The sequence below is a fragment of the Streptomyces stoeckheimensis genome, assembly GCF_045822005.1.
Classification (GTDB): domain Bacteria; phylum Actinomycetota; class Actinomycetes; order Streptomycetales; family Streptomycetaceae; genus Streptomyces; species Streptomyces stoeckheimensis.
Genome location: NZ_CP169550.1, coordinates 8030962 through 8088632 on the forward strand (window position 1 = coordinate 8030962; position 57671 = coordinate 8088632).

At 71.0% G+C, this 57671-nt stretch carries 45 protein-coding genes and 4 pseudogenes (2 of these 49 only partly in view); 20 read left to right on the forward strand and 29 right to left on the reverse strand.

The genetic code is table 11. From position 1 onward, the window contains the following. Positions 1-116: the final stretch of a hypothetical protein gene (locus ACE1OC_RS36490; RefSeq protein ID WP_243340458.1), read on the forward strand. The gene continues 154 nt to the left of window position 1, outside the view; the window shows 116 of its 270 coding nt (coding positions 155-270); the start codon falls outside the window, past its left edge; it ends in the stop codon at positions 114-116. A gap of 24 nt (positions 117-140) precedes the next feature. Here the strand turns inward: ACE1OC_RS36490 and ACE1OC_RS36495 are convergent, their stop codons facing one another. Further along, positions 141-515: a hypothetical protein gene (locus ACE1OC_RS36495; protein WP_407840594.1), complete on the reverse strand. Its 375-nt coding sequence runs from the start codon at positions 513-515 to the stop codon at positions 141-143. Between the two features lie 204 nt (positions 516-719). Here ACE1OC_RS36495 and ACE1OC_RS36500 point away from each other — a divergent pair, with 204 nt between their 5' ends. After that, positions 720-1079, forward strand: a complete 360-nt coding sequence (locus tag ACE1OC_RS36500; RefSeq protein WP_327251158.1) for a YciI family protein — start codon at positions 720-722, stop codon at positions 1077-1079. Between the two features lie 97 nt (positions 1080-1176). Then, complete coding sequence (locus tag ACE1OC_RS36505) at positions 1177-2406, forward strand: RNA polymerase sigma factor (protein ID WP_407840595.1); 1230 nt, start codon at positions 1177-1179, stop codon at positions 2404-2406. A gap of 27 nt (positions 2407-2433) precedes the next feature. On the opposite strand, the gene ACE1OC_RS36510 is transcribed toward ACE1OC_RS36505, so the two are convergent. Further along, the gene (locus tag ACE1OC_RS36510) at positions 2434-3927 is read right to left on the reverse strand and encodes a condensation domain-containing protein (RefSeq protein ID WP_407840596.1); all 1494 of its coding nucleotides are present in this window, start codon (positions 3925-3927) and stop codon (positions 2434-2436) included. A gap of 177 nt (positions 3928-4104) precedes the next feature. Then, the gene (locus ACE1OC_RS36515) at positions 4105-4512 is read right to left on the reverse strand and encodes a hypothetical protein (RefSeq protein ID WP_407840597.1); all 408 of its coding nucleotides are present in this window, start codon (positions 4510-4512) and stop codon (positions 4105-4107) included. 50 nt (positions 4513-4562) lie between these two features. Here ACE1OC_RS36515 and ACE1OC_RS36520 point away from each other — a divergent pair, with 50 nt between their 5' ends. Next, the gene (locus ACE1OC_RS36520) at positions 4563-5315 is read left to right on the forward strand and encodes a hypothetical protein (protein WP_407840598.1); all 753 of its coding nucleotides are present in this window, start codon (positions 4563-4565) and stop codon (positions 5313-5315) included. Between the two features lie 20 nt (positions 5316-5335). On the opposite strand, the gene ACE1OC_RS36525 is transcribed toward ACE1OC_RS36520, so the two are convergent. Genes ACE1OC_RS36525 through ACE1OC_RS36535 form a run of 3 tightly spaced genes read right to left on the reverse strand, consistent with a single transcriptional unit; the run spans position 5336 to position 12506 of the window. Then, a complete protein-coding gene (locus tag ACE1OC_RS36525; RefSeq protein WP_407840599.1) occupies positions 5336-6373 on the reverse strand; it encodes an ABC transporter ATP-binding protein in 1038 nt (345 codons plus the stop codon). Next, complete coding sequence (locus ACE1OC_RS36530) at positions 6370-9174, reverse strand: hypothetical protein (RefSeq protein ID WP_407840600.1); 2805 nt, start codon at positions 9172-9174, stop codon at positions 6370-6372. Before ACE1OC_RS36530 ends, ACE1OC_RS36525 begins: the two co-directional genes overlap by 4 nt. Next, on the reverse strand, positions 9171-12506 hold the full coding sequence (locus ACE1OC_RS36535) for an FtsX-like permease family protein (RefSeq protein WP_407840601.1): 3336 nt from the start codon (positions 12504-12506) through the stop codon (positions 9171-9173). Before ACE1OC_RS36535 ends, ACE1OC_RS36530 begins: the two co-directional genes overlap by 4 nt. Before the next feature lie 314 nt (positions 12507-12820). On the opposite strand from ACE1OC_RS36535, the gene ACE1OC_RS36540 reads away from it, so the two are divergent. Beyond that, the gene (locus tag ACE1OC_RS36540; RefSeq protein WP_274551648.1) at positions 12821-13522 is read left to right on the forward strand and encodes an ABC transporter ATP-binding protein; all 702 of its coding nucleotides are present in this window, start codon (positions 12821-12823) and stop codon (positions 13520-13522) included. A 96-nt stretch (positions 13523-13618) separates the two neighbouring features. Here the strand turns inward: ACE1OC_RS36540 and ACE1OC_RS36545 are convergent, their stop codons facing one another. Beyond that, the gene (locus ACE1OC_RS36545; RefSeq protein WP_407840602.1) at positions 13619-15931 is read right to left on the reverse strand and encodes an ABC transporter permease; all 2313 of its coding nucleotides are present in this window, start codon (positions 15929-15931) and stop codon (positions 13619-13621) included. Further along, positions 15928-16668, reverse strand: coding sequence for an ABC transporter ATP-binding protein (locus ACE1OC_RS36550; RefSeq protein WP_407840603.1), 741 nt, complete (start codon positions 16666-16668; stop codon positions 15928-15930). Before ACE1OC_RS36550 ends, ACE1OC_RS36545 begins: the two co-directional genes overlap by 4 nt. Positions 16669-16888: 220 nt before the next feature. Here ACE1OC_RS36550 and ACE1OC_RS36555 point away from each other — a divergent pair, with 220 nt between their 5' ends. Both ACE1OC_RS36555 and ACE1OC_RS36560 read left to right on the forward strand, forming a co-directional pair. Beyond that, on the forward strand, positions 16889-17845 hold the full coding sequence (locus tag ACE1OC_RS36555) for a sensor histidine kinase (RefSeq protein ID WP_407840604.1): 957 nt from the start codon (positions 16889-16891) through the stop codon (positions 17843-17845). After that, a complete protein-coding gene (locus ACE1OC_RS36560) occupies positions 17842-18555 on the forward strand; it encodes a response regulator (RefSeq protein WP_407840605.1) in 714 nt (237 codons plus the stop codon). The genes ACE1OC_RS36555 and ACE1OC_RS36560 overlap by 4 nt, the downstream gene beginning before the upstream one ends. Positions 18556-18604: 49 nt before the next feature. On the opposite strand, the gene ACE1OC_RS36565 is transcribed toward ACE1OC_RS36560, so the two are convergent. The 3 genes from ACE1OC_RS36565 to ACE1OC_RS36575 form a co-directional block, all read right to left on the reverse strand. Beyond that, complete coding sequence (locus ACE1OC_RS36565) at positions 18605-19108, reverse strand: GNAT family N-acetyltransferase (RefSeq protein WP_407840606.1); 504 nt, start codon at positions 19106-19108, stop codon at positions 18605-18607. Positions 19109-19174: 66 nt separating this feature from the next. Further along, entirely contained in the window at positions 19175-21097 is a 1923-nt protein-coding gene (locus ACE1OC_RS36570) for a helix-turn-helix domain-containing protein (RefSeq protein ID WP_407840607.1), read from the reverse strand. A 139-nt stretch (positions 21098-21236) separates the two neighbouring features. Further along, on the reverse strand, positions 21237-22634 hold the full coding sequence (locus ACE1OC_RS36575; RefSeq protein WP_407841793.1) for an MFS transporter: 1398 nt from the start codon (positions 22632-22634) through the stop codon (positions 21237-21239). Between the two features lie 461 nt (positions 22635-23095). On the opposite strand from ACE1OC_RS36575, the gene ACE1OC_RS36580 reads away from it, so the two are divergent. Further along, the gene (locus ACE1OC_RS36580; protein ID WP_407840608.1) at positions 23096-23299 is read left to right on the forward strand and encodes a hypothetical protein; all 204 of its coding nucleotides are present in this window, start codon (positions 23096-23098) and stop codon (positions 23297-23299) included. Between the two features lie 52 nt (positions 23300-23351). Here ACE1OC_RS36580 and ACE1OC_RS36585 read toward each other — a convergent pair whose 3' ends face one another. Next, positions 23352-23768, reverse strand: coding sequence for an MFS transporter (locus ACE1OC_RS36585; RefSeq protein WP_407840609.1), 417 nt, complete (start codon positions 23766-23768; stop codon positions 23352-23354). Positions 23769-24136: 368 nt separating this feature from the next. On the opposite strand from ACE1OC_RS36585, the gene ACE1OC_RS36590 reads away from it, so the two are divergent. Together ACE1OC_RS36590 and ACE1OC_RS36595 are read left to right on the forward strand one after the other, a co-directional pair. After that, on the forward strand, positions 24137-25207 hold the full coding sequence (locus ACE1OC_RS36590) for a PucR family transcriptional regulator (RefSeq protein ID WP_407841794.1): 1071 nt from the start codon (positions 24137-24139) through the stop codon (positions 25205-25207). A gap of 617 nt (positions 25208-25824) precedes the next feature. Then, complete coding sequence (locus ACE1OC_RS36595) at positions 25825-26148, forward strand: hypothetical protein (protein ID WP_407840610.1); 324 nt, start codon at positions 25825-25827, stop codon at positions 26146-26148. Between the two features lie 755 nt (positions 26149-26903). Here the strand turns inward: ACE1OC_RS36595 and nhaA are convergent. Both nhaA and ACE1OC_RS36605 read right to left on the reverse strand, forming a co-directional pair. Beyond that, positions 26904-28199 carry a Na+/H+ antiporter NhaA gene (nhaA, locus tag ACE1OC_RS36600; RefSeq protein WP_407840611.1) on the reverse strand — a complete coding sequence of 432 codons (1296 nt, stop codon included), beginning with the start codon at positions 28197-28199 and terminating at the stop codon, positions 26904-26906. A 247-nt stretch (positions 28200-28446) separates the two neighbouring features. Then, on the reverse strand, positions 28447-29994 hold the full coding sequence (locus tag ACE1OC_RS36605) for an alanine/glycine:cation symporter family protein (RefSeq protein ID WP_407840612.1): 1548 nt from the start codon (positions 29992-29994) through the stop codon (positions 28447-28449). 401 nt (positions 29995-30395) lie between these two features. Here ACE1OC_RS36605 and ACE1OC_RS36610 point away from each other — a divergent pair, with 401 nt between their 5' ends. After that, positions 30396-31277, forward strand: coding sequence for a potassium channel family protein (locus ACE1OC_RS36610; protein ID WP_407840613.1), 882 nt, complete (start codon positions 30396-30398; stop codon positions 31275-31277). Between the two features lie 28 nt (positions 31278-31305). On the opposite strand, the gene ACE1OC_RS36615 is transcribed toward ACE1OC_RS36610, so the two are convergent. From ACE1OC_RS36615 to ACE1OC_RS36635, 5 genes and pseudogenes are all read right to left on the reverse strand, one after another. Next, positions 31306-36249 (reverse strand): DNA repair ATPase, encoded by a 4944-nt coding sequence (locus tag ACE1OC_RS36615; protein ID WP_407840614.1) that lies wholly within the window; start codon positions 36247-36249, stop codon positions 31306-31308. Positions 36250-36346: 97 nt separating this feature from the next. After that, positions 36347-38416, reverse strand: a complete 2070-nt coding sequence (locus ACE1OC_RS36620) for a flotillin family protein (protein ID WP_407840615.1) — start codon at positions 38414-38416, stop codon at positions 36347-36349. A gap of 688 nt (positions 38417-39104) precedes the next feature. Continuing rightward, positions 39105-39757: pseudogene (locus tag ACE1OC_RS36625) on the reverse strand (SPFH domain-containing protein); the annotation flags it as partial. A gap of 15 nt (positions 39758-39772) precedes the next feature. Next, positions 39773-40036, reverse strand: coding sequence for a hypothetical protein (locus ACE1OC_RS36630; RefSeq protein WP_407840616.1), 264 nt, complete (start codon positions 40034-40036; stop codon positions 39773-39775). Between the two features lie 528 nt (positions 40037-40564). After that, positions 40565-42022 carry a vanadium-dependent haloperoxidase gene (locus ACE1OC_RS36635; RefSeq protein ID WP_407840617.1) on the reverse strand — a complete coding sequence of 486 codons (1458 nt, stop codon included), beginning with the start codon at positions 42020-42022 and terminating at the stop codon, positions 40565-40567. 427 nt (positions 42023-42449) lie between these two features. Between ACE1OC_RS36635 and ACE1OC_RS36640 the strand changes: the two genes are divergently transcribed. After that, positions 42450-42644 carry a hypothetical protein gene (locus ACE1OC_RS36640; RefSeq protein ID WP_407840618.1) on the forward strand — a complete coding sequence of 65 codons (195 nt, stop codon included), beginning with the start codon at positions 42450-42452 and terminating at the stop codon, positions 42642-42644. On the opposite strand, the gene ACE1OC_RS36645 is transcribed toward ACE1OC_RS36640, so the two are convergent. The 3 genes from ACE1OC_RS36645 to ACE1OC_RS36655 all read right to left on the reverse strand — a co-directional run bounded on the left by ACE1OC_RS36645 (position 42577) and on the right by ACE1OC_RS36655 (position 45119). Beyond that, positions 42577-43470 carry a cytochrome c biogenesis CcdA family protein gene (locus ACE1OC_RS36645; protein WP_407840619.1) on the reverse strand — a complete coding sequence of 298 codons (894 nt, stop codon included), beginning with the start codon at positions 43468-43470 and terminating at the stop codon, positions 42577-42579. The genes ACE1OC_RS36640 and ACE1OC_RS36645 overlap by 68 nt on opposite strands. Before the next feature lie 7 nt (positions 43471-43477). Next, positions 43478-44068, reverse strand: a complete 591-nt coding sequence (locus ACE1OC_RS36650) for a redoxin domain-containing protein (protein WP_407840620.1) — start codon at positions 44066-44068, stop codon at positions 43478-43480. Positions 44069-44564: 496 nt separating this feature from the next. After that, positions 44565-45119: an ABATE domain-containing protein gene (locus ACE1OC_RS36655; RefSeq protein WP_407840621.1), complete on the reverse strand. Its 555-nt coding sequence runs from the start codon at positions 45117-45119 to the stop codon at positions 44565-44567. A gap of 104 nt (positions 45120-45223) precedes the next feature. Between ACE1OC_RS36655 and ACE1OC_RS36660 the strand changes: the two genes are divergently transcribed. The 3 genes and pseudogenes from ACE1OC_RS36660 to ACE1OC_RS36670 form a co-directional block, all read left to right on the forward strand. Continuing rightward, positions 45224-45517, forward strand: a complete 294-nt coding sequence (locus ACE1OC_RS36660) for a hypothetical protein (protein ID WP_407840622.1) — start codon at positions 45224-45226, stop codon at positions 45515-45517. Positions 45518-45543: 26 nt separating this feature from the next. Continuing rightward, positions 45544-46629, forward strand: a complete 1086-nt coding sequence (locus tag ACE1OC_RS36665) for a DNA alkylation repair protein (RefSeq protein ID WP_407840623.1) — start codon at positions 45544-45546, stop codon at positions 46627-46629. Positions 46630-47614: 985 nt separating this feature from the next. Beyond that, a pseudogene (locus tag ACE1OC_RS36670) lies at positions 47615-47976 on the forward strand (substrate-binding domain-containing protein); the annotation flags it as partial. A gap of 229 nt (positions 47977-48205) precedes the next feature. Here the strand turns inward: ACE1OC_RS36670 and ACE1OC_RS36675 are convergent. After that, positions 48206-49419, reverse strand: a pseudogene (locus tag ACE1OC_RS36675) (IS110 family transposase). Between the two features lie 738 nt (positions 49420-50157). Between ACE1OC_RS36675 and ACE1OC_RS36680 the strand changes: the two are divergent. From ACE1OC_RS36680 to ACE1OC_RS36690, 3 genes are all read left to right on the forward strand, one after another. Continuing rightward, complete coding sequence (locus ACE1OC_RS36680) at positions 50158-50748, forward strand: SDR family NAD(P)-dependent oxidoreductase (RefSeq protein ID WP_407840624.1); 591 nt, start codon at positions 50158-50160, stop codon at positions 50746-50748. Positions 50749-50949: 201 nt separating this feature from the next. Next, complete coding sequence (locus ACE1OC_RS36685; RefSeq protein ID WP_407840625.1) at positions 50950-51273, forward strand: plasmid stabilization protein; 324 nt, start codon at positions 50950-50952, stop codon at positions 51271-51273. 322 nt (positions 51274-51595) lie between these two features. Further along, a complete protein-coding gene (locus ACE1OC_RS36690) occupies positions 51596-52132 on the forward strand; it encodes an isochorismatase family cysteine hydrolase (RefSeq protein ID WP_407840626.1) in 537 nt (178 codons plus the stop codon). Between the two features lie 67 nt (positions 52133-52199). On the opposite strand, the gene ACE1OC_RS36695 is transcribed toward ACE1OC_RS36690, so the two are convergent. From ACE1OC_RS36695 to ACE1OC_RS36705, 3 genes are all read right to left on the reverse strand, one after another. Then, entirely contained in the window at positions 52200-52916 is a 717-nt protein-coding gene (locus ACE1OC_RS36695; protein ID WP_407840627.1) for a DUF6766 family protein, read from the reverse strand. Positions 52917-52997: 81 nt separating this feature from the next. After that, entirely contained in the window at positions 52998-53408 is a 411-nt protein-coding gene (locus ACE1OC_RS36700; protein ID WP_407840628.1) for a hypothetical protein, read from the reverse strand. Between the two features lie 131 nt (positions 53409-53539). Next, complete coding sequence (locus tag ACE1OC_RS36705; protein WP_407840629.1) at positions 53540-53770, reverse strand: DUF6480 family protein; 231 nt, start codon at positions 53768-53770, stop codon at positions 53540-53542. A 223-nt stretch (positions 53771-53993) separates the two neighbouring features. On the opposite strand from ACE1OC_RS36705, the gene ACE1OC_RS36710 reads away from it, so the two are divergent. Beyond that, complete coding sequence (locus tag ACE1OC_RS36710) at positions 53994-54620, forward strand: flavodoxin family protein (protein ID WP_407840630.1); 627 nt, start codon at positions 53994-53996, stop codon at positions 54618-54620. A gap of 192 nt (positions 54621-54812) precedes the next feature. Then, positions 54813-55382, forward strand: a complete 570-nt coding sequence (locus tag ACE1OC_RS36715) for a hypothetical protein (protein ID WP_407840631.1) — start codon at positions 54813-54815, stop codon at positions 55380-55382. A gap of 217 nt (positions 55383-55599) precedes the next feature. On the opposite strand, the gene ACE1OC_RS36720 is transcribed toward ACE1OC_RS36715, so the two are convergent. The 3 genes and pseudogenes from ACE1OC_RS36720 to ACE1OC_RS36730 all read right to left on the reverse strand — a co-directional run. Beyond that, the gene (locus ACE1OC_RS36720; protein WP_407840632.1) at positions 55600-56277 is read right to left on the reverse strand and encodes an HAD family hydrolase; all 678 of its coding nucleotides are present in this window, start codon (positions 56275-56277) and stop codon (positions 55600-55602) included. A 112-nt stretch (positions 56278-56389) separates the two neighbouring features. Further along, positions 56390-56605 carry a DUF6479 family protein gene (locus ACE1OC_RS36725; RefSeq protein WP_407840633.1) on the reverse strand — a complete coding sequence of 72 codons (216 nt, stop codon included), beginning with the start codon at positions 56603-56605 and terminating at the stop codon, positions 56390-56392. 71 nt (positions 56606-56676) lie between these two features. After that, positions 56677-57671, reverse strand: a pseudogene (locus ACE1OC_RS36730) (NAD-dependent epimerase/dehydratase family protein) (it continues 119 nt past the right edge of the window).

The following is a 57671-nucleotide window of genomic DNA, read 5'->3' on the forward strand; positions in this document are numbered from 1 at the left end:
CCGAGGAGGCCAGGCTCCCCACGGAGATAGGGCGCTACGGTCCCGGCGGCCGGGCCCACTACCGCCGTCGCGCCGCCGATCCCGGTCACTGGGACTGGACGGGCGACAGCCGCTGACGCCGGGGCGGCGGGGCCGTGGCCTCAGCCCGCCGCGTTGCGGCCGACCTTGCGGGCCCACAGCACCAGTGGAACCTGGAGCGGCAGCCTGCCCAGGGCCACGGCCCGCAGGGCGGGGGAGCGGTGGCGGGCATCGGCGGCCATCTTGACGTTCGCGGGGAACACGCCGACGAAGAAGGCCGCCGTCGCCAGCGCCGCGACCCGGCGGGTGCGCGGGTGGGCCACCCCGGCCGCGAGCGCGAGTTCCGCAGCGCCGCTCGCGTACGTCCACTGGCGCGGGCTGCCCGGCAGCGAGCGCGGCACGATCGCGTCGAACTGCTTGGGGGCGACGGCGTGCGCCACCGCCGCGCCCGCCAGCAGACCGGCGAGCAGGAGCGGTGAGGAAGGTGTGCGCGGCATCGGGGATCCTCTCGGAGGGGCCTGGGCCCGGCGATCCTACTCGCCGGTAGCCAGGGGTGGGGTGGTGACCGGAATCCCCGCCGCCGCGCGCGTCCCGAAAATCTCCGAAGATTTTTCCGGGAAGCTGTCGATCCCGGCGTCTCCCGTTCGACGCAGGGGTGAGAGGCGGGGAAGGGCCCCGTCCTCCACCACCGAGGAGTCACCATGCCGCGCTTCCTTTCGATGATCCGCATCGACGAGCAGAACCTCACCCCGGACACCCCCTTCCCGGCCGACTTCAACGACCGCATGGGCGCCCTGATGGAGGAGATCACCAAGGCCGGGGTCATGCTCGACACCGCCGGCCTGCTCCCCACCTCCGAAGGGACCCGGGTCACCTGGTCCGGCGGAAAGCTCAGCTACACCGACGGGCCCTTCACCGAGACCAAGGAGGTCGTCGGCGGGTACGCCCTCATGCAGTGCAAGGACAAGGACGAGGCGCTGGAGTGGACCAAGCGCTTCCTGGAGATCCACCCCGAGAACTGGACGGTCGGGGCCGAGCTCCGTCAGCTCGACGGAAGCTGACGCCCGGCGGCGCCGCTCCGCACCGCTCGGCGCCGCACCCTCCCGCGCCGTTTGCCCTGCCTCGTCACGGCTGCTCTGATGGGTAGCCGTGACGGCAGTGAGTACGACCCGAGCGGTCGAAACGGTGTTCAGGATCGAGTCCGCGCGGATCATCGCGGGCGTCGCCCGGATCGTCCGCGACGTCGGCATCGCCGAGGAGATCACCCAGGACGCGCTGGTCGCGGCCCTGGAGCAGTGGCCGGCCTCCGGGGTGCCCGACAAGCCCGGGGCCTGGCTGATGGCCACCGCCAAACACCGGGCCATCGACCTCGTCCGCCGCAAGGAGACCTACGCGCGCAAACTCGCCGAGGTGGGCCGCACCCTGGAGGACGCGCCCCCGCCGGAGGACGATGCCGCGCTCGCGGACCCCGAGTCCATCGACGACGACCTGCTCCGGCTGATCTTCACCGCCTGCCACCCCGTCCTCGCCACCGAGGCCCGGATCGCGCTGACCCTGCGGCTGATGGGCGGCCTGACGACCCAGGAGATCGCCCGCGCCTTCCTCTGTCCCGAACCGACCGTCGCCCAGCGGATCGTCCGGGCGAAGCGGGCGCTCGCGAAGGCCGCGGTGCCCTTCGAGGTCCCGTACGGAGCCGACCGCGAAGAGCGCCTCGCCTCCGTGCTGGAGGTCATCTACCTCGTCTTCAACGAGGGCTACTCCGCCACGGCCGGCGACGACCTCGTCCGCCCCGCCCTGTGCGAGGACGCCCTGCGCCTCGCCCGGGTCCTGGCCGGCCTGATGCCCAAGGAGCCCGAGGTGCACGGCCTGGCGGCGCTGCTGGAGTTCCAGGCCTCGCGCATCGCCACCCGCACCGGCCCGGACGGGGAGCCGGTGCTGCTCGCCGACCAGAACCGGTCCAAGTGGAACCGCCTGCTGATCCGGCGCGGCGTCGAAGCCCTGCACCGGGCGGGCACCGGCCCCTACTCCCTCCAGGCCGCCATCGCCGGCTGTCACGCGGACGCCGTCCGCTACGAGGACACCGACTGGCCCACGATCGCCGCCCTGTACGGACGGCTCGTCCTGCTGGTCCCGTCACCCGTGATCGAGCTCAACCGGGCCGTCGCCGTCTCGATGGCCGAGGGCCCGGAGGCGGCGCTCCCCCTGGTCGACGCCCTGACGGAGGAACCGGCCCTGCGCTCCTACCATCTGCTGCCGAGCGTACGGGGAGACCTGCTGGAGCGGCTCGGGCGCCTGGCGGAGGCCCGCGCGGAGTTCGAACGCGCCGCCTCCCTCACGCGCAACGCCCGGGAGCAGGCCCTGCTGCGCGCACGCGCGGCCCGACTCTGAGGCGCACCGCCGGGCGGCGCGCCGGGATCAGCCGCGCCGGGCGAACGCCGCCACGTCGAGCGGGGTCAGCGCGGGCCGGCGCGGCGGGGTCAGCGCGATGGGGCGGCGGAACGATCCGTGGCGGGCGATCTCCCGGACCGTCTCGCGCAGGGCCTCCAGGAAGCCGTCCATGGTGCGGCGGGCGGCGGGGGTGTCCGAGTAGATCGAGTTCATGTGCAGCCCCTCCGCGTCCCGCTGGAACCAGGAGCAGGCGCCGTTGGCCTGGGCCGACCACACGTGGGAGGTGGGCCGCCAGTCCTCGTGGCGCTCGGCGCCCGGGCACTTGCGCATGTCGATGTACGAGAAGAAGTTCACCGGGTACGGCCAGGAGCGGGCGGCGAACTCGCGGGGTGCGAGCAGCTCCCAGGCCCGTACGAACGGTACGTCGAGATGGCCGATCATCTCCCCGAAGCCCGCCCGCACCGAAGCCATCACCTGCTCGAAGTCCCGCCCGGGCGAGGCGTCGAACTCGATGGGCATGGTGTTGACGAACCAGCCCACCGAGTTGCCCCACCCGGCCCGGCCGCGCTCGCTCACCGGCATGAACCCCCGGTAGACCCCCGGCCCGCCCGCCTCGCGCAGACAGACCGCGACGGCGGCGAGCACGCCCATGAACGGCTTGCCGTCCACCGCCAGGCAGGCCTTCTCGAAGACCTCCGCCTCGGCGGCGTCCAGCAGCGGGGAGGCCTCGTTCACGATCGAGTACATCCGGCCCGGCTCCACACCCAGTTCGAGCGGGAAGCGCGGGAAGAACTCGCCGTCGCCGCTCGCCATGAACTCCTTCCAGTAGCCGAGGCGTTCGTCGTGCTCATCGATGGAGAGGTACCGGCTGCGCTGCTCCTCGGCGAAGTCGAGATAGCTCGGCGCGGGCGCCGGGTCGGGCAACTCGCCGCGGCGCAGGGCCTCGTAGCCCCTCTCGACCTCCTGGACCACGATCGGCATCGACATGCCGTCGCAGACGATGTGGTCGAAGGCCAGGTAGACGGTCGCCGAGTCCTCGCGCAGGACGGCGCCCATCGTGAACAGCGGCCAGGACAGCGTGTCGATGCTCCGCTTGAACCGCTCCACCAGGAAGCGGGTCAACTCCTCCGTGCGGTCGAAGTCGGCGACCGGGACGGTGTCCAGGGCCAGTTCGGCGGCGGGGATCGGAGCGCATGCCAACTCCCCGGCCAGGCGCCGGAACTCGCAGCGCAGCACCTCGTGGCGGCGTACGAACGCCAGCAGCGAGCCGGTCAGGGCGTCCTCGTCCAGCGGGCCCGCGACCTCGAAGGTGACGGCGATCCACGACGCGGTCGGGTCGTCGGCGGCGCGGCTCTCCTCGGCGACGGTGAAGTGCTTGTCCTGGTTGAAGGAGGCCCTCCTGTCCGCCGTGCCGTCCGCACCGTCCGGGCCGGGGGACTGTGCCCCGGCCGTGGACCGCAACCGCCACTCGACGACCCGGCCGGGTGCCATGTGGTGCATCTCCAGAGGAAACTGCCGCATTCCGTCATCCCTTCGACCCCCGAGTCAACCCCGAGCGCCTAACGACACCCGGGCCACGGAAGTGACGCGCACCAGGGGTTTCGCCGGTCGGCGCACCGGGCGGGCGACGCGCGGGCCGGAGCACGCGCCCGGTGTCCGCCCCGGGGAACGGGGTCGCGGCCGTGGCCGCGACCGGGTTCAGCGACGGCGGCGCAGGAGCGCCCGCAGGCTCCTCGGGCGCTTCGCGTCGGGGCTGTCCGGGGGGAGGTACGGGTCGGGTTCGACAGGGCCCGGGCCGGTCTCGTCCGAGGTGTGGTTCGGGTCGACCTCGTCCGCGATGCGGGTCAGGAAGTCGCGGAGCTCGGCCTCGCTGAACGGGCGCCGTCCCGGATAGGGCTCGAACTTCGACGCCAGCTTCTCGTCCGAGGCGACCACCGCTCGCAGGCCCGCAGCCTGGCGGGGCAGCGGCTCGGCGCTGGCCGCGTCCACCCGCATGGCGTGCGCGTAGCGCCGGACCAGCTCGTCGTCGAGCTCCGAACAGTCGCTGTGATACATGGTGTTGTACAGAATGTTGTTGACCAGTCCGGTCACCCATGCCTCGGTCATCGCCGCGACCCCCTCCCTCTCCCTGTTCCGCACTTTGGCAGACTGGGCCGGTGCCCACCAAACCTGTTGCGGTCGTCTGTGAGGTCCCCGACGGACTCGGCGTCATCGAGGCCACCGGGAACGACGGCGCCAGCTTCCTGCTCCTCGGGGGCCGGCCCGTCCTGCTGGAGGGCTGCGACTGCTACGGCAGCGTCGGCTGGCTGGTCTCGCGCGCCACCGGCCGGGACGCGCCCGGCACCGCCGAGGTCAAGGCGCTCACGGAGTGGCTGGCCGCCCCCGAGCTCGACGTGGACCCGCTCACCGGGCACTTCCTGCCGCCGGACCCGGCACGGCTGCGGCCCCTGCTCTCGTTGCTCGCGCCCGGCCGCTACACGATGACCGCGGCCCCGGCCCCGCACCTGATGCGCCTGGTCCACCCGCGCCCAGGGCACATCGAGCACTGGTATCCCGAGGAGGAACTGGCCCTGCTCACCACCGACCGCTGGCCCCCGCCCGACGCGGACGCCGTACGCGGCCACCTGCGGCGGATAAGGGACGGCGCGCGCCCCGCGCTGGTGGCCCTGCGCCCCCACGAGGAGTCCATCGCCGCCTACCTCCTCGACGGTCACCACAAACTGGCGGCCTATCACCAGGCGGGCGTCCAGCCCCTGATCCTCATGCTCACCCCGATCACCCCCGCGCCCTTCCGGCTCGGGGACTACGGCCCCGCCCGCGAGGCCTTCCCCGGCGAGCCGCTGCGCCAGGTGTTCGGGTACATCCGGGAAGAGGCGGATGCGGCGGCCCGGGAACCGCGTACTCCCTGAACGTCCGCGTCGGTTGGCGGTCAGCCTGCGGCCGCCTCCGGCGCGCCGCCCGGAGCCGTGGCCCCGGGAGCGCTGCCGTCCGCGGCCGTACCGTCCGGCGTCGAGGCCGACGCGTCGTCGGGACGCAGCTCGATGTGGTCCGCGGCGAGGTCCACCGCCACCCGGTGTTCCATGCCCAGCGCCTCCAGGAACTTCTGCGGGAGCTGCACGCGCCCCGTGCGGTCGAGCATCACGTACTCGCGCTCGCTCACCGACTCGGCCCCGTGTTCGTCGGTGACCGTACGGCGCAGCACCTCGCTGCTGGTGCGGCCGTCGCGCATCGCCACCGTGCGCCGGACCTCGCCCGCGACCAGCGGATCGTGGGTCACGATGACCACGGTCGCGCCCAGTTCCCGGTTGACGGTGCGGAAGGCCTCGAAGATCGCCCCGCCCGTCTCGGAGTCCAGCTCACCGGTCGGCTCGTCGGCGAGCAGCACCGCCGGATCGTTGGCCATCGCCACCGCGATGGCCACCCGCTGCTGCTGGCCGCCGGACAGCTCGGCGGGGCGGCGGTTGGCCAGCTCGCCGATCTCCAGCGCTTCGAGGAGCTCACCGGTCCGGACCGCGTGGCGCTTCGCGGCGGCGCGCCGCCCGCCCTTCAACTGCATCGGCAGGGCGATGTTCTGCGCCGTCGTCAGGAACGGCAGCAGGTTGCGGGCCGTCTGCTGCCAGACGAAGCCGACCGCCTCGCGCCGGTAGCGCAGCCGGTCGCGCGCCGACATCTCCAGCAGGTCGTAGCCGCCGACGCTGGCGGTGCCGGCCGTGGGCACGTCCAGCCCCGCGAGGATGTTCAGGAGCGTGGACTTCCCGCTGCCCGACGCACCGACCAGGGCCATCAGATCGCCCTGCGCCACGGTCAGTTCCAGTCCCTGCAGGGCCTGTACCTCGACCCCGTCCGTACTGAAGATCCGTACGAGGCGGTCGCAGGCGATGGCCGTGTCCGCGCCGTGCCGGCGGGGCTCGGCGGCGGCCAGGGCCTGCCGCTGCAGCTCCTCGTAGGTGGGCTGATCGCTGTTCACCGCTGGTCTCCCGCTCTCAACTCGGTCGTGATCTGTCGCCTGCCGGAGATCGCCGCCTCCGCGAGCACGGCCCCCGCGACGAGGACGGCCAGGCCCAGTGCCTGGATCAGTACGGGCGTGACGAGGACCTGCAGACCGGTCGGCACCCGGGTGCCGACCAGCGTGGACAGGTCCAGTGCCGGACCCAGCAGCGCGACGGTGCCCGCCGCGAGCAGTGCGCCGCCCAGCGCGGCGGCCAGGGCCAGGGGAACCGATTCCACCAGGATCAGCAGGATGCCCTGCCGGGGCCGCAGGCCCATGGTGCGCAGCCGCGCGAGCAGCGCCGCGCGGTCGGGGGCGGCCCGGACCAGGGTCAGCAGGACCGCCAGCAGCGCGAAGCCCGCGGCTCCGGCCAGTGAGGCCCAGAACAGCCGCTCTGCGGAGCGCTGGAGCGGGTCGGAGCCCAGTTCGGCGGTCGCGGCGGAGCTGGTACGGACGCGGTAGCGCTCCTCGCCGGCCGTCGGGTCCGCGGTGCGGACCGCCTGCTCCAGCCGGTGCTGGTCGATCTTGCCGAGCGCGAACCAGCTGTTGGGCAGCCCCATCTGCGGTATCGCGGCCATCACCTGGGAGGCGGGCAGCACCACGGTGGTGGACCTGGCGCCGGGCCGGGCGGGGGTGCCGTCGATGACTCCGACGGTCGTGAGCTTCAGCTCCCCGCCGTTCTCGAGCCGCAGCCGGAAGCCGGAGGTGTCGTCGTCGGCGAGGTCCCGGCTGATCAGCGCGGGCACCGTCGAGCCCGAGGTGCCCGCGGCTCCGGTCGCCAGGAGCGCCGGATCGAACCGGCCCCTGCCGGTCGCCGCGGACAGCTTCGCGTACTCCACCGGGTCCGCGACGATCACCGAGATCTGGGTGCTGCCCGTCTTGGTGCCGTAGAGGAACACGTTGTCGTCGCTCCACACCTTCACCGAGGACCGTACGCCGGGCAGCGCGTCGACCGCCGTCGTCAGGGACTCCGGGAGCGCGGCGCCGCCCGGCGCCGCGAGCTGCGCGTCACCGCCGACGGCCGCACGGGCCGCCGCGAAGCGGGCGTCGGCCACCGCGGTCAGCACCGTGGCGCCGAAGCCCCCGGTGGTGATGGCCAGCAGCATCGCGATCAGCGGCAGTACGGACGGACGGGCCCGGCCCCCGGTGCCCCGCGCGGCGCGCGCCAGCCCGAGGAAGCCGATGAGCCCCGGACCCCGCCCGGCCGCCCGGGCCAACGCCCCGACCAGGGCGGGCTGGAGGCGGGCCAGCAGCAGGCCGCCGCACAGCGCGAGCAGCAGGGGAGCGGCGATGAGCAGCGGGTCCACCCCGGCGCCGGCCGGAGCGACCCCGCGCGAACGGACCTCGAACACGGCGGCCGCGGTGGCCGCCAGGGCGAGCAGCTCGGCGACCAGCCGCCGCCGGGGACCCGGCGGACGCTTCGGCGACAGCAGCACGAAGGCCCGTACGGGGACGGCCAGCAGGGCCAGGAGCGTGGCGGCCGAAGCGGCCAGCACGGTGCCGGCGGAGCGGGGGGTCGGCAGCAGGACCACGGCGAGCACCGCCGCGAGGGCGGCGGCCGGCAGGACGGTGACGGCGTTCTCCGCGAGCAGTCGGCGCACGATGCCCGCGCGGGAACCGCCGCGGGCCAGCAGGAGCCGCAGTTCGGCCTCCCGCCGGTCCCCGGTGAGCCCGGCCGCCAGGCAGAACACCACGAACGCCACTCCGGCCACCCCGGCCGGGCCCATCGCGGCGAGCGGCGCGGCCGCCTGACGCCGGGCCTCGGCGAGGGTGAACTGCTCGGGGAGGCGGGAAGTGAACCGCAGGTCACTCCGACGGGTCTCCTGGGTGAGACGCGTCGCGGTCGGGCCGCTGAGGTACGAGGCGACGGCCTTGGCGGTGGCCGGGAGCAGGTCGGCCCGCAGTGCCCCGGTGTCCACCGGGATCCGCCAGAAGTCCTTGCTGTCCCCGTCGCCCCACTCGGGGAGCGGGTCGAGCGCCTCCGCGCCGACGAGCGCCTCGGTGCGCCAGAACGCCTGCGGAGGTTGGGTCGTGGTCATGTTGAGGCAGGCACGGAGGAGGCAGGTGAAGTCGGTCCAGTAGTCCTCGGCGTCGTCGTTCGCGACGTAGAGACCGACGACCTCCGCCTTCATCGTGGTCAGCGCCCGGCCGGTGGTGCTCTCCAGCACCATGCCGACCCGGATGCCGATGGTCTTTGCGGCGCTCTGCGACAGCACGATGGGTATGGGGCTGCCGGGAGCGGGTGCGGGAGCGCCCGGCCAGTGTCCTTCCACCAGGCGTACGTGTTCGGAGGCCGTGCGCAGGTGGTGGAGGCCCAACTGGGGAGGCACCCCGTCGGGGGCGGCCAGGCCGCGGTTGGCCAGCGGCCGGGGAGCCGCGGAGGACCCGTGGACGGGGCCGGCGGGGGCAACGGCGAAGCCCGGGGCGGTACGGGACACCAGGGTCGCCAACACCTCGTCCAGGTTCTGCACGCTCTCCTCGCCGTAGCGCGGGCGCGCGGTGACGTACAGGCTGGTCTGGCTCGGCCCGCGCGACTCCAGGAAGGAGCGCAGCGCCTGGTCGGTGCCCCGGTCCATGGCACGGGGCAGGGCCGCGGCGAGCAGGACGGCGACGAAGGCCAGGGCCGCGCCGAGCAGGGCGCTCAGCGGGGTCGCGCGCAGCCGGGTCCGCACCCAGGGCGCGGGCGGGGGCACGGGCCGACGGGCGGAATCCCGGGGTGCCTGCGGATCGGCCCCGCCCGGGGCGCGCCGGTCGGCGTCGGTAGCGGCCGGCCCGGTCATATGTCCTCCACGTGCCGCAGCCGGTCGGCCGGCTTCGAGCGGTTCTGATTGCGCCGCCCGCCGAAGACCGCGGACAGCAGCGGTACGGCGGCGATGGCGGCGGCGAGCAGCAGGGTCCGCACCGCGGGCAGGTCCACCAGCACCCCGGGCTCCGGCCGGCCGGCGGCCGGGGTCAGCACGGTCAGCGGCACGACGAGGTGCACGATGACCACGCCCAGACCCACCCCGACCGCGGTGCCGAGCCCGACCAGCAGGCAGCTCTCGGCGGTGGCCGTCCGGGCCAGGTCACGGCGCCGGGCACCCAGCGCCGTCAGCACCGAGAACTCCCGGGCCCGCTCCCGGGCGGCGGCCGCGGCGGAGGCGGCGAAGCCGATCGCCGCGAGCACCGCGCAGGCCGCCGCGAGCGCGGCCAGCGCCCCCTGCGGGCCCGCGCTGAGCGGGTCGTCCAGCAGGGTCGCGGCGACCTCCTCGCGCAGCCGCACCTGCTGGGAGCCCGCGCCGGAGCGCAGTTCCGCGGCGGCGCGGGCCGGGGCCGGGTCGTCGGCGGAGGCGGCCGGCAGCCACCATTCGCCGGGCGTCGGCAGCTCCCGGCCGCCCGCCGCGAGCAGGCGCGCGGCGGTGTCCAGGTCGACGGCGATCGCGGTGTCGCCGGCCACGGGCAGGGAGCCGATCGCGGCGGTGACCCGGACCCGGAGGGTGACGTCGTCCAGCTTGACCGGCACCAGATCGCCCACGGCCCCGCCGATCGCGGACAGGTACGCCCGGGTGGCGATCCCCGGAATCTCGGCGGCCGGAGCGGGACCCGGCGTCACACTGGCCTGGACACCGCCGCGTTCGCCGGAATCGTCCCGGTAGCGCAGCTTGACCGGGGCCGGGCCGCCCGGCGCGGGATCGGAGCCCGGGAGGAGTTCGGCGGCCGGGGAGCCGTCCTTGAGCTGCGGGGCCGACAGCTTCCAGTCGGATGCGGGCACCGCGACCGGCGCCGCCGCTCCGTCCCGGGTCTGGGCGACCGCGAGGCTCCGTACGGTCAGCTCGTCGAAGATCTTGACCTTGGTCGAGGGCTCGCCCGAGCCGGCATCCGGATCGGCGTTCGGATCGGTCCCGGGGAGCGGGCCTTCGCGGTCGTACGAGAACACGAGCCCGGCCAGGCTGAGCGGGGTGGCGGCCGACCCGATGGGTGCGCCGAGCATCGAGCCGGTGTGCACCGACACGGTGGCGTCACCGTTCTCCGGGAGCTGCACCATCGCGGCCCGGTAGGTGATGCCGAACCGGTCGCGCAGCAGCAGCCCGAGGCCGGGGCGTCCGCCCGCGCCGGTGGAGCGTACGGAGACCGAGAGGTCGATGCGCTGGGGCTGGCCGGGGAGGGGGATGCCGGTGGCAGGGGAGGCGGGGGCGGGGGCGGAGGCCAGCGGGGTGAACAGCTCCCGCATGCCGCGCCCGTCGCGCAGGTCGGCCCGCAGCGCGAGCCGGTCGGCGGCGGCCGCCGCGTCGAGCACCATCAGCTGGCCGGGGCGCCCGCCCGGCAGCTCCTGCCGGGCGCGCAGCACCGGCAGGACGCGCTCCCCGCCGGGCAGCGCCGCGTACCGGCCGCCCCGGCCCAGCGCGGGCAGATCGCTGTGGGAGATCAGCAGGCCCCCGGCGGTCGTGAAATCGGCCTGGTCACGCTGGGACTCGGACCACGCCGTGTGCTGACCCAGTGCCAGGACCCCGCTGGAGACGGCGAGCACGAGCAGCAGCACCGGCCCCGTGGCCCGGCCCGGCCGACGGGCCAGCTGCCAGCCGACGAGCGCCGGACCCAGACCCCGGCCCCGGGCGGCGACCCGTGCGCCGAGCCGCGCCGCGAAGGGCAGCAGCCGCAGCACCAGCAGGGTGCCCGCGCACAGCGCCAGCGTCGGGGCGGCGACCAGCACCGGGTCCACGCCGAACAGCCCGTCGGAGCGTGCGGCCGGGCCGGAGCCGCCGGCGCCGTAGCGGGAGAGCTGCTCGTAGGCGAGTACGGCCAGGGCCACCAGCGCCAGGTCCGCGCCGGAGCGGGCCGCGCCGGCGACGAGCGCCTGGCGGCGGCCCGTCCGGTGCAGGGCGGCCGCGGCGGCGCCCCGCAGGACGACCGGGAGGGTGGTCAGCACCACGCACCCGAGGGCGCAGCCCGCGGCGACGGGCCAGAGCAGCCAGCTCCGGGTGACCGTGAACGGGACGTGCGCCAACGAGCCGTAGCCGCCGAGCAGGCGCAGCAGCGGCGGGGTCAGCAGGGGAGCGAGGAGGGCGGCGGGCAGCGCCAGCAGCAGCGACTGGGCCCCGGTGAGGACACCGAGCCGGCCGCGGGAGGCGCCGCGCGCCGCGAGCAGGGCGCGCTCGCCCTCCTGGCGCTCCGTCAGCAGGTGCGAGACGAGCAGCAGCGCCGCCCCGGCGAGCACGGCCAGTTGCAGCGCGCCGACCAGCAGGGTGGAGCGGGCGACGGTCAGGCCCGAGCGCAGCTCCCCGAGCAGCGCCGGAAGCTCGGTCGACGGGGCGAGCCCGGAACCGCCCTGGAGGTCCTTCAAGGCCTTGGCGGCCCGGCCGTGCACGGCCTCGGCGCCGGCCGCGTCCACGGTGGAGAAGTCGGCGGTGAGGAGCACGGCGCGACTGTCCTGGACCAGCCCACCCGCTGTGAAGGCGGAGTCGTCCACCAGCAGGGGCCCGTAGGTGGTGAATCCGGCGACCTGGAGACCGCGCGCACCGAGCGGATCGAGCCGCCAGTACGGGGAGTCCGGGTCGGCCGCCCGGTAGACGCCGGTCACCAGCACGGTCAGCGGGGAGCCGCCGTACCGGTCGTCCAGCCGCACCTGCGCGGGCAGGGCTCCCTCGGTCAGCCCGAGCCGGTCCAGCGCCGCCTTCGGCACGGCCACGGGAACCGGGCCGCTCCGATCGGAGACCGGTCCCGCGACGGGCTGCGGCCAGGTGCCCGCGAGGAGCCGTGCGCGGTCCTTCGCGAAGGCGGCCAGCAGGGTCAGATCAGAGTCCTTGCCGGGCGTGTGCGGGCCGGGCAGCCCGTACGAACGGCTGCGCGCCACGCTCTCGGCACCGGCCGGGAGGGGGCCGAACAGCTCGCGCGCGAAGCCCCGTACCGCCTCGTCGTCCTTGGCACGGTCGGCCGCCGGGTGGGAACCGGTGACCAGGACGGTGCCGCGCGCGAGGCCGGGCCCCTGGAGGGCCTGGCGCAGTCCGGCGTCGCCCACTCCGCGGGTGAAGGCGAAGAGCGCGGTGAGCACGGTCGTGGTGATCAAAACGGTGAGCAGTACGGCGGCTGCGAGCGGCAATCGCCCGCGCAGCCGGCGCACGACGAAGCCGAGCATGTGCCTGTTCCTCCCCCGCACCGGACTGGTAGCCCCGGATAACGGACGATGCTGCCAGATTCGAACAGATAGCGGAAGGGACTTGCGTGAGTGGTGCAACGGATGAACAAATCGTGCGGGGCGGGACCGCAAGAACGCCGTTTTCGGCTTTCGTCCGCCCATCCGCTTGGAGGGGGAGCCGCAGCATGACGCAGGATCAGGGCCAGGAGCAGAGCCAGGATCAGGGCCGGGAGCAGAGCCTGAGCCAGGAACGGCGACTGGAGTCGGGACACGAGCCGGGGCGCGAACCGCGGGAGGGAGCCGGGGCGCCGCCGATGGTGGTCGTGGACGACGTGCGGCGCAGTTTCGGGACGGGCCAGCAGGCGGTGCACGCCCTGCGCGGAGTCTCCTTCGAGGTCCGCCGCGGCGAACTGACCGCGCTCAAGGGGAGGTCCGGCTCCGGCAAGACCACCCTGCTCAACCTGGTCGGCGGCCTCGACACCCCGACCGGCGGCAGCGTCGCCCTCGACGGCACCGATCTGGCCGGCCTCGACGAGGACGGCCGCCTCGCGCTGCGCCGGGACCGGATCGGCTTCGTGTTCCAGTCCTTCGGGCTGATCCCCGCCCTGACCGCCGCCGAGAACGTCGGGGTCCCGATGCGGCTGCGCAAGGTACCGGCGAAGCAGCGCGAGGAACGGGCCCGCACCCTGCTCGCCCTCGTCGGCCTCTCCGAGCACACCGAGCAGCGCCCCGGCGAACTCTCGGGCGGCCAGCAGCAGCGGGTCGCCGTCGCGCGCGCCCTCGCGAACGAGCCCGATCTGATCATCGCCGACGAGCCGACCGGCCAGCTCGACTCCGACACGGGCCGGCAGATCATGCGGCTGCTGCGCGCGGTGGTGCGCAGCGAGGGGGTCACGGCCCTGGTCGCCACGCACGACCCGGCGCTGATGGAACTGGCGGACCGGGTGGTGGAACTGCGCGACGGGCGCATCGTGGAGGCCTCGCCGGGGGAGGACGACCCGCACCCGCAGGGCTGAGTGCCCTGCGGGGTCGTTGCTCCGGGGGTGTGCCCTGCGGGAGCGGACCCGCGGGGGTGGACCTGCGGGGGTGGCCCCGCGGGGCGGGCTTCGGGCCTACTCGGTGTGCAGGGCCGCGGCGATGGTCATCCGGGCCGCCGAGCGGGCCGGGATCAGTGCGCCCAGGACGGCGATCGCGACCCCCGCGCACAGCATTCCGGCGAGCTGCGGCGCGTGCCAGACGTCCTTCATCGACTCGGGGAAGGCGACGATGCCCACGTTGTCCACGACGAGCCGGTGCGCGACGATCCCGAGGGGGATCCCGAGCAGCCCGCCGACCAGGCCGAGTCCGGTCACCGAGGTCACCGTCATCCCGACCACCTGGCGCGGGGTCATGCCGATCGACTTGAGCATGCCCAGGTCGCGGCGCCGGTCGCGGGTGTTGAGCAGGACCGTGTTGAAGACGCCGAGCGAGGCGACCAGGGACAGCATGATCGAGAACACCGAGGAGAAGCCGACGACCGTGGTGGTCGCGGCGTTGACGTTGACCGAGTTCGCCACCTCGGCGCGCAGTCCGGGGTCGGCCGCGTCGACGGCGTCCGCGTAGGCGCGGGCGTCTGCCCCTGGGGCGAGCAGCACGGTGTACTCGACAGGGCGGCTGTCCGGGGCGAGTTGGACGAGGGTCTCCCAGGTGGATTCCAGTGCGCGCGCGTCGCTGTCGATCAGCTTGCCGACGACGGTCGCGGCCGTCCGTCTCCCGTTGGCCTCCAGGGTGATCCGGTCACCCACCGCCAGCCCGCGTTCGGTGAGGAAGGAGGGGCCCGCCGCGATCTCGCCGGGTCCGCTGGGCGGCCGACCTTCCACGAAGGCCCCGGCCGGGGACGGGATCCCCCGGTAGAAGCTTCCGAACGCGGGCTGTGCGTACCCGACCAGCCCGACCTGCGTCAGCGCGCGGGCCTGCACCTCCTGCCCTCCCAACGACCGCAGCCGCTCCTCGATCTGCGCGTCGCTCAGCACCGGCTCGACGGGGTTGCTGCCGTGGCCGCCTGCCGCCACGCTGATCACCGGTCCGCCGGGGCCGCCTCGGTCGACCTGCGCGTACGAGACCATCGTGCTGGTCAGACCGGTCGCCAGGGTCACCGTGGTGACACCGAGGACGATGGCCGCCGTGGTCATGAAGGCGCGGCCGGGGCGGGCGAACGGGTGGCCCAGGCCCAGGCTGACGGAGCGCGGCAGCCGTGTGGAGGCGAGCACGCGCTGGACGCGCAGCCCGCGCCCGGTGCGGGGCGCGCCGCCGGCGCTGATGGCCTGAGCGGCCGGCAGCCGGTGCGCGCGCAGGGCCGGTACGAGCGCGGTCAGCACGACCAGGGCGGGCATCCCGGCCAGGCACGCGACGCTGAGCCAGGGCGAGACCGTGCCCACGCCCGCCGTCCCCGTCTCGATCCCCGAGAACGCGATCTGCAAGATGGGCGCGGCCAGCGCGTTGCCGAGCAGGGTGCCCAGGACGCAGCCGGCCACGGCGGGGACCGAGACCATCGTCAGGTAGACGGCGACGACCTGGTTCGGAGTGAAGCCGATGGCCTTGAGCACGCCGATGTGCCGACTGCCGGAGACGACGGCGCCGCTGACCACGTTCGCGACGATCAGGGCGGAGACGAGCAGGCCGAGGAGGCCGAAGAGGGAGATGAAGGGCAGATAGGCGTCCGCGCGGGCGGAAAAGGCCTTCTTGAGGGTGAGGTAGGTCTGCGCGGACGTCATCGAGTCCGCGGGCAGCCCGTCCGTGGCCCGGGCGAGCGAGTCGCGCAACTGCGCGCCGGTGGACGGGTCGGTGAAGCGGTAGAGCATCTGCGTGGCGGTCGGGTGGAGGGCCGCGGCCTGCTCGGGCGTCACCCAGGCGGCGGCCGACTTGCTCATGCTCGTCGCGAAACCGACGACGGTGAGCGTCGGGCGCCCGGGCACCTCCAGCTTCGTACCGAGGAGATCGGCGTACGGAGTTCCGTCGATGGCCCAGTCGACGACGATCTCACCCGGTGCCTGCGCCCAGTGCCCCATCAGGAGTTCGACGCGGTCCACCGGCCCCGCCGGATCGGCACGGCCCACCACGGTGAGGGGGCCGGCCGGCATCCAGAGCCAGTCCCCGGGGACGTCGACGACGGCCTGGGGGAACGGGCCCGCGGCGGCGGCGACCCCGGGGCGGTGCGCCGTCTGCGCGAGCTGGGCGTCGGAGACCTTGGCGGGGTCGTACGTGGCCACGGTGTGCGCGCCGCGCTGCGCGGTGTACGCCTTGTCGAAGGGGCCCGAAGCGGCGGAGAGCAGGCCGAGGGCGAGCAGGACGGTGGTGGTGGAGCAGAGGACGACGAGGCCGATGACGAAGGTCTGGACCCTGCGGCGCTTCACGGCGGCCCGGGAGGCCCGCCACACGGCGCTCACGCGGAACGCTCCAGATTCTCACGGTCCACGGTTTCGCGGTCCAGGGTGCGTTCGCGGGCCACGCGGCCGTCGGCCATCTCGACGAGGCGGCCGGCGCAGCGGGTTGCCAGATGCGGGTCGTGGGTGACGATCAGCAGGGTCTGGCCTATCTGGTTGAGGTCGATCAGCAGGTCCATCACCTGCTCGCCGGAGCGGCTGTCGAGCGCGCCGGTCGGCTCGTCGGCCAGGAGCAGTGCCGGACGGTTCATCAGTGCCCGCGCCACGCCCACGCGTTGGCGCTCGCCACCGCTGAGCGTCGCCGGGTAGTTGTTGCGGCGGTCGGCGACCCCGAGCTCGTCGAGGAGTTCCAGGGCGCGGCGGCGGGCCTGGCGGGCGGAGGTCCCGGTGAGCTGGGCGGCCAGCGCGACGTTGTCCAGCGCCGGAAGGTCGTCGATGAGGTTGAAGAACTGGAAGATCATGCCGACGTCGCGGCGGCGGTAGAGGGCGAGTCCGGTCTCCGTGAGGCTGCCGAGGTCCTGGCCGTGCACGGTGATCGTGCCGGCGGACGGCCGGTCCAGGCCGGCCACCATGTTGAGCAGGGTGGACTTCCCGCAGCCGGAGGGGCCCATCACGGCGACGGCTTCGCCTCGGCGGATCTCCAGGGACAGGGCGTCGAGCGCCAGGGTGTCGCCGTACTCCTTCGATACGCGGTCCAGGCGGACGACGACCCGGCCGGCGCTGTCGTGATGAGGTGTCATGGCACGAACCTAGAAGGCGGCTCGGACGTGCCGCGTCACCCCCCGGATGTAAAGGGGAGTCCGGGTCATCCTGGGGATGTACGCGAGGACGGCACCCGGAGGGTGATGTGGACTACGCGGGGTGCCTGCGAGGGTCAGGTAGGAGAATCTTGGAAGCGTGAGGCCCGTGAGGCCCGTGAGTGCCATGAGTGCCGTGAGCACAACGGGCGGGGGAGGGGGAGTGGCTGTGACGACGGGATGGGTGGTCGCTGCCGTGGTGGCCGCGGTGGGTGCGGTGTCGGCCGGGTTCGGGCTGACCGTGGCGCTCCTGCGGGCCCGTGCGGCGCACCGGGCGGCGATCGAGGAGCGCGGGTGGCTGATGGAGCGGGAGCGGGAGACCGCGGCCCGGACGGCGGTGGACGCGGAGCGGGCCCGGATAGCGGCGGAACTCCACGACATAGTCAGCCACAACGTCAGCCTGATGATCGTCCAAGCGGGGGCGGCCCGCGAGGTGTTGGCGACGATGCCGGTGGAGGCGGCGGCCGCGATGGCCGCCGTGGAGAAGGCCGGGCGCACGACCATGACCGAACTGCGGCACCTGCTGGGCCTGCTCGCGCCCGCGCAGGACGGCCGTGACGAACCGTACGGGGGCAGAGCCGCCGAACGGCGTGACCCGGCGGCGGAGTTGGCGCCGCAGCCGAGTCTGAGCCGGCTCAGTCCGCTCATCGACCGGATAGCCTTTGCCGGGCTGCCGGTCGAGGTCCGGATATCCGGCGAACCGCGGCCGCTGCCGGCCGGGATCGATGTCACCGCCTACCGGATCATCCAGGAGGCGCTGACCAACGCACTCAAACACGGGGACGGGGTGAAGGCCGAGGTGACGGTGAGATATGCGGACCGGGCGCTGAGGGTCGAGGTGCTCAACAGCGGGCCGAGCGTGCTGTCCGGAGACCGGATGCCGGCGGTCGAGGGGAGGCACGCCCCGGCGGCGTCCACGGAATCCGCGGGGTCCGCCGCCACGGCCTCCGCCGCCTCCTCTACCGCCGCCACCGCGTCGCGCCCGAAGGCGGACGGCGCCGGGCACGGGCTGGTCGGGCTGCGTGAGCGGGTCGCCGTGTACGGAGGGGACTTCGACGCACGCCGTCGCCTCGGCGGCGGCTACCGGGTCCGCGCCCGCCTCCCGCTGGAGCGGCCGTGACCACGCATGGCCCGGCCGCCGAGCCGGACCGGAGGGCCGTCTCGCCCCGCGTGGTCATCGCCGACGACCAGGACCTCGTCCGCACCGGATTCCGCATGATCCTCACCGCCCGGGGGATCGACGTGGTGGGAGTCGCCGCCGACGGGGTGGAGGCCGTCTCCGAAGTGCGCCGTCTGCGTCCCGACGTCGTCCTCCTCGACATACGCATGCCCCGCCTGGACGGACTGGAGGCCGCCCGGCAGATCCTCGCCGAAGCCCCGGAATGCCGGGTGATCATGCTGACCACCTTCGACCTCGACCAGTACGTCTACGCCGCCCTCGCCGCCGGAGCCAGCGGGTTCCTGCTCAAGGACGTCACCCCCGAGTACCTCGCCAACGCCGTACGGCTGGTCGACACCGGCGACGCGCTGCTCTCCCCGTCGATCACCCGTCGACTGGTGGAGCGCTGCGCCTCGGCATCGGCCGCGCGCGGTGGCGGTGCCGTGGCATCCCACCCCGACCTGGACGTCCTCACGCCGCGCGAGCGGGAGGTGCTCACCCTCATGGGCCACGGCCTCTCCAACGCCGAACTGGCCCAGGAGTTCACGCTCAGCGAGGCCACCGTGAAGACCCATGTGGCCCGGATCTTCGCCAAGCTGAGCCTGCGCGACCGCGCTCAGGCGGTCGTCCTGGCCTACGAGACGGGCCTGGTCACCCCGGGGACGGGGTAGGGGAGTTCCATGCGTATCTTCCCGTGGACCTTCCCGGCCCGGCCTGCTGTCACGGCAACTCGCGGGTGAGCCATACGTGCTCACCGCGGTCGTCCGTGGCAACGCGCTGCCGCTCGAAGCCGAGCTTCTCGAGAACGCGCAGCGACGGTGTGTTCCAGGGGCCGACGGTCGACCAGAGCCGCTTCCGCCCGGTCGCGATGGCGGCATCGACCACCGCCCCGGCCGCCTCGGTGGCGTAGCCGTGCCCGTGCGCGCTCTGGAACAGCTCGTACGCGATCTCCGGCTCGTCCAGGGTGGAGCGGCCGATGATCAGCCCGCAGTAGCCGATGAAATCGCCCTCGTCACGGCGCTGGATGGGCAGCAGGGCGATCCCCGTCGTCTCCGTCGCGGCGAGCAGCTCCGCGATGGACGTCCGGATGTCCTCGACCTTGTGGGTTCCCTGGCCGCGTTCGGCGAGGAGGTCGCAGAACGCGGCGGCGTCCGACTCGGCCCACGGCCGCAGTATCAGCCGCTCGGTCTCGAGGTGGAACGACATCGTCTCGTACGTAGTCATGGTGACCACTCTGCCTCAGGTGCCACCGCGCGCTGCGGCCGGAGTGCGGAGAGCCCATCCTGCGGATCAGGCCCGGGGCGGGCCGGAGTTCGACAGGAGGTGCAGGCGCAGGGCGAGTTGGAGCTCCAGGGCGCGGGCGGGGGAGTTCCAGTCCTCGCCCAGGAGCCGGCGGATCCGGTCGAGGCGCTGCACGACGGTGTTCACGTGGATGTGCAGTGCCTCCTTGGCCTTGGAGAGGCTCGCCCCGTGGACGTAGTAGGCCTGGAGGGTGCGGACCAGTTCGGTGCCGCGCTGGGCGTCGTAGTCGATGACGGGGCCCAGTACCTGGTCGACGTACCCGCCGACGTCACCGTGGTCCCCGAGCAGCAGGCCGACGAAGCCCAGGTCCGGAAGGGCGGCCCCGTGGCCGGTGTGGCCCAGTGCGTGCAGGGCCCGCAGGCAGCGCACGGCCTCGGCGTACACGGCCGGCAGTCCGCCCGGGTCGCCGGCCGGTCCGGCGGAGCCCACGGTGACGGGCGCGCCCACCGCCTGCCCCAGCTCCGTGGCCAGGGAGCGTGCGAGGCGTCCGGGCCGCTCGGCCGGGGCGAGCAGTACGACGTGGCCCTCGTGCAGCCCGGCCAGTCCGTCGAGGGCGCGGGCACGGCGTGCGGCCTCGGTCGACAGCCGGGGCCGCAGTGCCGCGTCGCAGTGGAGCACCAGGAGGGAGTGGGGGCGTGCGAGGTCGACGCCGAGTTTGCGGGCGCGGATCCTCCGGCTGTCGGTGTCGGGGGCGTGCCCCGGGCTCCTCGGAGTCAGCAGTTCGCTGAGGAGTTCGCCGCGCACCCGGTCCTCGGCGTGGGCCACCGAGCGGCGCAGCAGCAGGAGGAGCGCGGTGACCAGGCCGGTGCGCTCGAACAGCCTCCGGTCGCTGTCCGACAGGTCCGCCCGGCCCGTCAGGGCGATGCTGCCGAGGAGTTCGGGCCCGGCCAGGACCGCGCAGACCCACACCCCGTCGACCGGTACGGCCCGGCCGCCGGAACGGGAGGCCGCCACCCCCTGGGCGGGCGCGCCGATCGGCTCGGTGGCGACCCGGGCCAGCTCGGCGCCGTCGGCGTCGTGCACCACCAGCCCGCCCCGCAGCAGTGCGGCCACCTCCCGGGCCACATCGGTGACGTCCCCGCCGCGCAGGACCAGATCGGTGAGTCGGTCGTGGGTCTCGGTGGCCAGCCGCGCGGCCTCGCTGTGGGCCCGGGCGGTCTCGGTGGCGGCGTTGAGCTCGACCAGTGCCGTACGGGTCTCCTCCAGCAGCCGTGCTCCGTCGATGGCGACGGCGGCGTGGTCGGCCAGCGAGGAGAGCAGCGCGACCGCGTCGGGGGCGAACTCGCGCACCGACCGGTCGGCGGCGTAGAGCACCCCGATGACCCGCGAGGCGACGCGCAGCGGCACACCGAGGATGCCGCGCAGTCCCTCCTCGCGCACCCCGGCGTCGATGGTGCTGGTGTGCCGGAAGCGGTCGTCGGCGCGGTAGTCGGAGCTGGCGTAGGGCCGGGCCGTCTGCGCGACGAGTCCGCCGAGGCCCTCGCCCATGCCGAGGCGCAACTGCTGGAAGGCGGCGGAGACGGAGCCGTCGGTGACCCGCATGAAGGTGTCGCCCACCACGGGGTCGTTGAGCGTGAGGTAGGCGCAGTCCGTGCCGAGCAGGGTCCGGGCCCGGCGCACGATGGCCCGTAGCACCGCGTCGAGATCGCGCAGCGCCGCGAGGTCGCCGGCCGTGTCGAACAGGGCGGTCAGCTCCGCCTCGCGCCTGCGGTGCTGGTCGAGCGTGCGCCGGATGTCGAGGGCGACCCGGGTCGCCTCGTCCACGAGGGCCTGATCGGCGGCGCCGGCGCCGGCGGTACGGGCCTGCGCGCCGGGCCGCGCGAAGTGCTCGACCGGCGCGCCCTGGGCGAGCAGGTCCAGGAGCCGGCGCAACGCGGCCGCGGGCGCGGAGGGATCGTTCACGGGGGCCATGCTGGCAGCCCTTCGCTACGGGGTGGCGAGCGGGTCCGCCCGCCGGACCGGAGGCACCGGTCACGGCGGGCGGCCCATGGGTCGGTCTGGCTCGGTCGGGCTCGGTCGGTCGGGCTGGGTCGGGCCGGGGCGGGTGGGCTCAGGCGGGATCGGAGACCGCGCCGGCGTACCCGCTCCCCTGAGCCGCCCCTACCGGAGCCGCTCCTCCTGCCTCTGCGCCCGCCTTGGGGACGGACAGGTCGCGGCCCCGGGTTTCGCGGGCGAGGAGGACGGTGAGGGTGGTGACGAGGGCGGCCGCGGACAGGTAGACGGAGACAGGCACGGAGGAGTCGTAGTCCTTCAGCAGTTCGACGGCGATGATCGGGGCCAGGGCCCCCGCGATGATCGAGGCGAGCTGGGATCCCATGGAGGCGCCCGAGTAGCGGACCCGGGTGTCGAACATCTCCGAGATGAAGGCGGCCTGCGGCCCGTACATGGCTCCGTGCAGCAGCAACCCGGCGGTGACCGCGAGGGTGATGACCGCGAACGACTTCGAGTCCACCAGCGCGAAGAACGCGAACGCCCACAGCGCCATGCCGACCGAACCGATCAGCGTCACCGGCCGGCGCCCGATCCGGTCCGACAGGGCGCCCCAGGCCGGAATGGTCAGGAAGTGGACGGCCGAGCCGATCAGGAGCGCATTGAGCGCGGTGGTCTTGGGGAGCCCGAGGTGGGTGGTGACGTAGACGAGGAGGAAGGAGGTGAGGACGTAGTACGAGATGTTCTCGCCGAAGCGCGTGCCGATGGCGGTCAGCACTTGCCGCCAGTCCTTGCGGAACACCTGCACCACGGGCGCCTTCTCCTCCTCGCCCCGTGCCGCGGCCGCGGCCTGCGCGGCGAGGAAGACGGGCGACTCCGACACCGAGAGGCGGATCCACAGACCGACCATCACGAGCACCCCGGAGAGCAGGAAGGGGATCCGCCACCCCCAGGCGAGGAACGCGGCATCCGACTGCACGGCGGCGAGCAGTGCCAGCACCCCGGTGGCGAGCAGATTCCCCCCGGGAGCCCCGGACTGCGGCCAGGAGGCCCAGAACCCGCGGTGTTCGGCCCCGCCGTGCTCGGACACGATCAGCACGGCCCCGCCCCACTCGCCGCCCAGCGCGAACCCCTGCACCAGGCGCAGCGCGGTCAGCAGGATCGGCGCCCCGACCCCGATGCTGGCGTGGGTGGGCAGCAGCCCCATCGCGAAGGTCGCCCCGCCCATCATCAGCAGACTCAGCACCAGCAGCTTCTTGCGCCCGACCTTGTCCCCGAAATGCCCGAAGACCACCCCGCCCAGCGGCCGGGCGAGGAAGCCGATGGCGTAGGTGAGGAAGGCGATCAGGGTTCCCGTGAGCGGATCGGCGGTGGGGAAGAACAGCTTGTTGAAGACCAGGGCGGCGGCGGTCCCGTAGAGGAAGAAGTCGTACCACTCGATGGTGGTCCCGATGAGACTGGCGGCGACGATCCGCCGGATTCCGGATGGAGCCTGCGGGACGGTTCCGGGGGAGACCATGTGCACCACTTCCAGGGTGTCTGCGGGGACGTCGGGTGTGGCCACAACGTAGAAGTCCCCAGGTCAGCGGTATATGTGGCGTGCCGTCACAATCAAACCCACCCAAGTGTGTCCGGCCACCATAAGGTCCGAACCGATTCCCTGGCACCCCTCCGGAAGCGGGTGGGAAGCCCCTGCCGGAATTGCAGAGTTACAGCCGTTTTGGGGTCGTGGTGCTGACTCCCGTGCTGACTTGGTGCTGACCTGAAACCCCATGTCAGCACCCCTCGCAACCTGTCCCGTGCTGACTTGGTGCTGACTACGCAGCGTTGAGAGCGTCGTGACTCCGGTCGAGCCGACACAAATCGGAAACGGCGGGGAGCTCGGATCGGCTCCGCTGTAGAGGTCCGGTTCGCGCTCAGGGGCGGCCAGCACGACGTCGCGTGAAACTCGAGTGCGCGACCGCACATGACATGCCGCGGGTGCCCTGGCCGACGCGCCAAGAAGCCCAGAGCAGTGCCCAGAACAACCTGAGGCGCCTGCGGCAGGAGAACGCCGACCTGCGCCGAACCCTGCACCTGTACGAGGAGGCAATCCGGCAGCTGGCAGTCGAGAACGACGCACTTCGGCAACAAGTGACCGTCATTCCCCTGCCCGCACGAGCCGACCAGCGGCCGACGCTCTGACCGCAATGACCTCGGCCGACCGGGATCAGGTGCTCATGAGCAGCAGGTGCAGTCAGACCGTGGCGCTGCCTTCCTCAGCAGTGGAACGGGGGTGGGTTTCGTACATCCGGATCGCGACGACAAGGCCGGAGGCGGCGGTGAGGGCGGCGACGGTCCAGATGGCTGCGGTCAGCCCGAATGCGGCGGCGATGGCTCCGGCGAGGAGGGCGCCGACGGCGAAGCCGCCGTCTCGCCATAGTCGGTAGACGCCGACGGCGCGGGCGCGCCAGGCGGGGTGGGCGACGTCGCCGATGACGGCGAGGAGGGTGGGGTAGACCAGGGCGGTGCCGATGCCGAGAAGGGCTTGGGCTGTGGCCCAGACGGGGAAGGTGGTGCCGGCGGCGACCAGTCGCTGGGCCAGGCCGTCGTCGCCGCAGACCACCATCCGCTGTGCGGGCTCTGGCTGTTGGCTGTATGCAGAGATGGACACGGACCTAGGATGCGCTGCCCCTGTCATACCGAGCCCTCCTCGTGGTCATGGCCGCCTCCACTGAAGAGCCACAGGCAGATCAGCATGGAGACGGTGTCGCGGCGGTGGCGCAGAGTGGAATCGACGGACGCCAAGGCTGGTAGGGGTGATCGAGGCCGCGGCGCTGTGCGGGTACAGGTTTGTGCTGCTCTCAGCCGACCGGATCCGGCAACCAGTGGTGAGCCTGCCCTTCAAGGCGTGATCCTGCCCGCCTTCGTCACAGAGTGCATTGCCGGTTTCCGGCAGCCTTTACGCGCTCTTGATGCCGGTCGCGGTGGAACGGAACCGGCATGGCACTCTTGGGCGGAGTCAAGAACACGTCAAGACTCATGGGGGAGCGAACGGTGGAGCGGACGGCTGCGGAGGAGTATCTGGCGGGATACAGAAAGATACTTCTGGACGCCTGTGCCAGCGGCCGTCGGCTCACCCGGGACGAGATCGAATCTCGGCGGTCCGAGGGCGTGCAGGCAGCCGAAGCCGGCCTTGCGCTGCGAGAACTCGTCCGCGCCCACCTCGCGGAGGCGCGAGCGGTTCAGGGTGCGCTGCCGGCCAGGAGCCGTGATCAGTTGCTGGCCGCCGTCGAGCAGGCCGTCGACGCGTTTGCCGAAGGCTACGAGCAGGCGCAGAGGCTGGCGGTGCGACAAGAGGAAGCAGCTCGGCGTGAGTTCATCGACGACCTCCTGTACGGCGGCAGCGACTTGGGCCGCCTCGCCGAACGCGCTGAGAGGTTCGGGCTGCGGTTGTCACAGGCCCACGCGGTGGCGGTGGCCATCGGCCCGGAACCCTACGGTGACGGCTACCCGGTAGCGCGCGGCATCGAGGCCACCGTTCTGGCGCGGTTCGGTGACCAGAACACGCTCCTCACCACCAAGGACGGACGGCTCATCTGCGTGGCGCCGGGAGACAAGCCGGATGTGCTGGCGTTCTTCGCCAAACAGGCGTACGCCGCGACCGACGGTGGCCGGGTTGCCGTCGGCCGATCCCATCCCGGGCCCGGCGGCGTCGTCCACTCCTATCAAGAGGCTCTGAACGCGCTCGACTTGGCGGACCGCATGGGAGTGGACGACCCGGTGCTGCATGCCGCCGACCTGTTGGTCTACCCGGTGCTTGCGCGGGACCGTCAGGCCATGGCCGATCTGGTGGAGAGCACCCTCGGCCCGCTTCAGCAGGCCCGGGGTGGTGCTCAGCCCTTGATCGACACCCTCACCGCCTACTTCGACAGCGGCTGCGTAGCGGTGGAGGCGGCCCGCAGACTCTCTCTCAGCGTGCGGGCCCTGACGTATCGTCTGGAGCGCATCCAGAGCCTGACGCAGATCGACCCCGGTGAGCCGTCCCACCGGTACACCCTTCAGACCGCGGTCATTGGCGCCAGGTTGTTGGGGTGGCCGGCGAAGGAGTGATTGCGCGGCCCTCGAGATGGGTCGCGCTCCAGGCAGTCGGCAGGCCGCGTTGAGGAGGCGCGCCCGGTCGTTGCCGAACCGCTGAGGTTAGACAGCTGGTCACTTCCGAGCTGCGTTTGGCGGTGGCATACCTCCCTTGTCCGGATAGAAGGACGGTTCGCTCGCGCACGGAATCCCTCCAAGGCGCGGTGTAGAGCCCGGCGGCGGGTCTCGCCGACAATCAGGTCCTCTAAACAGGGCGGCGGCCGGGTGGCGGTAAGGCCGCCACGGCGGCGAGCCCATACTCGGAATCACTACTCGGGTAGGGGTGGCCAAGGAGCGTGCCGACCGGTAGAACATTGCCGGGCTCCGGCAAACCTGGAACGCGAAGACCGACAGCACCGCCCCTGCGGCTACCTGCCGCACCGCCGATAGAGTGACCAGGCCGCACAGCGATCGGGCGACCGCTGTTAGGCACTCCCCGGCGGATCTTGATCTGCTAGTGCGCGGACGGCCGCGGAGCGCGGAGATTGCCTGGCACCGGCAGGGTCAGGTACCACTTGGTCCAGCGGCAATGTGGGCATCTTCGGCCCGGGCGCAACTCGCGTTCCTGGCCTCTTAACGGTCGGAGCGGCACCATGGCATGGGTAGTGGGAACGGGCGCGTTGTTGGGGCTGCTGGCGATCGCATTGGGAATCGTGACGCTCCGGACAGGGTGGATCCTGCCCACGGCGCGCCGCCACGTCATCAGGCCCCAGCTCCACGGCCTCGGCGCCCTGCTCACGGGCGCGTCTGCCCTTCTGCAGAGTCTCTTCTACTTTCGAGCCTTGCCGAGTGTTTCGTGGGAGGTCCGCTTCTTCGGAGGAAACGCCTTCCTGTTTGCTGGGCTCCTCCTCATTGCCCTCAGCCAGATGCTGCCGCCCCGTCGAAGCCCGGTCCACGCCGATCCCTCAGGCGTCTGAAGGATGCGGCCGATCACGGCCGGAGCCGCTATGGCGGCTGGAACTACCCGAGCTTTGCGACCTGCACAGGAAGGTGAATGAGGCGTGAAAAACCCCTTGGGAAGCCACGGCATTCTAGCTCGCGCAATTCCCTGGATTTCGATCGTTATCGCAATCGCCCTGACGGCCGAAATATTCTCGGGAAACTCTTCCGTCACGATCAAGGCAGTGGCATCGATTGCGGCGGCGGCGATCATTACTCGCTGTGTATATTTGATCATCGATGGGAAGAGGGTGGCTCGACGAGTCTGATCAAAAACTCGGCGAGCGACTAATCTGGATTCTTCGCGACGGCCCGTTGATATTCGACGGGCCGTTTCGGCTAACGGCAATTGCGAGCCGGTCGACCCGCCGGCGGGTGACTCTTCGAGGGAGCGGACCACCCCTTCTTCGACCTGGGCGTCGGTGATGGTCCGCAGCACCCCGGGCCTCGGCTCGTCCGCGAGTCCGTCCACCCGGTCCCGCAGGAAGGTTCGGTCCGCCGTCCGCACGTGCCAGCACGATCCGTGCTCGCAGGGCCAGACCCTGCGCGATCGTGCGGCGCTAGACCCAGTTGTTCAACACCTGCCGCCCGGCCTCACTGAAGACCAGCGGTTCCAGCCTGCTGTCACCCACAAACCACAGCAGACCGAAGCCAATCAGCACCCGTCAGCCGAATCCACGAACTGGTACGGAAGGCGACTCACGTGGTGCCGAACGAACTCGCAACCAGATCACTAGGACGCGGAGGCTTTCGTTTCGCGCTGGTAGATGTCGGGGATGCCGTCGGCGTCCTCGTCGACGTTCTCTTCCTCGTAAAGGCGCTTGTAGAGGGTGTTGCGGCGGCGCAATAGTACGGCTGCCAGAACTGCTGCGGTGACGGAGGCGATCAGGACGGCTGCTTTGACGTGTTCGCCGACTGCCTGGCCGGGGAAGGCGAGTTCACCGATGAGGAGGGCCACGGTGAAGCCGATGCCGGCGAGTACGGACAGGCCGAGGACGTCTGCCCAGGCCAGGTCGGGGTTGAGCTGTGCCTTCGTGTAGCGGGCAGCCAGGTACGTGCCGAGGAAGATCCCGATGACCTTGCCGACGACGAGGCCGACGACGATGCCGAGCGGTTCGGGGCTGGTGAACACCTCCGCCAGAGCGGGACCGGAAATGCTGACGCCGGCGGCGAAGAGGGCGAACAGGGGGACGGCGACTCCGGCGGAGAAGGGGTGCAGCAGGTGCGAGACGCGAGAGGCGGGGGAGGCCTCTTCGTCCTTGTCGCGGGTGGTGCGCAGGATGAGGCCCATGGCGACGCCGGCGACGGTGGCGTGGACACCGCCGTTGTACATGAGCGCCCAGATCGCGATGCCGAGCGGCACGTACCACCACCAGCCCCGGACGCGGTGCCGCTGGAGGAGGTAGAAGAGGGCGAGTCCGGCGAAGGCTCCGCCCAGGGCCCACAGGTTCAAGTCGCTGGTGAAGAAGATCGCGATGATGAGGATGGCGCCGAGGTCGTCGACCACGGCGAGGGTGAGGAGGAAGGCGCGCAGCGCGGCCGGGAGGTGGGTGCTGATCACCGCGAGGACGGCGAGGGCGAAGGCGATGTCGGTGGCCATCGGCACGGCCCAGCCGTCGAGGCTGCCGCCGCCCGCCCAAGCGGTTGCTGCGTAGAGCGCGGCCGGCACGGCCATGCCGCAGACCGCGGCGATGACCGGGAGGGCGGCGGTGGCGGGGGTGCGCAGCTCGCCGACGACGAGTTCCCGCTTGAGTTCGATGCCGGCGACGAGGAAGAAGACCGCGAGGAGGCCGTCGGCGGTCCAGTGCCCGACGGAGAGGTCCAGTCCGAGGGCGGGTATGCCGAAGTGGAAGTCGCGTATCGCCTCGTACACGTCGCCCAGCGGGCTGTTCGCCCAGATCAGCGCGATGACGGCTGCGGCGAGGAGGACGAGGCCGCCGACGGTCTCGGTGCGCAGGGCGGACGCGATGGCCTGGCGTTCGGGCCACGGCATGAGGCCGAAGACGATGCGAGGGCGCGGGCTGCTCATGGGGATGGCCTTCCGGGGCGTCGACTGGAGATGGGCATACGGCCCCTAGGACGCCGACCAGACTTCCCGGCACACCGCGCGTCCCGGGCGGCTCAGCCGCCCCCTTGACGCGTTCCTTACACCCTAGGGGAGATGTCAGGATCCCGCTAGAGGGGTCCTGACCTGCAGGAATGCATACGAGCGGGCTCGTACACACCAAGGCGCGAGGTGTGTACGAGCCCGCTCAGGAGCCGGGCCGCGGGGGCGGTCAGACGCTGGCCTTCACCAGCTCCTGGTCGTCGTCCTCGTCCGCTTCGGTGTCCGTGTCGAGACCCGCGTCGCGGCGGCGGACGAACTCGAGGAACTTGTCCAGCTCCCGCTTGACCACGGGCGCGAGCAGGTACAGGCCGATGATGTTGATGACGGCGAGCATGAAGAGCACCGCGTCGGCCATGTCGATCAGGGTCTGCAGGGTGAGCAGCGAACCGGCGACCGCGAACAGGGTGTAGAAGACCTTGAAGGTCAGCTCGCTGGTCTTACTGCGGCCGAAGAGGTGCGTCCACGCCTTCATGCAGTAGTAGCCCCAGGTCAGCACTGTGGAGATGGCGAACAGCATCACCGCGATGGTGAGGATGTACGGGAACCAGGGCAGGACCGTGGCGAAGGCGTCGGAGGTGATGGTCACGCCGCCAGGGCCTTCGTCCTTGCGGGCCGCGCCCCAGCTGGCCGGGTTGGCGATGACGATCGTCAGGGCGGTCATCGTGCAGATGACCACGGTGTCGATGAACGGCTCCAGCAGGGCGACCAGGCCCTCGCTGGCGGGGTGCTTGGTCTTGACCGCGGAGTGGGCGATCGGAGCGGAGCCGAGACCGGCCTCGTTGGAGAACGCGGCCCGCTTGAAGCCGACGATCAGTGCGCCGAGCACACCACCGGTGACACCCTGCGGGTTGAAGGCGCCCTCGATGATCGAGGAGAGCGCGGAGGGCACCGCGGAGACGTTGACGAGGATGACCACGAGGCAGGCGACGATGTAGATGCCGGCCATCGCCGGGACGAGCTTGCTGGTCACGGAGGCGATGGAGCGGATGCCGCCGAGGAGCACGACGCCGACCAGCGCGGCGATCAGGATGCCGAAGAACAGCGCGCCGGCCGAGGAGCCCATGAGGCCGCTTTCGCCGCCGGTGACGGAGACGAGCTGAGCGTAGGACTGGTTGACCTGGAAGAGGTTGCCGCCGAAGAGGCCGAAGAACAGGATCATCACCGAGGCGAGGACACCCAGCACCTTGCCCAGCTTCAGGCCCTTGGCGCCGAAGCGGTCGGCCAGGCCCTTGGGCAGGTAGTGCATCGGGCCGCCGGAGACCGTGCCGTCGGCGTGCACTTCGCGGTACTTCACGCCGAGGGTGACCTCGACGAACTTCGTGGCCATGCCGAGCAGGCCGCAGAGGATCATCCAGAATGTCGCGCCCGGGCCGCCGATGGAGACGGCGACGGCGACACCGGCGATGTTGCCGAGGCCGACGGTGCCGGATACGGCCGCCGTCAGGGCCTGGAAGTGGTTGACCTCACCGGCCGAACCGTCCTCGTCGTACTTCCCGCGCACCACGTTCACCGCGAGGCGGAACTTGCGTATCTGCACCAGGCCGAACCAGCCGGAGAAGACCAGACCGGCCACGACCAGCCAGGCCACGATCAGCGGAATCTGGGTCCCGTTGACGGGGACCGAGTAGAAGACGATGTCTCCGAGCCACTTGGCGATGGGCTCGAAGAATCCGCTGACGGCTTCGTCTACGGAGGTGGTGATGGTGTCGAGCGACATCTGGCAAAACCTCGATGGCGCAGAGCCGGCGCAGTGCGGTGCGGCGGCTGTGGATGCGGGCTTTGAGTGAACGCCGGTGTCCGGTCGGCGACCCTGGTCGTCTCGATCCGTGGACTTGGAGCGGGACTTCCCTGGTTCGTACTTGGCCGGTGTGTGCCGGCACTCCGCATGTGGCGAGGGGTGGTGCCGAAGCGGAGTTGCGTATTCATAGCACGGCCTTTACGAGATCTTTAGTGATGCAGATCACCGCTTCGGGCGGATGGTGTGGGATTCCCAGGGCCGGTGATGCGATCGTTATCCGGATTTGAGGTTTTGCTGAGCGGACGCGGCATGTGTGGCGAGGGCTCCCGGGAGGCCGGCCACGGCGCTGAGGCGACGAGTGACGGGGGCAGGGAGTCCGCATGAACTGGCTGATCACCTTTGCGGGCGGGGCGCTGGTGCTCTTGGTCCTACGGGACGTGTTCCACACCCTGTGGCACCCCACGCGCCACGGCGGTCTCAGCCGCCTGGTCATGACGGCCCTGTGGCGGCTGGTCTCCTCCCTGCCGGTGCGCCGCCGGGCCTCAGGGCTCGCAGGCCCCCTCGCCATGGTCATCGTGGTCGCGGCCTGGGCTCTCGCAGCAGTCCTGGGGTGGACCTTTATCTACTGGCCCCACATGCCTGAGGCGTTCACCTACGCCACCGGACTGGAGCCCGCCGACCACGCGGGATTCGCGGATGCCTTGTACGTGTCCCTGGTCCACATCTCCACCCTCGGGCTCGGCGACATCGCACCCGCCGAGGGATGGCTCCGTGTCCTCGCCCCCCTGGAGGCTCTCGTCGGGTTCGCCCTGCTCAGCGCCACGGTGTCATGGACACTGGGCATCTACCCCGCGCTGGCCCGCCGCCGCGCCCTCGCCCTGCGTCTCTCCCACCTCGCCCGGACCCATCCCACGACCGAGCAGATCGACGCCTCCGCGGGCGCGGCCATCCTCGACGGCCTGGCCGGGGCCGTCGCCGTGGTCTCCGTCGACTTCCAGCAGTACGCCGAGTCCTACTACTTCCACGACGGCGACGACCGGACCTCCCTCGCCTGCCAGATCACCTGCGCCATGAACCTGGCGGACCAGGCCGCGGCGGCCCGTCATTCCGACGTCCGACTGTCGGCCGCCGTGCTCCGGGCATCGCTGGACGACCTGGCCGCCATCCTCGACGAACGCTTCCTGCACACGCGGGGATCAGCACGGGAAGTCTTCGAAGCCTTCGCCCACGACCACGGCCGCCACACCGGTGAGGAGGCGTGACGTGACGATGGTCGGCCCCTCATTCCCGTCATTCCCGTAGATCGTGCTCGGTTCGGGCGGCGTGTCGCCCGCTCGGGAGGGCGAGCAGGTGGCGGGGATCCGTTGCCCGGGTGATGGCGCCCTCTACGGCGGCGACCCGGTCGGCGAGCAATCCGAGCGCGGCGACCGCCCGGGTCAGCGGGTCGTCGTCCCGGCCTCCGAGGGCCCGGGCCCGGAGGTAGGAAGTGGTGATCTCGGCCCAGCGCGTCGCCTGCTCCGGGGTGATGGTGCCGCGGAGGGCGGCGAGCTTGAGGAGGTTGGCCTCGGCCTCGGTGGTGAGGGTCTGGGCCTCTCCCGTGTAGTGGTCGTCGATGAGAGCGGTCAGCTCGGCGCCGTTCATGGCAGGCGAGATCCCGGCAGCGATCTTGTTCATGTTGCGGTAGGAGCCCTGGAGCCTGAACGGCGGTTCCGCCCGGCTCACGTCACTCTGGGCCGCGGACGCGATGTAGGCGGAGTTGACCGAGAGGACCGTCTTCCGGGCGGAGAGGAGGTGACGCAGTACGGCAAGGATCCGGTCCAGTTCTCCCGGGTGATACGGATGGGCCAGCTGGTCACGTCGAGCGGTGGGGTTCCCGTCGGCCAGGCCCACGAGTAGCTCCAGGTCCGCGCGGTCGCGTCCGGCGAGCGGGGCGAGGACAGGGTTCGAGGTGAGTGCGTTCTCGACGAAGCTGAGCGCGAAGGCGTCTTCCTTCCCCGTGAGGACATCGCCTAGGTTCCAGACGTCGGCACGGTTGGCGAGCATGTCGGGGACGCGGAAGCGCTGCCCGGACTCGGTGTACGGGTTGCCGGCCATGCAGATGGCGAACCGCTTGCCACGCAGGTCGCGGCCGCCCAGAGCACGGGTCGTGTCGCACAGCGGGATGAACTTCTGGAGCAGTTCAGGAGAGGTGTGCTGGATGTCGTCCAGGTAGAACATCACGTTGTTGCCGGCTTCGAGCGCGAAGGCGATCTTCTCCAGTTCGCGGCGGGCCGTGGCGTCCGGGGCGACTTCAGGGTCGAGGGAGGTCGTGCCGTGCCCGAGGGAGGGCCCGTCGATCTTGACCAGGAGCAGCCCGAGGCGCTCGGCGACGTACTCGACGAGGGTCGTCTTGCCATATCCGGGCGGTGAGATGAGCATCAACAACCCGCAGCTGTCCGTGCGCTTGTCGGCACCGGCCGCTCCGATCTGCTTGGCGAGGTTGTCACCGATCAGGGGGAGGTACACCTCGTCGACCAGTCGGTTGCGGACGAAGGAGGACATGATCCGCGGACGGTGGGCATCGACTCGGAGCCGCTCGTTCTCGGCGGCGGTGAGGGCGCCGCGCTGCCGCTGGTAGGCGCGGAACCCCGGGACGTCCAGCGCGGCGAAGTCGGCGTTGCGGGTGAGGAATTCGTCCAGGCGCAGGAGGAGGGAACGTCCGCTGATCCGGGGATGGGCGCCGAGCAGCCCGGTTACGGTTGCGGTGGTCGCGCCGGTCGCGTCGTAGCGGTCCAGTCCGGGACACAGCTCGGCGGCGACGGCCTCGGAGATGTCGCCGTCGTCGATGACCTCACCGCAGGCTGCCGCGTAGGAGGTGAGCCAGCCTTCAACGAGCTGGCCGCGGGCGGCGATATCCGGGAGTGCGGCGAGGTCCTCGTCATAGGGCGAGGCGCCCACACTGCGGCGGAACTTGTCGAGGAGCGTGCGGGCCGCGGAGGACACGGCGAACCCGTTTGGTTCACAGGCCAGTTCCTCGAAGAGGTACTCGGCGGCGCGGGCCGGCGCTGACCTGTTGGGAGCGAAAGCCGCCACTGCCTGGGTGAGTTCGCTCTGGAAGGCTGCGAGCGCCGCACTGGGCCCGAAGGTGTCACGTGCCCGGGCCAGGGAGGCGGCCCGGCGGGTGAGGGCGGAGCGTTCCTCCGAGGTCGTGCCGTGAGCCCAGTACAGCGTGGCGGCCGCCCTGTCCCGGGGAGGGTAGCGCAGCAGCCGGGCGCTCTCGTGCAGGTCCAGCAGCACACGCAGAATGGCGACCGCGTCGTGGTCGTGGACCCCTCTCTCGTAGCCCTCGTCGTACGCGGACTCGGCGGCCTCCCGGACCAGGAGATCCAGGTCGGCGGCGGCGAGCGCGGTGCTCCCGTGCTCGGCCAGCAGCCTGGCCGCCAGGTACTCCGCCCGGTACACCCCGGCTGACTCGGACGGCAGCAGCCGGTCCCAGAACGGCCGCGTGGCGGCGAACTGCGGATCGGTGACGGGGCGGCGGTAGTCGGTGCCGGTGAGTGCGAACGCCAGGCCGTCTCCGTGCGGTACGAGGGTCAGCTCGGGGGACTGCAGGGTGACCGCGAACCGGTGTCGGCCGAGGCGGATCGTCTCGCCGCCGTCGGCGAACAGCTCCGCACGGTCGCGCAGCGCGCGCCCTGCCTCCTGACGGGCGGCCGAGAGCAGGCCCGCCAGCTCCTCCGCGCGCACGGTGTCACCCAGTCCGCGCAGCTCGTCGGCCGTGCGGCGGACCTTGGCCACCATGGGGTCGGAAGCGAAGTACGTGTGGATGCCGTCGGTGCTGTCCAGTGCCGCAGTCCGGCGGGCAATCGTCTCCAGCACGCGTCGGGCGGAGTCGGCGAGCTTCTCGGCACGCCGGGCGCGGGCGTCCTGGAGCGTCTGGCGACGGGTCGAGAAGGCGTCGTGGACCTCGGCGCGCTTCTCGGCGATCTCGGTCAGGAACCCGTCGTGCTCGGCGTAACGCCCCTCCAGGTTCTCCAGCCGGAGCAGCAGACGGGCGAGCTGGGACGCGCACTCCTCGGGCGTGCCGGCCGCCGCCAGGGCGGCGTTGACGGCCTGGCCGAGCAGGGCGAACTCCGCGGTGAAACCGGCGCGTCCCTCCCGGTCGAGCAGCTCCCGGCGCCGGGCCGCGACCGCGGCGAGGGCTCGGTTCACACCTGCGAGGACCTCGGCGATGCGCGTCAGGATGGCGGTACGGACGGTGGCGTCACCGGTGTCCAGATCCGCGACCACCTCGGCGAGGGCCTGAAGGCCGAAGCTCCGCTTCTCGAGGCGTTCACGGAAGGGGGCGGTTTCGGCGACGGTGGGGATCGCCCCGGCGTCGTCGGCGAGCTGTCCGGCCTCGGCCGCGTGCGCGTCGAAGGCGTCCTCGCGCGCGAGGAAGGCCACGGCGCGTTGCCCGGCGGCGGCGATGTCGGCCGTCACGTCCCCGCTCAGGGTCTCGATGGCCGCGGTATCGGCGTACCGCATCTCGGCGAGCGTCAGCAGGTGTCCCTGAGCCCGGCGCAGTTCGGAGATGCGCTCGATCCACTCTTCGGCGGTGGCCGGGGACTCGCCGCGGACACGGCGCACCAGTCGCGCGATGCTTTGGGCGGATTCGGCGAGGGCGTCGGCCGCCCGCCGGGTGAGGGCGGTGACGGTCGCGAACTCGTCGAGTACCTGCTCGGCGGTGGCCCGGACCGCCTCCAGCGAGCTGCGCAGGTCACCGGCCTCCGCGTCGCCCAGCCAGGGATGTCGGTCGGCGGTCCGGACGCAGGCGGCGAGCAGTGCCTCGTACAGCGGACCGCCAGGCGTGGAGCCGGTCGCGGCCGCCTGCCGGGCCACGGCCAAGCAGTCGGCGATGCCCCGGACCAGGTCTGCGTTGCCGATTCGGCCGAGCGGACCGATCCCGGTGGGGGAGGGGTGGGTGTCGGAAGTGAAGGGGGTCTGCCAGGTCTGCACCGCGTGCGTTCGGCCCGGTTCGGCCGTAACGGCCCGCAGGACGACGAGGGTTCCGTCGTCGAACAGGGCGTGGCCTTGGCAGGAGATGGGCGCGGACACCTCCTTGCGGATCACGTTGTACGGGAGCAACAGGGTGCGACCATCGGCGCGGGCGTGGAAGGCGAACAGCACGTCCTCGCCGTTGGGGGAGCGGACGGTCCGTTCGAACTCCAGGCCGCTCGGGTCCGCGGCCGCGGGGTCGAAAGTCCGGACCTTGCCGGAGCCGAGGCAGTAGCCACCCGGAAAGACGATGCCTTCGTCGTCCGGCAGCCGCCGGCAGGACTGGCCGATGCCGTCGAGTCGGACCACCGTGCCCGTCACCGAGTTGAAGACGAGGTGGCGCCGCGCTTCCTCCTTGTACGGCCGGATCCGGAGCAGGAGGAGCGGCCCGACGGTGGCGTACGCGATCTCGGCGTCGGCCAGTGACTGGAGCGGCTCGTGGACGGGCTCGCGGTGGACGCCTTCCTCCGACTCGGTGTCGTCCGCGGTCTTCACCGTGAGCGCGCCGCCGACCGTCGAGACGAAGAGGCGGCCGTCGATGGAGACGTGCGGGTGGCGGCCCTGGACGTGGTCCTCCCGGGTGGTATCTCGCCACTCCACGTCGTACGCCGGCGGGAGTACGTGGTCGCGCTCGCCTTGGGCGTCCAGGAACCGGGCTCGACCGTCCGGGGTGAGCGACCAGCGCAGGACGCGGATGTCCTCGGCCAGCTCGCCGGTCCGGAACACGGCGAGCAGTTTGCCGTCCACCCGGCGCAGCTGGAGCAGCCGCGCTTCCCGGAAGTAGCGGTGGAGCGCGGTGAACTCCCTGACGAAGTCGGGGTCGTCGAGCAGGCCGGGGGCCGCATCGGCAGGGATCGGGTTGAAATCGAGGTCGTAGAGGGCCAGTACGTCGGAGACGACGCGGTCCGGACCGGTGGAGGCGGCACCGTTGCAGCCGAAGAGCAGGACGTCTCCGACCGCGACGAGGTCGCGGGCCGTCCGGTTCTCCTTGGTGCGCAAACGGCCGGAGCCCGAGAGCGTGAGCCCGGTCGAGCCGAACTCCTTGATCCTGGCGGTGTTCAGCGCCTCCGCACGGCGGGTGAGCTCCGTGGCCTGTGCCGTGAGTCGGTCGCGCAGCACCTCGTACGTTCCGGCGTCCATTGCGGCGTTCACCCCCGCCTTCGCCCCGGATGCCGTCTCCGGCTCCGACGCCGTGGCCGTACTCGTGGCCGTGGTCATCTGGTTCAGCTCCCGTCGTTCAAGGTGATGAAGCGGTCGCGGAGCCGCCGCCCCCTCCGCGGCGGCTCCGCGACTTCTGACCGCACCCCCGTGTCGGTCAGTTCTTGGCGGCGCCGTTGACGGCGCCGTTGGCAGGGGTGGCGGCACCTGCGAGGCCGCTCACCGGCACGTCGGCCAGGCCCAGTTGGCGAGCCTTGGCGATCAGCTCGTCCACCTGGCCCGAGCCGGCGGGCATGAGCTTCATCAGCAGCGCGGACACGGTGAGGTTCTGCACGTCGGATGTGGAGACCGAGCCCAGCACCTTGGTCAGGTCCCCGGTGAAGGATCCGGAGCCGTCCAGCCAGGGCTCCGCCAGCGTCCGGGCGGTCTGGGAGTTGTCCATGAACCCGTCCATGGCCCGGCCCATCGACATCGCCCCGACGATCCGGTCGAAGAACGCCGATTCGCCGCCGATGATGCTGATGTCGGCGCTCTCCAGCCCCGTCGCCAGCACAGTGGCCTGGGCCTCGGCGACCTGGCGCTGCATGTCCAGCCCTGCGAGCCGGATCTCCTTCTCCGCATCCAGCCGCAGTCGGTACTCCTCGTGACCGCGCGAGGCCTCGTCCAGGGCGGCCATGGCGGCGGCCTTCTCGGTCAGGCCCTCGGCCTCCGCCTTCAGCTTCTCGCCGATCGCGGTCGCCTCGGCCAGCGCCATCTCGCGGGCGCCGTCGGCCTCCGCCTTCAGCCGGGCCGTCGTGGCCCCTGCCTCGGCCCGGCCGGTCTTCTCGATCGCGTCCGCTTCCTTCTCCCGTACGGCCACCGCCGCAAGACCCTCGGCGGCGGCCTCCGCCTGGATGCCCTCGGCGAGACGGATCTTGGCGCGGGCGTCGAGTTCTGCGGTCTTGTTGCGGGCCTCGGCGAGGGTGAGTTCCTCCGCCGCACGGTGCACGGCCGCCTGCTCAGCCGCCTCCGCAGCCTTGATGTCCTTGACGAGCCTCTCCTGGGCCTCGGCCTCGGCGGCGATGACCACGGCCTGCCGGGTGCGCTCCGCCTCCTCGACCGTCCGGAGCCGCTTAATCGACTCCTCCTGCTCGGCGACCGTACGGTCCACCGCGATGCGTTCGCGTACGACCTCGGCGATGTCCCGCTTCTGGATCTCCACCTCCTTGTCGGCTGAGATCCGCGTCAGCTCCGTCTCCCGATCCCTCGCGATGACCTCCAACTGCCGGTCCTTCTCGATGCGCTCGGTCTCGACGGCGATGACCCGCTCACGGTTCTTCTGCGCCACGGCCACCTCGCGGGCCTGGTTCTCCCGCTGGATACCGAGCTGCTCCTCGGTCTTGAGGAAGGCTCCCTGCGCCCGCAGGCGCTCTTCCTCCACCACGCGTGCGGTCTCGGCTTCCTCGCGGGCCCGCACGGTCTCGATCTCCCGGCGCTGCTTGGTCTCGGCGTCGGCCTGGCGGCGCTCCAACTCCAGGATGGCCTCGCGGGCGTCGACGTTCTGCCGGGTGATCTCCTTCTGCTCGTGCTGGCGGTACTCGTTGGTGCGGACGTTCTCGATGGCCGTCAGCTCGGTGATCTTGCGGATGCCCTGGGCGTCCAGGATGTTGCCGGCGTCCAGCTGCGCGAGGGGCGTCTGCTCCAGGTAGTCGATGGCCGCGTCCTCCAGGCTGTAGCCGTTGAGGTCGATGCCGATGATCTGGATGATCCGGGACCGCAGTTCCTCGCGCATGGTGTAGAGGTCGGTGAAGTCCATCTGCTTGCCGACGGTCTTCAGCGCTTCGGAGAACTTGGCGCTGAACAGTTCCTGCAGGGTCGCCTTGTCGCTGGCCCGTGCGGTTCCGATGGCCTGGGCGACCTTGATGACGTCCTCGGCGGTCTTGTTGACACGGACGAAGAAGGAGATCCGGATGTCGGCGCGGATGTTGTCCTGACAGATCAGCCCGTCGCGGCCGGTACGGGAGATCTCGATGGCCTTCACCGAGATGTCCATGACCTCGGCCTTGTGCAGTACCGGCAGTACGAGTTGGCCGGTGAAGGTCACGTCGACCTTCCGCATCTTCGAGACGATCAGGGCCTTGCCCTGCTCGACCTTGCGGAACAGCCGGGTCACGACGGCCAGCGCGGCGATCGCGACGACGAGCACGGCGATGACGAGCGTGCCGAGGCCGGTTGAGAAGGCATCCACGAGAACTCCCCCATGAAAGGTGCGTAGCTGAGATGTGGCGGGCAGGCCGTGAGGCCGCACCGCCGTCGTGAGGCGTAGAACGGCGCTACCGAACGAGCGTTGGCTCGGCCCCGGTGTGAGGCGGGGCGGCGCGAAGGCGAGCACCTGGGTGGACGGCCCTGATGAAGCCGTGCGCTACTGGTGCGCTACTGAGCCGGACCCGCGCCCCCCGGTCCGACTGCCGCCTTCAGACGGTGGAGTAGCACCAGTACGGTCCGGGTTCGTCGGGGAGGAGAAGAGCCGGCGACTACGAATCGGCCTTGTTGTACTCGTTCATGCGCCCCCCTCTACGACCAAACCGTTTCCGGGGCCCGGCATCGTACGCCTGGGCCAGCCCTGTCCGGGCACATCTTGGACCAGGCGCGACGCTGCTCACACTGCCGATGACCGGCAATCTTTACGCCGCTTTGATGCCGCTGAGGGAAGGGGGCTACCAGAACACCACCGTCGAGGAGATCGCAGCCGCCGAGGCCTCCAGATGACGTTCTTCCGGCGCGTCCCCCTGGAACTGCCCGTGGCGACGCGATCAGCCTTGCGTCCCATCTGACGGCGACAGCTGACGGATCGCAGTGATCAGCCTTAGGCGTGACGCGAGCACGGCTTCCCCTTGAGGCACGCCTGAAGCATGCGGGTGCGCTGAAGGAGACGGTCAGCCTGGCTGATCCGTAGGCGGGGCTTCCGGCTGACGATGACCTTCCGCATTCGCCAGGGGTCGCGGGAGTGCACCGGTGGCGGCGCCGTCGGCTTTCGCCGCGTCGTTCGCGGCCTGGACAGCCAAGTCGCCCGACGACGTCGGGCGGGTTGCTTCGGACTTCGGGAGGGGCTCGCTGAAAGCGCGGGAGACGCTCTGGAGAGCGGATGTGACCTCGCCGGGAATCACCCAGAAGGTGTTGCCAGGGCCCTGCACGAGTTGGGGGAGCACTTGGAGGTACTGGCAGGCCAGCAGTTTGGGGTCGGCGTCGTTGCGCTGTACGGCCTGGAAGACATCGTAGATGGCACGGGCCTGGCCCTCCGCCTTGAGGACGTCGGCGGTCCGATTGCCCTCCGCGCGCAGTACCGCAGCCTGCTTGTCGCCTTCGGCGGTGAGGATCTGGGACTGGCGCTGCCCCTCGGCTCCGAGAATGGCGGCGCGCTTGTCCGCTCGGCCCGCATCTGCTTCTCCATCGCGTCTTTGATGGATTGCGGCGGGTCGATGGCCTTGATCTCCACCCGGTTGACCCTCAGCCCCCATTTGCCGGTGGCGTCGTCGAGTACGCCGCGAAGTTGGTTGTTGATGGTGTCCCGCGAGGTCAGCGTCTTCTCACCCGCCCGTGCCGGTCAACCGGCCAAGGCAGCCAGGACCAGCGCAATAGCCGCACCGCACAGCAGCACCGCAAGCGGCCATGCCAGCGGGCCGCGCCCCGTACGCCTGCGCCACAGCACCAGCCACAGCGCACACGCCGCCACGAACACGACCGTCACACCGCTCAGCTCGCCCTCTCGCCACGCCACCCGCACGGCGCCGGGGTTGGCACCCCATACGAGCAGCGCAACGAGGACGCCCAAGGTCAGCGCACACACCGCTTCCAGCAGCCTGCTCATACGGTGCCCTTCGCCTACGGCGCGTCCATCAGATCAGTGCGCAGCCGAACGGACGGCTTTTGACCTCGACCGTCTCTTCTTGCGGCCTTCTGCGTCCGGGCTGATGGTACGAGAAGACCGCCACGATCTACCTGGCCGGACTCCACATTGCAGGCATCTTCCTGTGGTCAGCCCGATGATCCAAACGAAACTGCAGCCGTTTCGCCGGCTGGCCCCGGAGGACGGCCGCACGCAGCGGGTCGTCCTGACTACAACATTGACGAGCTCTTGACGAGATTCTGACGGCGATCGCGGACGGAAATCGCTGCAGATTGTGGCAGTGAGTCGAGGGTATGCGGCTGCTGCGTAGCGTGGGCAGTACCCGGGTTGCCCCTACTCAGGATCCGGCTGTCCTGCCTCGTCACGGCTCGTCATGGTGGGAGCGCACGTCACGCGGCGCAGCCGCCGCTGATCCCATGTGACAGGTAGTCCTGAGCGGCCCGGTGCGGGTGGGGTGGGAGTGCAGGACCACCCACCCCACCGTTCATGTCACAGAGTGCGGAGCTTGGTGCTGAAGACCTGGGCGGCTACCTTGTCGCCGAGGATCAGGCCGTCGGTGGCGTCCCACGGGAAGTGGACGCCGAGCCAGATGCGGCTGTCGGCGTCTTCCTTGGCGGCGGCGCTGAAGCTGGTGAAGTGGCGGGTCTTGACCGGCGCTTGCGGATCGTCGGTGGTGAGGTCGTAGGCGATGTTGTCGGTGTTGAAGTAGCGCTTCATGATGCCTGCCCAGGCGGCGCCGAAGGAGGCGTGGCCGGAGACGTAGGCGGGGAAGCACGGGTTGACGTTGACCCCGTCGTTGTTCTTGAGGAGGGGCTTCCACTGGGGGTCAAGGCCACCCTCGCGGATCGCCGAAACGGGCCGCCACAGGTCGATCGTGGTGGAGAACTTGGCGTCGCGGACGGCTATTCCCGTGTCGGCGAGGGCGATCGAGACGAGCGCGAAGAGCTTGGCGTTGGCGTACGTGCTGAGGCCCCGGGCCTTGGAGACCTCGCGGGTGGCCTGGATCATGTGGCCCGGGGGCTTGTACGTTCCGTCGTTGTCATTGGCCCAGAACCAGGCCGCGTTGTACTGGTCGGCGGTCCGGTTGATGACCGGTGTGGCCGCGGTGGGGGCGGCCGCGCCGGCGTTCCGTACGGCCGCGACCTGGGCCTTGTACTCGGGGCTCGCCACGAGGTCCTCGTACGTACCGAACTGCGCGAGAGTGGTGGGCCGGAACTGCGAGCCCGAGCTCAGGGAGAACGGCTTGACCTGCCCCCAGACCGGGTTCACGGCATTGCCGTCCGACGCGCACTTGGAGTCGACCATGTCGGGGTAGCTGGTGGCACGCCATGCACCGGGCCTGGGGCTCTCGCCCGAGTAGCTGGAGTTGTCCTCCGAACCGTCACCGGCCCGGGCGTTCATCATCTGGTTGACCATTCCGCTGACGATGGTGATGTCCAGAAGATCGCCACTGGTCGGCTCGGTCCCGAAGCGCTCCTTGAAGCGCTTGTCGAGGTAGGGCGTGAAGTCGGGGGCGTTCTTGTTGGGCCGGTTCACGCCGTAGAGGTTGAGCAGGATGTTGTAGGCGGTGCGGCCGATGACACGTTCCTCCTCGTCCGGCCCCTCTACCCAGCCCGCGTAGGGCGCCGCGTGGATGTAGGCCGCGGAGGTCATCTGGCCCTTCCACTTGGCCTGGTAGGAGCTCTCCGCGTCGTAGATCGCGCCGTTCATCATCGCGGCCGCCCGCGCCATCGGGACCGGGCCACCCTGCACCTGCCTGAAAACACCCTGGAGGACGTCGTTCCAGTAGTGGACGGGATCGGCTATCGACTGGGTCGGGAGCGCCGCCTCGGCGCGCTGGGGGCTGGCGGCGAGGATGGAACCGGTGGCGGCCAGGACCACACCGGCCGCCAGCGTGCGGCGCCAGATCGTACTGCGGGTTCTGGTGGTGCGGACGTTCTCGGGCATGGCTCGGCTCCCCCTGGGCACAGGCAACTTGATCACCACGAGAGGTGGCGGCGTGATCCTGACCCAGGAAGCGTCCGTGCGCTTGTAAAAAACGGCACGCGGCCGCGGAATGGCCGGTCCCGCCCGCACGGCGGCGCGATCGTTCGCCCGGTCGAATCGCCTATGTCAGCTCTTCGGACGGCTTGGGATACCGCCCGCGTCGGACCAGTGGTCGAGACGGTCTCGCTCCCGCTCGGCCCGGAGCGTAGGCAGTCAGAGGCGAGCGCGGTGCCGGGGACGACGTGTCGGGGGCAGCCGGCCACGGGCGCATTTGACGCAGGCTGAGGTTTCGCTGGGGGGCGTTGTGGAAGGGAGGGTTGGCCGGTAGGCCGCCTGGCGAGGCACCAGTTCCGGCCCCAAGGCCGCCGCCGTACTCGGCCTCGCGGTCGTGATCACCGAGAACCGGGGCCGGATCGGCGACGACGACTTCGCGGCAGCGCGCGAGGCCGGGCTGACGGACGAAGAGATCGTCGAGACGATCGGCAGCACCGTCAGGAACATCTTCACCAACTACGTCAACGAGGCCCTCGACGTCGACGTCGAATGGCCGCTCGGGACGCTGTACTCCCGCGCTGCCGCCTGATCTCCGCCAGCACGACGGCGCCGATCAGCAGGGCCGCGAACAGGGCGGCCAGGGTCGTCGGTCCGATGGCGTCGAGCAGGTCGGCGACCGCGCGCTGGACGGCTCCGGCGGTTTCGATGACCAGGTCCTGAGTGGCGGGGTCATGCTGGACGCGGACCTCGTACCAGCCGTAGTACGCCACGTACGCGCCGACGAGGAGCAGGAGTCCGCCGCCGATCCGGGGAGCGATCGCACCGGCCCGACGAAGTCGGGTGACGGCGGTGCTGCGGGTGAGGGCGACGGTCAGGGAGGCGACGCCGACGATCAGGCCCATGCCGAGGGCGTACGCGGCGAAGAGCAGTACACCCGCGGCGGGCGAGCCGCTGCGGAACGCGGAGACGACGATGGCGAGGAACGGTGCGATCGTGCAGCCCAGTGAGGCCGTGGCATAGGCCATCCCGAACAGCGCCATGGACGGGATCGACCTGGTGAGGGCAGGGGCGCGCCGGAGTTTCGGCGCCAGGGCGGGCAGTTGGCGGCCGGCGAGCAGCCAGACGCCCATGCCGACCATGAGGATGCCGAAGGCGATGGTGAACCAGGGCAGGTGTTCCTGGACCTGACCCGCCACGGGCTGGATCGCCAGGCCGAATATGCCGAAGAGGGCGGTGAAGCCAAGCGTGATGGAGACCGTGGCGGTCAGCGCGCGGCCGATGGCGACGGCCCGGGTCGGCGAGTCGTCGCCGAGGACGAGCAGGGACAGGTAAGCGGGGAGCAGGGCGAAGCCGCACGGGTTGACGGCCGCGAGGATGCCCGCGGTGAGCGCGAGGGCGAGTGGCAGGTCGGACATGGTCACTTCAGCCGGTCAGTCCGGCGACCTTTTCGGCCAGCCCCCTACCGGCGGGCAGGACGCCTTCGTAGACGGTCTTGCCGTCCTTGTCGAGGATGACGTAGCGGCTCTGTTCTGTGACCTTGAACCGCTTCCAAACCTCGCCCTTCTCGTCAGACAGCTGAGGGAAGCCACCGGTCTTGGTGTCCGTGACGAACTCCTTCATGGCCGAGTTCTTGTCCAGGCCCGCGACCCCGACGACGTTGGCTTTGCCCGCGAAATCTGCGGCGACCTTTGCGGTCTCAGCCGCCTGGGCCTTGCACTTGGGGCACCAGGGGGCCCAGAACCACAGCACGGTGGGCTTGCCCGCGAGGGCCTTCGTGTTGAAAGGCTGTCCGTCCACGCTAGTGGCGGCGAAGTCCAGCACGGCAGGTATCTGGGCGCCGGTGGCGCCGGACGTGCCAAGGTCCGAAGGCGCGGGTGACTGCGCGGGCGCGGGTGCGGTGGATGACGCTGCGCCCGCGCCGGTGCCCACGGCCGGGCCGTCGTCCGCGGCGCACCCGGTGACGGTGAGCAGGGCGGCGGCGAGTACGGCTGGGGCGAAGGTGCGGGGGCGCATGTCGACTCCTGTGTGTTCGGGACTGGGCCGGGAGTGACTGTAGGGCCGTCCCTGCGGTGCCTGGGCGGGCAGGGCCTTACGGTTTGGTGACGTCAGCCCGCCGCGTCGGCCAGACGCTCGGGGTCGAGGACGGTTACGCGGCCGCGGGCGAGGTGGACCAGGCCTTGGCCGGCGTACTAGTGCAGCACCTTCGTACCGGTCTCGCGGGAACTGCCGGCGAGCGCGATCTGGGGTGGCGGCCGCCGGGGCACAGTGGGCTCGCCGGGGGCTGGGTGTCGGCCAGTTGGTCAGGGTGGTCGCGATCTGCTGGGCCATGCTCTTGAACGCGCTTTCGGCCAGGTGCTGTTCGAGGTCGGGCAGACGGCGGACGAGGATCTCAGCGATCCGTGCATCGGTCAGCAGTAGCCAGTGCACGTCGGCCCGGCGCATCATGGAGCGCGGTCGCGAGGGACTCCAAGTCTGGTGTCACAACCTGTCTTTGGGTTCCCTTGTCTCATCAGCTGTGGGTTCCCGTTTCTCCCGGCTGGCGCCGGGTGGACCTCGCCCGGTTGCCGCAGCCGAGGGAACACCATGCCTGGTCACGGCGCCGTGCCAGGAAGAACATGCCGCAGCTGGGGGCGTGGCAGCGCCGCACCCGCTGGCGGTCTGGACCTGCGGCCAGGACGAGGGTCTCGCGGGCGACGACGGCGTCGGCGCCGCCATCCTGTTCCTGCTGTGCGAGTAGGCCGTCGCCTGTCATCCGGAAGACGACGGGGGCGGACGAGGCGAGTCCGTTCAGGCGGTTCCGCAGGCTGCCGGAGAGCGGCCGCTGTCCGGCTGTCGCATCCAGTGCCTCGCGGACCAGCCCACGCAGCCGTTCCAGCTCCTCCAAGGAGAGGGCGGCCAGTCCGCGATGGGCGGCGCGGGCGCGCCATCGCCTGGTGAGTTCCCGATCGGCGAGGAAGTCGACGTCGCCGCGCCCCGGGCCTGCGCCGACGACGACGGTGTTGGCCAGGTCGAGGACCGGGTGCTCGCCGATCCACGGCATGTCCTGCAGGTCCCGGATGGTCATGCCCCTCAATCTACTGGATTCAGGGCAGCGAACCCGTGATAACTTTATCTCACGGATTTGATCAGCCAAATCCGTGAGTCACGTGATCGATAAAGGGTGATGCCATGAGCGCAACCATCGAGTACGTCCGTTTCGACACCGACGACCCTGCCGCCCTCACCGCCCACCGAGAGCAGCTCGTGGAACTACTCAAGGAGCTCTACGGCGACGGCTTTCAGGGCGCCCACCTCGCCCAGTTCGACGACGGCACCGTTCTGGACTTCATCGTCTGGTCGTCCGCCGCCGTCGCCGAGCGCGCGGCCAAGGAAATGCCGGCCCACCCCCGGGCACAGGGCTTCTTCAGCCGAATCGGCACGGTGCACGAGATGCGGCACGCTCACGTTCTGCACACCGCGTAGCCATCGAGAACAAGGAGAATGACGCTGTGCCCTCGGCAGACGAACTACTCGGCGCGGACACCGTCGCCGACCTCGCCCGATGTCTTAAGCGAGCCGGTGACGGGATCATGGCGCATGAGACCCGGGGGTGCGGCGCCGTCCTGGACGGGCTGAGCTTCACCGAGCGTGTCGCCCTGATCAGAGATGCCGTCCTGGCCGATCTCCCGGCGGACTACCTGGCCTTCGCGGACGCGGTGCGGGCCGCACTGCGAGACGGCGATTTCACCGGCTGGATGATCTTCCCCGTCACCGAGGCCGTCGCTGTACGGGGTCTGGACGCCTTCGAGCCGGCGCTCGCCCTGCTGGCGGAACTCACCCCGCGCCTGACCGCGGAGACCGCCGTCCGGCCCTTCCTCCGTGCCGACCTGGAACGCGCGCTGCGGGTTATGACGCCGTGGACCGCACATCCCGACCCCCACGTCCGCCGACTGGCCAGTGAGGGCACGCGGCCACGACTGCCCTGGGCACCCCAACTTCCGGAGCTGATCGCGGATCCGGCACCCGCACTGCCCCTGCTCGACGCGCTGTACCGGGATGACTCCGAGTACGTCCGCAGATCAGTGGCCAACCACCTCAACGACGTCAGCCGTGACCACCCTGACATCGCCGTTGGTGTCGCGGCGCGCTGGCTGAGCGACCCGGCACCGACGACGACCCGGTTGGTACGGCACGCCCTGCGCACTCTGATCAAGTCCGGCCACGCCGACGCCCTTACGCTGCTCGGCCACTCCCCGGACAGTCCCGTCGCCGTCGAGGGCCCGCACGTCCACGCCACGGAAATCCGGGTCGGCGAGTACCTGCTGTTCGACTATTCGGTGACCAACACGCACGACCAGACCGCCCACCTCGTCATCGACTACGTCGTCCTCCACATGAAAGCCAACGGAACCCGAACCCCCAAGGTCTTCAAACTCGCCACGCGGTCCCTGGCCCCCGGCGAGACGTGGCGCGCGACACGCAGACACTCCTTCAAGCCGATCAGCACGCGGCGCTACCACCCGGGTGTCCATTTGGTGCAGCTTCAGGTCAACGGCCGACCCTACGGGGAAGCCTCGTTCACGCTGCACTGCTGAGGGCGACCGCCTCGCATCCCGCTTTGGTGGCGTATCCGCCATCACGCCGACACCCCAATGGGGCGTCCGCCACCAGAAACGGGAACCTGCATCCGCGCAGCTGTCCCTTGGAAGCGATCATCTAAGTACTCGGTGACGCTGGGCATGTCAAGCGCCTCGCCGTGCACACGGGCGAGGGCCGCTGTGCCGCGAAGGTGGTCGTCGAAGAGGTGGCGGCCGCCGCAGTGGTTGATGCCGTGAGCCCACATGCTCGGGACCGTACCGGACGGCACAAAACGGCGGTGGCTGTCGGACCCGGACGGTACGCCTGCCCTGTTTCGCTGCGGCGGGGCAACGCCCGAGTACCGAGGCGTCGGTGTGTACGGTCTCGTGCTGCTGGAGGCTCTGTGGCAAGTCGGAGGGCGGCAGTGCTGTGCCGGGGCGGTGATGGGGGACACGACTCCGCTTCCCGTGCTGACTCAGGCGTCCTGCGCGAGGGAAACCCGCAGGTGGTATCTCTGACCGTATGAGTTGTCGTACCACTCGATGGTGGTCCCGATGAGACTGGCGGCAACGATCCGCCGGATTCCGGATGGAGCCTTCGGGACAGCTGCGGGGGAGACCATGTGCACCACTTCCGGGGTGTCTGCGGGGACGTCGGGTGTGGGCACAACGTAGAAGTCCCCAGGTCAGCGGTATATGTGGCGTGCCGTCACAATCAACCCCACCTGAGTGTGTCCGACTACCATAAGGTCCGAATCGATTCCCTCGTACCCCTCCGGAAGCGGGTGGGAAGCCCCTGCCGGAATTGCAGAGATACAGCCGTTTTGGGGGCGTGGTGCTGACTCCCGTACTGACCTGAAACCCCATGTCAGCACCCCTCGCAACCTGTCCCGTGCTGACTTGGTGCTGACTACGCAGCGTCGAGGGCGACGTGACTCCGGTCGAGCCGACACACATCGGAAACGGTGGGGAGCTCGGATTGGCCCCGCTGTCGAGGTCCGGTTCGTGCTCCGGGCCCGAGGAGCTCAGCCAGGTCAGGGACCGGCGCACCGGGGCATGGAACGCGCTGACCGAAGCCGGCCTGGCGCGGTCGGCGCTGTTCGAGCTGCCGGCAGGAACCCTCGACGTGGCCGCGGGCCGGGACGCGGGATCCCGCTTCCTGGGCTTGTTCGACCGGCCGACCGCGGTCTTCTGCGCGAATGACCTGCTGGCTCTCGGATTCTCCAGACCATGTACGCCGCCGGCGTGCGGGTCCCCGACGACGTGGCCCTCGTCGGCTACGACGACATCGAATTCGCCGCGGCGGCCGCGGTCCCGCTGCAGCCGGAACTGGTGGTGCGCGGCTCCTCTCTGCCCTCACGGTGATGCGCAACCGGGAGGGCAGAACGTCGGTCAGCCGATGGTGAGGGTGCGTTGCCCGGTGATGTCGCGGGACGCACGTTCCGCGGCGAAGGTGTAGAGCCCGGGAACGAGTGTCCAGTTGTCTTGGCGGGAGTTCAGCGCCGGTGCGCAGTCAGCACCGCCGATAGCGGGGGGGGTGTCTCTATGTTTTTCGTCAAGGACGTGGTGTCGGGTATGGGGCCGTTTGGGATGGTCATGCGGTGAGGGTGACGGCGGGGATTCTGGACTCGTAGAAGGTGCCGTCTCGGAGCATGGCGAACAGGACGCTGATGCGTTGGCGGGCGAGGCGGAGGAGGGCTTGGGTGTGGGTTTTGCCGCGGGCGCGTTGCCGGTCGTAGTAGGTGCGGGAGGCCGGGTCGGCGTTCATGCAGGCGAAGGCGGAGAGGAACATGGAGCGTTTGAGCTGCCGGTTTCCGCCTCGTGGTGCGTGTTCGCCGTGGATCGAGGTCCCGGACGACTTCGTCGTCGGGGCGAGGCCGGCGTAGGAGGCGAGGTGGGCGGCGCTGGGAAAACTGGTGCCGTCGCCGACGGTGACCAGCAGGACGGCGGCGGTCCTGACTCCGACTCCCGGCATCGAGGTCAGGACCGGGTGAAGAGGGTGAGCCTCCAGCAGGCTGCTGATCTGGGCTTCCAGTGCCCGGCGCTGTCGTGAACTGCCGCGAGGGATGCGGCCAGGGACGGGATCACGATGTCGAGGGTGCCGGTTCCCGGGACCACGACGGTCTGTTCGTCGAGAGCGTCGAAGACCTCGTCGATCAGCCGGGCGGCCATGCGTGGGGCTTTCGGGCGGATGAGTTCGACGAGTCTGCGGCGGCCGGCTTTGCGCAGAGCGGCCGGAGATCCGTGGCGCTCGAGGAGCCAGGTGACGCCCGGGTGGTCCAGCTGGGGCCCGAGAACGCGCTCCAGCGACGGGTGGAACTGGGTGAGCAGGCCGCGTATCCGGTTGCTGGTGCGGGTGGCTTCTGCGGCGAGGTCTTGGTCGAAGCCGGTCAGCACCGTGAGCTCGGCGGTGATCTCGTCGGTCAGCTCCAGCGACCGCAGGACGTGCGGCATGGTGCGGGCGGCGTCCGCGATGACCGCCGCGTCCTTCGCGTCGGTTTTCGCCTCGCCCGGATACAGGTCGGCGATCCGGCGCATGGCGAGTCCGGGCAGGTAGGCGACCTCGCAGCCCGCGTCGCGGGCGACGGTCAGCGGCAGAGCGCCGATCGAGGCGGGCTGGTCCACGATCACCAGTACCGTGCCGAGCTTCGCGATCAGCTTGTCGAAGACGGCCCGCAGTTTCGGTTCGCTGTTGGGCATCGGCTTGTCGAAGACTTTCTTGCCCGCCGGCGTCAGGCCGTGGCCGTGGTGGGCGCTCTTGCCGACGTCCATACCCAGGAAGACGCCCACATCGCCGGTGTCTAACATCGCACCCCTCCTGGGTGGTTGATCTGGCTGGCCTCGGCGTTGGCACCGTGCTCGCGCATCCACGTTATGCAGACCTGCCGCCCACGTCTCTGTCCGGCATTGCGCCGGACCGGGCGGTGGCCGGGTCTCTCATCAGCGGCTCCGACGGCACCCCACGGACCCGGCGACACAACCCCCCAGGTCATCCGTATCGACTGAGGGGACACAGTCATACCGGGCCCGGAGGCCAGCGGCCCCATTGCAGGACCGCGAAAAAGATAACGGGGGCATTACAGCGGCCTGTGTTGGCAGGCGAGCGCGGGATACGGCGGCGTGGTGGGACTCGTGGAGGCGTCGGCCGTGTGCGAGCTCGAAGGTGATGACCTGGATGGGTGCTGTGGGGGAACTCGTCCTCGGGTTCGCCGTCGGAGCCGAGGGTCACCACCGCGATGGACAGCACCCTGTCCCGCCTCGCTATCAGCCCGGAGGTCTCCACGTCGACCAGCGCCCACGGGAAGGCGTAACCGGTCGGGTCGGACGTGTGCGAACCGGCGGGAGCGAGAGTCATGCGGAGCAGCATGATCGGAGATTCGTCCCCTGCTCAACCCGAATGGCTTTATCAGCTGGTATGCGGGCGGGCAGGCCGGTGTGAACCAGCGGGGTAGGTGTCGTGCCGGCCTCGTGCTCGGCGTCGTCATCCCGTATGGCGGGTGCCCTCCGGAGGAAGTCCGGGTTTTCCAGGGCCAATGAGGTGAGTGCGTGGCCTGTCCGGGAGGACTGCTGGTCGGCGAGCTGCGGACCCGTGGCCGGCCCGTGAGTGCCGCCGTCCTCAACGTGGGTATCGGCCGGGCCGGCGCCTTTCTGGATACGGATCCGGAGGATTCGGCGAAGGCGATCGACGTCAACGTCTCCTCCACGGTGCACCTGGCCAGGTGCCTGCTGCCCGGCATGGTCGGACGCGGGGAGGGTAGGGTGCTCATCACATCGCCGGTCGCCGCGGAGCTGCCCTGTCCCTACAACGCCGTCTGCAACGCGTCCAAGGCCTCCTGCTGTCCTTCGCCCGCGCCCTGCGTGAGGAGCTGCGGGCACCGGCGTCACGGTTACCGCACTTGTGCCCGGCGCGACGGACACGCGGTTCTTCGTCCGGGCGGGCATGCTGGACACCCGTGTCGGGCGCTCCAGGATGGACGACCCCGCGCTCGAAGCGCGCGAGGCGTACCGGGCCCTCATGGGCGGCAGGCCCCGGAGGACGGCCGGCTCTTGGCGCACCAGGGCCGGGGAACTGCTCACTCGCGTTTTTCCGGAGGCGAAGGTCGCTCTGCACTCCTACTGGGCACGTCCTCACGGTAGCCAGAGTCACTTGTAGGCGCATCGCGGTCCCGGCCAACAGCCACTGCCCGCCGCTGGCCGAGGCGTCCTACGCGCACGACATGGTCCAGCAGAAGAGCGAGGGCACCGGGTGCGGGTGTGAGCGGCGCTCGTGTGGGCAGGCGCAGTGCGGGTCCGGGGGATCCGCCGCCGGGCCGGCACGTGACGAGTCGAGGAGTGGCCATGCCTCGTGGTTCCAGTCCCAAGCGAGAGCGCCAGTACGAGCACATCAAGGAGAGCGCCGAGCAGCGCGGTGAGAGCACGAAGAGGGCGAAGGAGATCGCGGCCCGCACGGTCAACAAGGAGCGGGCGCGCGCAGGCGAGTCGAAGACCGCGAGCCGGTCGTCCACGCATGACATGTCTTCCTCGAAGCGGGGCGGGCAGCGCTCGCACAGTGGCGCGCAGGGCCCCACGAAGGAGCAGCTGTACAACGAGGCGAAGCAGCGCAACATCGAGGGCCGCTCCACGATGGACAAGGCCGAACTCAAGCGCGCCCTCGGCCACTGAAGACGAGGACGGGAGAGCACCATGAGCGGGAAGGACCACGGCCGCAAGCCGACGCCTCCGTCACAGGCGCCAGGGGAGAGCGGCGATCCGGAAGCCCGGAGAGAAGCCGAAGAAGCCGTGCTTCCCCGCACGAAGGGCGGCGGGGCCGGCGACGCGCTGACGCCGAACACCGAAGCACAGCGCCGCGCCGCCGCGAAGGCGGGGAGAGGAAGCGGGAGAGCCGGTGGCCCTTCGGCCTGAGGCGTCTCGTTACGAGGACCCGACCCACACGATGGGATGTGCCATCCCATCCACTGGCTCGCCGCTCTGCGAGGAGTCCATCATGGTGACGAGCGCTCTGGTCGTCATCGACATGCTGAATGCTTATGATCACGAGGACGCCGATGCCCTCGTGCCGAGTGTCGCGCGCGCCCTGCCTGCGGTGGTGGACCTCCTCGCGGAGGCCCGCGATCGCGACCTCCCGGTGATCTACGCCAACGACAACTTCGGGAAGTGGCGCTCTCACCACGGCGAGATCCTGGACGTGGCCCTCACCGGCCCGCACGCCGACCTCGTGGAACCGGTGCGCCCCGATGAATCTGCCTACTTCGTCGTCAAGGCACGCCACTCCGTGTTCTACGAGACACCGCTCGCCTACCTGCTGGGCTCACTCGGAGTGGACCACCTCGTCTTGTGCGGGCAGGTCACGGAGCAGTGCGTGCTCTACTCGGCCCTCGACGCGCACATCCGCAGCCTCTCGGTCACGGTCGCCCGCGACGCCGTCGCACACATCCACCAGGACCTGGCTGACGCCGCCCTGCGCATGATGGAGATCAACATGTCCGCCCGCGTCGTGCCCGCGGCCGGTGCCTTCCTGTAGCTGACACCCACCCAGCCACCGGCCTGCACGCACTGCCGGGAGGCGTACGCACGCCGGAGGGCCGCGGTCAGCCCTCGACTCCGGTGGAAGTGTGCGAGGACCCGACGGGCTTGGATTCGGGAGATCCGCGCTGGCGCAGGTAGACGGACAGGATGGCCATGGCCGCCACGGCGAGGAGCTCGGACTGCCAGTTCTGCAGCGAACGGCTCCAGAAGTCGGCGGACACCAGGTAGGCGCCCCAGGAGAGCGGGGGTTGGAGCTGGCGCAGCTGCTGCTCGCCGTACGCCGCAGTGCCGGCGACGGACTGTGCGAGCCACGACAGGACGAACAGCAGGGCCATCACGGCCCCCAGGGACCGGGAGTACAGGTTCTGCCGCCAGTCCCTCGTGCCGGCCCAGCGCGGCGAGTCGGCCCGGGCGTGGGCACCGACGCGCTGTTCCTCATCGGACTCGGTTCCCGCCTTGTGGAGTGGCTTGGACTCCGGGGAACCGCGCTGGAGGAGCCAGACCGTGCCGAAGATGTAGAGGAAGAACTGGAGGAACTCCGACTGCCAGTTCTCGGTGACGTCGACGGCGAAGTCGGATGACATCAGGTACTCGCCGAGTGTCAGCTGCTGCAGTCCGTCCACAGCGAGGTCCTCGTTGAAGCCGGCGCGCCCCGCGAGCGCCTGGCCCGCCAGGACGACCAGGAACGCGCCGCCGAAGGCGAGGGTGAGACCGTTGTCCCGCCAAAAGCTGCTGCGCGGCGGCTGCTCGCGCCCGTCGCCCACCGAGGCGTCGCTCATCGGTGCAGCGCTCCGATCGCGATGAAGTACCCCAGCCCGGAGAGGATCGTCACCAGCAATCCCGCGAACAGCCAGCGCACGTCAACCACTCTTCAGGGAACACCGGTAGGGCTTCTCGCCCTGTGGCACGCAGCCTGCGGCGACCACCTTCCAGCCATCGCCGAACTGCGACAGGAACAGGGTGTCGCCCTGTATGCGCAGCAATGCCTGCCGCCCGTACACCTCCGCCTCGCGGGCCTCCCCGGCCGTCGGCGGCTTCTGGTCGCGCAGCGCCGAGACGCACTGCTCGTGTTCCTCTTCTTCGAGCTGCTGCCGGGTCTGCGGCGCCAGCTGCGCGCACGCACGCAGGTAGTCCCCACCGGTCAGGGCCCGCTCGAAGGTCAGTGCGGCCTGCGTCGCGCCCTCCACCCGGGACGCGGGCGCACCGCATCCGCACAGCACCCCCGCCAGAGCCAGAGCCAGGGCCACCGGTGCCGCCGCGATTGCGTCCATGGCCCATCCCTCCGCAGCGGCGTGCCGGCAGTCCTACATGGAGCCACCATCCCCCGACAGGCCCGGCGATCCGTGCCCACCACGGCAGGACACAGCGGAAACCGCCCACCCGGACCAGTGCCTCCCGCGCCTTACAGGTTGAGCATGACGGCGTAGGCGAGGAAGAACAGGGCCACCACGACGGCCAGCAGGCAGATCAGTACGAGCGGTCCCTTTCCCCAGCCGCGGGTGAGGGGCCGGTAGGGACCTGCCCCGGACCCGGTGCTGGACTCGCCGGGCGGTGTCTCCTCGGGGCGTACGCCGCCCTCCGAGCGCCGGCTCGTATGGTCGCGTGCCGGGTCCGGCTGCGGGAATTCGGTCATCGCTCTGTCACCTCGATTCCTGTGCAGGCCCCGGCCCGGCGGCTCACCGACGGCAGTGCCAGGTGCCGGTGAAGAGCAGGGGCTACCGAGCGCCTACCCGTAGGCGACGGCCGCAGTCGGGGACCGGCTGCTCCTCCCGCGGACCCGGCGCGACAGCTGCATCGATGGCTGCCGAGGCCGGGGGAGGGCGGATGCGCGTCTGATCCAGGGGTAGCCGGACAGCATGGACATCACCGAGAACACTCCCCTCCGTGCCGTGGCGCTGGTCTGCACGCTCTCGCCGTCGCCCTCTCCGTCCAGCTCCCAGCTGCTCGCCGAGCAGACGATGGCCGCGCTCTCAGAGCACGGAGTGACGGGCAAGACCATCCGGATCGCCGACCACGACGTTAAGCCCGGTGTGAAGACCGACATGGGGGCCGGGGACGCCTGGCCGGAGATCCGCGACACGGTTCTGGGCTGCGACATCCTCATCCTCTCCACGCCGATCTGGCTCGGCCACCCTTCCAGCGTCTGCCAGCGGGTCCTGGAACGCCTCGACGCGGAGCTCGGCGAAACCGACGACGAGGGCCGCATGCTCACCTACGGCAAGGTTGCCGGCGTGTGCGTGGTCGGCAACGAGGACGGAGCCCACAAGGTCAGTGCCGACCTCTTCCAAGGTCTGAACGACGTCGGCTTCACCCTTGCCCCCAACGCCGTCACCTACTGGGTCGGGGAAGCCATGCACCGCACCGACTACCAGGACCTCGACAAGACCCCCGAGAAGACGGCGGCCACCACGGAAACCCTCGCGGCCAACAGCGCTCACCTCGCCCGACGGCTGAAGGCAGCTTCTTACCCGCCCTCCTCCTGATCCGAAGGCCGCCGGAACCACCGCTGTGCCGGCCACGCGGAGGGCGTGGTTTCGTGGGTCGGGCTCGGAGCCGTATACCGGACGCCTGAACGGGAAGGCGCAGATCGGGTCGGCCTCCGTGCCCGGCCCGGCCGTTTCACGATCCGTGCACCAGGACCGATCCGTGCACCAGGACCGAGAGGAGACGCTCCCATGAAGCGCAACGCCCCGGACCCCCACCGCCTGCTCGGCATCTACCTCAATGACCATCTCACCGGAGCGGGGGCGGGGATCGCCCTCCTCAAGCGGGCCGCACGGGCCCACGAAGGCACCGATGCCGGGCGCCGCTTGGCTGCCCTGGCCAAGGAAGTGACCGAGGACCGCGACAGCCTGCGCGAGGTCATGCTGGCTCTGGATGTCCCCGCGAAAAACCTCCGCATGCTCCTGGGCACTGCCGCGACGCAGGTGGGGCGGCTGAAGCCCAACGGCAGGGTTTTCTCACGCTCGCCCCTGAGCGACGTCCTCGAACTGGAGGCGATCAGGGTCGGCGTCGAAGGCAAGAAGGAACTCTGGCGGACCCTGCACACACTTGCCCGCTCGAATCCGTGCCTGGACGCGGAGGCCATGGGCCGGCTGCTGGCACGCGCCGAACGCCAGGCCGACACCCTGGAGACGTTGCGTCTGGCGGCCGTGAACCGCGCCTTGCGCAGTGCACCCCGGGCAGCGCCGACCCATCCGCGCCACAGGGCCGGGCAGGCGACGAAGGCACGGTGGGCGGCATAGATGTCGCGGGGGCGGTAGCCGCGGGGTTGTGGCTCACCACCAGCAGGCCGGTGACCGACTCGTCCGTCTCGCGCAGTGCGGCCATCAGGGGGTCGCAGGTGGCGCTGTACAGCTCGTCCTCGCAGATGACTTGGCGTGTCGTACGAGCACCAGTCGGCGTTCGCCCCCGGGGGTGGTCACGGTTTCGTCCTCCAGCCCTTGCAGACGGCTGTGGGGTTCACGCGGACGGCACCGCGGCGAAGGGACTGTCGGCCAGTTCGGCCAGAAGATGGGCCGGGTCACGGTATGCGGCAGCGGCTCCCGCTTCCTCCAGGTCACCGCGTGGAATGCCGCCGCACAGGAGGCCGATCCCGGCGACACCGGCCCGTACCGCGGCCTTCATGTCCCACACCGTGTCGCCGACGAAGGCGGCGCGCTCCGGCGGCGTCCCCGCCAGTTCGAGGGCGTGGTGCAGGGGGTCGGGGGCCGGCTTGCCCTGTTGGACGTCGTCGGAGGTCGCGGTGTCGGTGATGGCGTCGTCGGCGTCGATGGCCCGGCGCAAGGCGCCCAGTTCCCGGTCCTTCGCGGAGGTGACCAGCACGACCTTCCAGCCCGCCTCGGACAAGGTCCGCAGGAGGTCGGCCGCCGATTCCAGGGCGGGGAGACGGTCGAAGTACGTGGCGTACAGGGTGTCGTGGGCGGCGCTCATCAGCTCGTCCTCGCCACGGTCCCGGTCGGCTTCCAGAAGGTGATCGAGGAGGTCTTCGCCCGGCAGGCCGATGGCGCGGTGGATGGCGTGCATCGGGACGTGGTGCCCGTGCTGGCGCAGGGCCTCCCACCAGGAGACGACGTGGAGGTGGTTGGTGTCCGTGAGGGTGCCGTCGACATCGAAGAGGGCGGCGCGGTGGCGGCTCATGGCGGCGGTCTCCTCACAGGTCGCGGATCTGTCGTCCCGCAGCGGTCCGAATGCCTGCTTGCTACGGCGCGCCTGCCCAGTCCGCCCCGCTTCATTCCGGGGCTCGGCCCGGTCAGCGTCCCCCGTCGTTCTCCGGTGTCTCCCACGACCCCGCACGCCTGCGCGCCGCGGGGTTCTGGTCGGCCGGCCGTGCCGGGGCCTGCCGACGGGCGCTCCGCCGGCTGCCGTACCAGAAGGCGGCGAGCAGGAGGGCGACCAGCACCACACCGGCGAGGATGAGGAGCAGCGAGGACCGGCCTTCGGCCGCGAACATCTCGATGGCGAACATGATGCGCTCCTACCCCCGATCGGCTGGAACATCGGCAGGACCCGGGCGCCGGTCGGCCGAAGGCCGTGTACTCACCCCATCGCCCCGGACGCCCCGTGCGCACCTGCTACCGGGGCCCGTGGGACGTAGGGGCGGCGAGGACCCGAGTCCGCCGCGAGGGGCGCGGTCTCCATGCCCGCACCGTTCCGCAGCCCGGAGAGGAACTCCTCGAAGGCCTCCACGGCGGCGCGGCGGGGCTCCCACGCGAGTGCCTCGCGCGCCCGTGTGCAGTCCATGAGCGGCAGGCGCAGCACGGCGTCGAACAGGCCGGGAGGGGCGGGCACCACACGCAGCCGCCACGCCACGGCGAGGGCGGCCCGTAGCGGAGCGGTGGGCATCCGCAGGCTCCGCGCGTCGAAGAGGCGGGCCAGCACGGCGGCGTCCAACGGCGGATCGGCCGCCAGGTTGAAGGGTCCGCGCACTGGACGGGTGACGGCGGCCAGGTAGGCGGAAGCCGCGTCGTCGGTGTGCAGGGCCTGGAAGCGCAGCCCCTGCAGATCGGGTACGACGGGAACGAGGGCGGGCCGGACCAGCCGCCCCGGCAGCAGCCGCCCGGCGAAGATCCGGCGCTGCTCGGAGGCCGATTCCCGCTTGAACAGGAAGGCGGGGCGCATCCGGACCACGCGGACGGCAGGGTGGTCCCGCTCGTAGGTGTCGAGCACCCGTTCGAGGTAGGCCTTCTCTCGGGTGTACGCGGCTTTCGGCCAGCCGTGGGTGGGCCAGGACTCGTCAACGGCGCCGTGCGGGGGGCCGGGCGAGTAGGCGCCGACCGAGGAGGCGTGGACCAGGGCGGGTACGCCCGCTGCTGCCACCGCGTCGAAGACGCGGACGCTCCCGAGGACGTTGGTGCGCCAGGTCTCGTCCGGGGTCGTGGGTGGGCTGGAACTTCCAGCCGAGATGGATCACCGCGTCCGCACCGGAGAAGAGCGGTACGAGGTCGCCGCCGCCCGGCTCGATGTCGACCGCCCGCCATTCGGTCTTCGCCGGCCGCCAGCGCGGCACCCGCCGCGCCAGGCCTACCACGGAG

Coding starts and splice junctions, on each gene's coding strand:
- ACE1OC_RS36610 (WP_407840613.1), top strand. CDS start 30,396: ATGAACTGGCTGATCACCTTTGCGGGCGGGGCGCTGGTGCTCTTGGTC.
- ACE1OC_RS36700 (WP_407840628.1), bottom strand. CDS start 53,408: ATGGACGCAATCGCGGCGGCACCGGTGGCCCTGGCTCTGGCTCTGGCG.
- ACE1OC_RS36510 (WP_407840596.1), bottom strand. CDS start 3,927: ATGCGGCAGTTTCCTCTGGAGATGCACCACATGGCACCCGGCCGGGTC.
- ACE1OC_RS36660 (WP_407840622.1), top strand. CDS start 45,224: ATGAGCGCAACCATCGAGTACGTCCGTTTCGACACCGACGACCCTGCC.
- ACE1OC_RS36605 (WP_407840612.1), bottom strand. CDS start 29,994: ATGTCGCTCGACACCATCACCACCTCCGTAGACGAAGCCGTCAGCGGA.
- nhaA (WP_407840611.1), bottom strand. CDS start 28,199: ATGAGCAGCCCGCGCCCTCGCATCGTCTTCGGCCTCATGCCGTGGCCC.
- ACE1OC_RS36540 (WP_274551648.1), top strand. CDS start 12,821: ATGGTGGTCGTGGACGACGTGCGGCGCAGTTTCGGGACGGGCCAGCAG.
- ACE1OC_RS36615 (WP_407840614.1), bottom strand. CDS start 36,249: ATGACCACGGCCACGAGTACGGCCACGGCGTCGGAGCCGGAGACGGCA.
- ACE1OC_RS36595 (WP_407840610.1), top strand. CDS start 25,825: ATGGCATGGGTAGTGGGAACGGGCGCGTTGTTGGGGCTGCTGGCGATC.
- ACE1OC_RS36630 (WP_407840616.1), bottom strand. CDS start 40,036: ATGAGCAGGCTGCTGGAAGCGGTGTGTGCGCTGACCTTGGGCGTCCTC.
- ACE1OC_RS36515 (WP_407840597.1), bottom strand. CDS start 4,512: ATGACCGAGGCATGGGTGACCGGACTGGTCAACAACATTCTGTACAAC.
- ACE1OC_RS36705 (WP_407840629.1), bottom strand. CDS start 53,770: ATGACCGAATTCCCGCAGCCGGACCCGGCACGCGACCATACGAGCCGG.
- ACE1OC_RS36655 (WP_407840621.1), bottom strand. CDS start 45,119: ATGACCATCCGGGACCTGCAGGACATGCCGTGGATCGGCGAGCACCCG.
- ACE1OC_RS36500 (WP_327251158.1), top strand. CDS start 720: ATGCCGCGCTTCCTTTCGATGATCCGCATCGACGAGCAGAACCTCACC.
- ACE1OC_RS36565 (WP_407840606.1), bottom strand. CDS start 19,108: ATGACTACGTACGAGACGATGTCGTTCCACCTCGAGACCGAGCGGCTG.
- ACE1OC_RS36590 (WP_407841794.1), top strand. CDS start 24,137: ATGGGGGAGCGAACGGTGGAGCGGACGGCTGCGGAGGAGTATCTGGCG.
- ACE1OC_RS36650 (WP_407840620.1), bottom strand. CDS start 44,068: ATGCGCCCCCGCACCTTCGCCCCAGCCGTACTCGCCGCCGCCCTGCTC.
- ACE1OC_RS36535 (WP_407840601.1), bottom strand. CDS start 12,506: ATGCTCGGCTTCGTCGTGCGCCGGCTGCGCGGGCGATTGCCGCTCGCA.
- ACE1OC_RS36695 (WP_407840627.1), bottom strand. CDS start 52,916: ATGAGCGACGCCTCGGTGGGCGACGGGCGCGAGCAGCCGCCGCGCAGC.
- ACE1OC_RS36710 (WP_407840630.1), top strand. CDS start 53,994: ATGGACATCACCGAGAACACTCCCCTCCGTGCCGTGGCGCTGGTCTGC.
- ACE1OC_RS36690 (WP_407840626.1), top strand. CDS start 51,596: ATGGTGACGAGCGCTCTGGTCGTCATCGACATGCTGAATGCTTATGAT.
- ACE1OC_RS36720 (WP_407840632.1), bottom strand. CDS start 56,277: ATGAGCCGCCACCGCGCCGCCCTCTTCGATGTCGACGGCACCCTCACG.
- ACE1OC_RS36645 (WP_407840619.1), bottom strand. CDS start 43,470: ATGTCCGACCTGCCACTCGCCCTCGCGCTCACCGCGGGCATCCTCGCG.
- ACE1OC_RS36715 (WP_407840631.1), top strand. CDS start 54,813: ATGAAGCGCAACGCCCCGGACCCCCACCGCCTGCTCGGCATCTACCTC.
- ACE1OC_RS36530 (WP_407840600.1), bottom strand. CDS start 9,174: ATGACCGGGCCGGCCGCTACCGACGCCGACCGGCGCGCCCCGGGCGGG.
- ACE1OC_RS36685 (WP_407840625.1), top strand. CDS start 50,950: ATGCCTCGTGGTTCCAGTCCCAAGCGAGAGCGCCAGTACGAGCACATC.
- ACE1OC_RS36495 (WP_407840594.1), bottom strand. CDS start 515: ATGCCGCGCACACCTTCCTCACCGCTCCTGCTCGCCGGTCTGCTGGCG.
- ACE1OC_RS36550 (WP_407840603.1), bottom strand. CDS start 16,668: ATGACACCTCATCACGACAGCGCCGGCCGGGTCGTCGTCCGCCTGGAC.
- ACE1OC_RS36725 (WP_407840633.1), bottom strand. CDS start 56,605: ATGTTCGCCATCGAGATGTTCGCGGCCGAAGGCCGGTCCTCGCTGCTC.
- ACE1OC_RS36575 (WP_407841793.1), bottom strand. CDS start 22,634: ATGGTCTCCCCCGGAACCGTCCCGCAGGCTCCATCCGGAATCCGGCGG.
- ACE1OC_RS36570 (WP_407840607.1), bottom strand. CDS start 21,097: ATGGCCCCCGTGAACGATCCCTCCGCGCCCGCGGCCGCGTTGCGCCGG.
- ACE1OC_RS36635 (WP_407840617.1), bottom strand. CDS start 42,022: ATGCCCGAGAACGTCCGCACCACCAGAACCCGCAGTACGATCTGGCGC.